Genomic DNA, 57,671 nt, shown 5'->3' on the forward strand with positions numbered 1-57,671 from the left:
CTACGTCTTCCACGGCACGGTCACCGCAGCGGCAGTCCGCTTATGGCTCCGCCCATGATCCGCCGGACACGCCCTAGGCGGGACGGGCACGGAGGTGGCCCATCAGCGCTTGGAGGTCCTTCTGGTCGAGGCCGCCGCCGACGGCCGGCTCCTCATCGAGGTCCGCGAGCTCCTGGACCGCGGGGTCGTCGAGGATGCGCCCCATGAAGAGCAGCTTGTCGCTCAGCCGCTGCTCGACGATCTCGTCGATGCTCCCTTCGGAGGCGAGCACGGTGATGCGGGTCTCTGCTTCGGGCGCGAGTCCGAGGCGGTGGATCCGGTCGAGGCTCTGCAGGAACCGCCCGGCCGCGAAGTCGCGGTCGACGTAGACCGCGTCGTGGCAGTCGTGGTGCAGGCTGATGCCCTCGCCGAGCGTGGCGGGGTTCGACAGCAGCACCATGCTGTCGGGGTCTTTCCGGAAGCGCTCGATCTCGGCTTCGCGGTCCTCCGTCCCTCCGTGGACCATGGCCGGCCGGAACTCCCTGAGGACTCTCTCGAGGGTGTTCAGGCTGCGGATGAACGTGGACCACACCAGGGTCTTGCGGCCCTGGGCCGCGTTCTTCGCAACGATGGCCAGGACCTCGCGGTACTTCGGGGACATCTCGTAGCTGGGGAGGTCCCGCATGAGGTCGAAGAGCGGGCTGCCCTCGGGCACGGCCAGGGGCGGGACCTGGTAGTTCAGCGGTTCGTAGCGGGTTGTGCCGACAGCGAGCAGGGCGGGGCTGGTGGCCGCCATCAGCATGTAGACGATGATCTTGCCGAGGGCCTGGAAGTCGCCTTCCGATCCGGCGGCCCGGGCTGAGAACCGGCCGATGAGGGCTGCGTACACCTCCTGGTGCAGAGGGGGCATCGGAAGGGTGCGGAGGGTCGTCGTCACCGGGGGCAGCCCCAGTTCGTGCTTGGTCGTGCGGGTGAACAGTGGGCGCAGCACCTGGCTGGCCTTGGCGAGGTCGCCGCCAGCCACGGCCTGCGTCACCTTCTGGCGTCCGTACCCGGGCCACACGAAGCCGAAGAGGTTCTCGATGTCCTTGACCCCGTTGGGAGCCGGGGTGCCGGTCAGGATCAACCGGTGGCGGGCCCGCGGGCCGAGGGCGAGGCAGGCTGCCCCGTACTTCCCCTCGCCACCGAGCTTCATCCGGTGCGCCTCGTCGAGGAGGAGCATGGAGGGACGGGCGCTCAGCCACTGGCCGAGCTCCTCGACTGACTGGCTGAGGCGCTCGTAGTTCACGATGATCACATCGGCTGCCGGATCGGTGTCCCGGGACAGCACCTCCATGCGCAGCGGCTCGCTGAGGCACTGCGCGTTCTCGTACTGCCACGACTCGTAGCAGGACTTCGGACCGACGATCAGCAGGCGCTCGACGCCCTTGGCCGTGCGCAGCGCCTGGAACACAGCGAGACCGACGCGCGTCTTGCCTGCCCCCGGAACGGAGAAGTTGGCCCCGTGGCGCAGCGAGAGGAGCTTGGCGATGTCACGGCGCTGGAAGGAGGCAAGGCCGGCGGTCCACCCAGGGCCGAGCAGCCCGGCGACCTCGTCCTCCTGCACCTCCCTGGCTCCTCCGGCCGCCGGGTCGAGGCGGTCGGACACCGTCTGGGCATCTGCTGCGGAGTCCGTCGCAAGCGCGGCCAGTTGCGGGTCCCAGGCGACGCTGGACTGCGCAGGCCATGCCGCAAGCGCCACGAGGTTCGTCAGGAGGTCGTCGAGGTCGACTTCCATGCTCGCGGGAGAGCGCTGCACGCTGCTGCGGAAGCGCAGGGCGAGACGGCGCAGGTCCGCCTCGCACCCGGCGCCGGCCCTCAAGCGAGCCGTCGCCACGCTGTCGCCGAAGCCGATCTCGAGGCTCGCCGCGGAGGCGGGCAGTCCCATCAGCTCTCCCGGGTGGCGTTGAGCAGCCACTCGACGCCGTCACCCGGCGAGCTGAACGTGCGGCCCGCCTGCTTGGCCAGGCGCGCGAGGCTCGCCCGGAGGGTGAGCAGAGCGTCGTCGAACGAGTCCTCGTCGAGGGCGCGCTTCGCCTTCGCCTCGGCGAACTCCGCCGCGCACTGGTTCACGTAGTCGGCGGCGTCCGTCAGGCGCTCGGGCACTGCGATCTTCCGCTTCTGCAGTTGCGCGTTCTGGCCGGCCATCTTCACAGCGACGTCGAACGTGCCGCGGGCTGACTTGATCTTCGCAGCGGCCTGTGTCACTTCCGAGGGGGTGAGCTTGTCTCCGGCGAGGGTCGCAGCCTTGGCCCTCAGCAGGTCGTCGGTGAGGGCCCGCGTCGCCTTCACCACCGCCGTGCCGTCTTGGACCGCGACGCCCGGCAGGCCGGGGATGGACACCGCGGCGGACTCCTGCGCGGCAGGCCGGAGGTCGTCCGGCAGCCGCTCGTCGAGGAAGCGGGTGTGGAAGTCGGCTTCAGCGAGGCGGACCGAAGTCTTCGGGTAGTTCAGGACGACCATCGCAAGCCGGGACTCCTTCAGCTGCTCGGCTGCGTCCGGGTCCGTCTTCGCGAGCTTGGTGTAGTCGCGCTGCAGTTCGCGGAGCTTCTCCTGGTGGTCCTCGAAGTCGACCAGTCGCAGCCCGACGCCACTGGCGGGGTCCTTACTGCGGTCGATGGCGTCGTTGACCAGCTGGTAGACCCACCGGTCCTGGCGGAGCGTCGTGGTCTTGATGTTGAAGTCCCGAGCCACGTCCTCCGGCCGCCGCCCGTTGGCCAGCTCCTCCTCGATCGCGATCAGGCGGTTGATGTAGGAGTACTCGCGCCGCTTGTCCTTCCGCAGCTGGAGGGCGAGCTCGACGTTGTTGATATCCCGCCGCGACGTGTCCGCAGGCAGGACCCCCACGCGGATGTCCTTGACCCCGATCTTGCGGAGGGCCGCGCAGCGGGTGTTCCCGTCGACGAGGATGCCGTTGGGACTGATGATGCCGGGCTCCTTCTGCCCGAAGTCGTCCAGCTCGTCCTGCAGCGCAGTGAAGTCGGGGTCCGTCTGCGTCGGATTCGCAGGGTTCCGGCTGAGGAGGAGGGCGAGGTAGTCCTGCGCAGGCTCACTCCAGGGCTCCTCTTCGAGCACCCGGTTCTGTTCGGGGTCCAGCGTGCGCTGCGCGCGGATGCGGTGGGTGTCGGGGTTGAAGTAGAGGAGGTCCACCGGCATGGAGATCACGCTCAGGTGCTTCTGCTCACCGCGCCACTCCACGGTGACCTTGGCGCTGTCCTCGGCCATGGCCTGCTTCAGCCGCTCCTCGACCATGGACCGGATCCGCTCGCCCTCGGGCGGAACACCGAACTTCACAGCCATAGCCAGGCCTCTCCTAGGTGGGTAAGCAGCCGTACACGCTCGTCAGGAATAATGGCAGGAGCCACTGACAACGGGCTGGTGATCACCCAGACTTGCACGACTGACGACTTGAGAAACGGAGCAGACGTGACCCTCCCCGCCTGGAACGACCCGTCCTTCAAGGGTGGAACCATGATCAGGGGCGCGCTGTGGCTCGTCCAGGAGATCGGTGAGGGCAACACCTTCACCAAGGAGCAGCTCCGCAGCGCGTTCCCCGGCGTCTCGCAGGCGGACCGTCGACTCCGCGACCTCCGGTCCTACGGGTGGGTCATCCACACGAACACCGAAGACGCCAGGCTCATGGCCGAGGACCAGCGGTTCGTGGAGGCCGGGGTCGCAGTGTGGGACCCGGCCGCCCGCCGAGCAGCTGCACCCGAGAAGACGATCACGGCCAAGCAGGCCCAGGCCGTACTTGCCCGCGACGGCTACATGTGCACGGTGTGCGGTATCGGCAGCGCAGAGCCTTATCTAGATGACTCAAACCAGACGGCCGTGCTTTCGGTCACCCGGCGTACCTCTGTTCTGCTCGACGGCCGCGAGGAGGATCTCCTGGTCACGGAGTGCAAGCGTTGCCGTGCTGGCGGCGGCGGTCAGGCGACACGCGCCGATGGAGCCCTCACGGAGATCAAGAACCTGGACCCGGCAGATCAGCGGCGGCTGGCCCGATGGGCCGAGCGGGGGCGCCGAGGCTCGACAGCGCTCGAGCGGGCCTGGAACGCCTACCGCCGCCTCCCTGCAGCGGCGCAAGAGGAAGTTCTCAAGGCGCTGGACTCCTGACCAGCATTGAAGACGCCCTCCGCGTCGAATGATCATGATGGAAGCTGTCACTGGCGCCGCGTAGACTCCCCACTCTTGTCCGGTTTAGAGAGGCTGATAGGCGCCCGTCGGCCGCCACCTGCGACTATGGTGCTGGCGCGGAGCCTGTGCTGCCGGATGCCTATCTGTTCACTTGGGTGGTTGCGGAAGCACCGCCGCTTCTGCGCTGGAGATCCTGGCGTGCCTGGAGGGAGATCGCTATGTCGGCCGTCGAGCCTGAGAAGCCGCTTAAGGTCATTGAGATCTGCGCTGGCGCGGGCGGCCAGACCCTCGGGCTGGAGCGGGCGGGTTTCCGCCACCGCCTCGCCATCGAGCTCGACGACAAGGCTGCTGAGACTCTGCGCCGCAACCTTGTGGAGTTCCTCGGGTATAGCGAGGAAGAAGCGCGCGACTCCGTAAAGGTTGGCGACGTCGCGGACCCTGCTGTCTGGAACCCGGTTGTCGATGCGGAGGACCTCGACCTCCTCGCCGGCGGAGTGCCCTGCCCCCCCTTCAGCATCGCCGGGAAGCAGCTGGGCTCAAGCGATGAGCGCGATCTCTTCGCCTGGGCCGTCGAGCTATGCGGCAAGGTGCGTCCCAAGGCCCTGCTGCTGGAGAACGTGCGCGGCCTCAGCGCCAACCGCTTCGCTGGCTACCGCCAGCACGTCCTCGACCGGCTCAAGGATTCCGGTTACATCGCAGAGTGGCAGCTCCTCCAGGCGGACGACTTCGGCGTCTCCCAGTTGCGTCCGCGCTTCGTGCTGGTTGCGCTCCAGGAGGAGTTCGCCCCCTACTTCGTGTGGCCGGAGCGCAAGCCCGGGAGCGCCAAATCCGTTGGCGAGCTCCTGGTAGACCTCATGGCGAAGAACGGCTGGTCGGGCGCCCACGAATGGGCCGAAAATGCCTCCGGTATCGCGCCCACCATTGTCGGCGGGTCGAAGAAGCACGGAGGCGCCGACCTCGGCCCGACGCGTGCTAAGCGAGCGTGGGCGCAAAAGGGCGTCGACGCGATGGGCGTGGCCGACCAGGCGCCCTCGGTAGACGGTCCCCCTGTCATCGAGGGCAGCCCGCGTCCGAAGCTGACCACGGCAATGGTTGCCCGCATCCAGGGCTGGCAGGACGCGGACAGCGAGGTGAACGCCGACGAGGACGACTTCCGCTGGCGGTTCCATGGCCGGAAGACCAGCGTGTACCGACAGATCGGCAACGCGTTCCCCCCGCCCGTCGCCAAGGCGCTCGGCGACTCGATCAGGAACGCGCTGAACAAGGTCGGCGAGCCCCACGACCTAGTCGAGACCGCAGATGTCGTCACCGACCCTGTTTACAAGCTGCTGCGCAGCAGCACGCGGGCACTCTCAGTCGACCAGATCATCGCCAAGCTCGCGGCGGCGGGCACGGCCATGGACCAGCCGACGGTGGAGCGGCACCTCAACCACCTCAAGCACGACTTCGAGATGACGACGGTGACGCGCTCCAACGGAGCCGCCGCGTACAGCATCGGCGAGTTCAAGGCCTTCGTCGGCCAACGCGACCACCAGCGCCACGATCTCTTCACCCAGCACCGCTCCAAGATCAGCTGACTGTCGCAATCGCACCTCCGAGGGGGTCGGAGAGCGTTCCCACCGATGCGGGTCAAACCGCCGCTTGAGGAACGCCGTTAACGGTCAGTCCTGAGTCTAGGCGGGGGCGGTCCTCCTGCCTTTTCGCACCGTTCGGCTCTTTAGGCTGCTCACCCTGCTCCATCAGTGGGGCACCCGTAAGGGAAAGAAGTCGGACCAGCTCGCCCTGCAACCCTTCTTGAAGTGGAGTTCCATCCTTCCCGAAGGAGTCGATCTCGCCACTGAAAAGAAGACGCTGAGTCGACTCATGCGTCACTTTCACAGTCAGGATTCCACTGTGATCGTAGATGAACCGGACGAGCAGGGCATTCCGCTCGGGATCCTGCTCGGGCTTCGGAAGCCTCACTTCCAGATCGGCTAGAGGAAAGGCGCGGTCGCTGTCGGCCGGGTATCCATTCTCGCCTTCGACAATCTCTACGGTCACAGAGGAAGCGAAGGGGCGCGAGGGAAGGAAGCGGCACTCACCGGTTGCGGCGAGGGTCCGGTTCCGGCGGATCACAGGTTGAAACCCCTTGCGCGGGCCGGCATCGAAGGCGGTCCCGAGGTCGTAGTTGGTGACCAGGCTGAAGCGGTCCTTGTGGTCGGGATCATCAAGCGCAGCAGAGTAGATGGCAGCGCCGCGGGCCACAGCCGTCATGGGGTTGCAGAGCTCGGGCGGGATGATGCGGTCAGAGCCGAAGATACTCGCGACCGCGTCCCGGGCCTCGGGGATTTGGGAAGTACCGCCGATCATCAGGACTGCGTCCACGTCGGCTGGAGTGAAACTCGTGTCTTGCAGGCACTGCGCCAGCGGTTCCATTGCCCGCTCGATCAGCGGGGCCACCGCCGCGGTGTACTCGGCACGGGAGATGTTGAGTGACTTCCCAAGCGCTGGAATGTCGAGAGGCACTTCGGGAACATTCCGTCGCGACAGTGAGATCTTCGTGAGCTCAACAAGTCTGCGCCAGCTGTCACGATCATCACGCGACATCTTGTCAGGGATCTCACCCAGCTTCACCAGGACGATTCGAGCTAGCGCTTCATCGAATTCGAGACCGCCGAGTGCCGCGATGCCTCGAGAAGACAGCTCCTCGAAGTACTTGCCGTCGTAGTCCAGCAAGGTGACATCGATAGTTCCGCCACCCCAGTCGAATATCAGCAGCTTTCCCGCGATGTCGATTTCATTCGCATACGAGATCGCTGCCGCGGTCGGTTCGTTGAGGAGGGATTTCACATTGATGCCGGCCAATCGCGCAGCCGCACGTGTGCGGTATCGGGCCCCGCCGGTCGCATTCGCAGGGACTGTGATGACAGCTTCACTGAGGTCGAGGAAACTGCGCTGTGCGGCTTCCTTCATCTGGGAGAAGAGGGCTGCCGCTGCAGCCGTGCTGCGGAACGGCTGTCCGCCGAGCCAGATGTGGTGCTCATCGAGCAGAGGGCTGTCGGCATCAGCTTGCTCAATGCCCGCAGAACGGGTTCCAAGCATGCGCTTGACTGCGTCGATCGGGATGGCTGAAGACGTCTTCGCCGTCCAGCCGAAGCAGAGCGTGCGCTGCAGCTCCCGGATCCCGAGGACAGAGGGGAAGAGGTCCTCGAACTCTGGGAGGCGCCACTGCGCAGGCACGTTGCCACCGTCGACAGCAACGATTTCGCTCGACAACCCGTCCGAGCGTGCGACGACCGAGTTGCTGGTCCCGAAGTCGATTCCGAAAGTCACTGGTCTCCCTCGTCGTCAGCGTGATCGCTTGATCCTGCTTGGTCTGTTCCGCGGAGCTTCGCCGCGTAGGCGCGTACGTGTGGGGAGACGGCCCCGCTCCCCGAACGAGCGCGTCCACCTGGGGAGGCTTTCGTGTGAGGCGCCGATCGGTCCGCAGAGTGCTTCACGCGCTCGTACGCACTCACCTGAGGTGCCTCTTTGCCAGCCCCTTCGGATTGCCGGAGGGGCAGCTTCCCGGACGGACTGCCATCTGCCTCCCCTCGTCCAACGCGCCCTACCTGACGACCGGTTGTCTGCCGCTCTACCGTCTGCTGCCGGTCGTCCTCCGGAGGATGCCGCGTCTCGGACACGCCTCCCCCGGCCTTGGGCTGCTCCGGAGGCTTCGCAGGCGACTTGTCGTCGGTAAGCAGCCTTCCCTGCGGGTGAGGGCGTGAGAAACTCCCGTGCTCTTTTCCCCGCGGCGGAGCTTTCGCGGATCCGGCCTCCAAGGGTCGCACCCAGCCGCACTCGATTGTTCGGTTGGTCTCGGTATCCAAGTAGGCGGGGCTCAGCACCTCGTATGCGTCACCTTCTGCCGGGGGGCCACCGGCAGCAGTTCCCTCGTTCGACCGCGCCAGGTTGAACGCTGAGAGGTCACCAGGCTCGATCACGCGCTGGAGACCAGCGAGACCCAGCTCGGTCTCGATCCGGTCCCGGAGCTCTCGAAGAGACGATGCGTGCGCTGCTGCCCGATCGATTACCGCCAACTGGGCGAGATGCCGCTCTCTCACCCTCATGCCTTCGACCACGCCGGCGCGTACGGAGTCTGCGATCTGCTTTCCCGCTGATCGCGCAGCACGTGCGGTGTCGTTGGCGCCATCCTGGTGGCTTAGGGCTTCGCGGAGAGATCCCAAGCCGGCCTCGATTCTGGGTTCCAGCACGGACAGCAGCTCGGAAAGTAGGGCAGCAGCATCGAATGTTCCGGGGTCAACCCTTGGATGGCCTGGCCCGATCCGGATCTGGACCGGACGATCGCGCTCCACCGCCCGGCCGCCGTCGCGCCGAGCGACTTTGGAAGAGGGCGGCACCTGCCGTGCGCGAGCGGTTTGATGGCTCTGAGCGGCCGCGCCGGAAGGATTGCCGCCTCGGTCGGTACTCTGCCGCCGCTTTCCCTTCGAGGACATCCTGCGCTTATTCGGATTACTACTCATTGGATGCTGCTTTCAGGTGGGGGGACTGGGCTGCTGCCTGGCGCAGAATGCAGTCCCAGGCCGGTACACGCAGCCCGCAGGATGCCTTCTGCAGCCTGGCTCCTGGCGTACTCGCGTTCGCCGGCGCTTGCAGGGTCGGTACGGCGCGGAAGAGGCCGGGCTCCATCGTGGAACGGCGCATCGGCCGCAGGCGGCACCTCCCATTTTTCCGGAGAGATCGGCAGCCGGAAGGATCCGGGCACTGCATGGCCGCGCTCCTCAGCCTGGATAGCGTCCTTGGCTTGGTTCGCCATTGCTTCCCCCTCTCCGCCGAGGCGGCGGCGCAGTGACCGCCAAGCGGTCTTCCATTCAGACTCCGGGGCCAGATCCCGGAGTCCGAGTGCGAGGTAGGGATTCAGGACGTAGTCGCTCTCCCGGCGGTGCTGAAGATTCCGAATGATGTCTCGGTTGCGCGCCAGATTCGCACTGGCTCGCGCTGGCAGCCGATCCTCTCCAGACCTCTTGCGATCGGAGGGCGGGTGGATCTCTTCCAAGGCTTCTTCATACGACGGCTTGGGCGAGGCGCGAAGGATCCGGAGAAAGGCACGAACGTTGTGAGCTTCCCACCTGGCAGCCGTCGTCAGCCTCTGCAGTGCTCTTGTCTCATCCCACGCGCGTCGGAAGAACATCTCCGCGCGATCGTGGTCACCGTGCAGCTCCGCGAGGCTGCCGTTCCTCACCATCCTGAGAATCCGCCGGACCATGAACCAGCTGGCGAATTCCCTCTGAGCGGCCAGGTCTATCCGAGCCATAGGAGCCGTCTTCTCCAAGACAGGCCACAGCCACTTGCGGTCAGTAAGCCCCCTTGGGAGCTCGCCGGTTTTGCGGACTGCTCTCAGCTGGGAGGCCAGCGACCAAGGCTCCGTTGAGTGCGGAATCAGGTCGTCGATGGCCGTGACGTCGCCTTGCGCGAGCCGCGTGATGCAACTGCGCCGGAAGATCTCATCCTCCCAGCCGAGTTCCGCGATCAAGTGGGTGGGCAATTGCGCCGGAGCTATGCGCGCTTGCAAGTAGAGGCTTCGGTCGTCGGCAGAGCCCAGACCACGGTTACGGAGGCGTCCCTGGTCGATCAGGTCGTCGATGACGGGCAACGGCAAGTGCTGCAGCAGCTCCTGCTGTGCCTCTTCAGTGATGCGAATCCGCGAGGTTACCCGGATGTAGGAGGTATAGCGTCTCCATGCCGCGTCTGAATCCTCACTCCGGACTACGGCGCCCTGTTCGCTGTTGTGGCCATCAGGGATCCGGCCGGGCAAGTCGTCGGCCAGCGCCCTTGCCCGAGCCGATTGCAGATGAGGCAGCAGATCCGGGAAAGCGTCGAGGGCTTCAGCCAGCAGGCAGACGGCTGCGATGGAGGGCAGCGGTAGAACGGCGGAGAGGGCTGACGCCGCCAACTGGTCCTTGGCGGCGTCCGCTGTCCCATCTTCGAGCGCTGTTGCCGGGAAGCCCGCTGCGCGTACGCCTTGGGCAAGGTCTTGCACTGCGCCGATTGCAGCCTTCCACTGCTCCTCGGAGCTGAAGCCTTCGGGCAGTCGGGCCGCGGGAGAGCTCTCCAGTACGGACTCGGCTGGCTCAGGGCTGCAGGACGCGGCGGCCGCAGGAGCGGGGACCTCTTTGCCTGCGGCCCGGGCAGCGATCAGGGAGAGTCGGCGCTGCCGTTCCCTCTCGAGGAGCTCCCAGCGTGCTGCCGCGGCTCCGCCGACCTCAGGCGCAGGTTCGGGAGAATGCGAGAAGAGCGGGTTACCTATCACAGCTCGTCCTCGGCATACCGGGCAATCGCGGAGGTCACTGCTGCCGGGGTCCGGTCCAGGCAGTAGGCATCCACGAACGCGGTCCGCTCGGCGATGCCCAGATCGGCAGCCGCCTCTGACAGCTTCCTCAGCCGCAGCGCCATGGAACCAGACTCAGCTGATTCCAAGGGGTGCTTGACCGCCACAGCAAGGGGTTCTTCCGAGAAATCGCTGTCTACCAACGCGATCAGACCAGCGGGCGTCCGACGGATGTCCGCTTCGATCTCCGTCCGGTCCCTGGACCAGCGGTCAAGCAGTGTTTCGTGGGCCGCGGTGTCGACTTGCAGGCCGCCGCCGTGCAGGACGCCCATCAGGTCACGGGCTAGCCGCCAGTCGAGAAGGGGATGCAGGCGCATGTTCGAGTAGTCGCGGAGACAGCGGTAGCAGGATCCGAGGCATTCATCCGCGTGGGTTGCGCCGAGCTCTTCCAGATAGGCAACGACCTTCACGAGGAATTTGTCGATCTCATCCGCTGCACCCAGACGGGTGCTGAATCCTGCGCCGTTCTCCAGGCTGTCAGCGAGGTAGGCGAAGACAGGGGAGGCGGCTGAGGCGGACCCGTGGATGCCGGCAATGAGCTCCTCCGCCTGCACGTCGAGATGTGGGGCCGCGGCCCGGCGGAGCAGTGCGGACAAGGAGTACCAGGCAGCTCGGCGGCCGTGCACTGCATCGGCGAAACCGTGCTCCTGGCCGTACTCGGAGATGTCGAACCTGAGGCCCCGTTGGGGATCGACAGCGGCACGGGCGCCGATGAAGAGCATGTCCGTGTGCTCGGCACCGCCCAATGCGGTCTCTAGGTCTGCCTGGGCTTTGGGGCTGTCAACGACGTGATAACCGCGCCACGGGCCATTGGCCTTCTTGAAGCGGAAGAGGCGGCCGTTGTTGCTGTTGATGGTGTACCGGTTGCCGCTGCCAGCATGGACAACGAGCCAGTCGTCGGCCGTACGGGGTACACGGGGGGCGTCGTTCTCGAGGTCGGCAGCAGTGCGCGTGCTCGCTCCGCCGCGGCCCCACTCGCGGGATCCGTCGTAGTCTCGAGGCTCTCCTGCGCGGAAACCTGCTGGTTCGCGGAAGGGGAACGCCGTGTAGCTGCGGCCGGAGGCCCCGCACGCCGGGCAGGAGACGGCGTCGCTTTCCTGGTCCACGGGCTGGATGTGCGCGCAGAGACGGCACATGGCAACCCAGTTCTCAGGTCCGAAGGGCTCCTCCTGCGCGATGGGCTTCGTTCGGCCCGGACGGAAGGAGACAACGCCCATCGACTGGTGCAGACGACCGTCGCGAGGGGTCTCCGCGCCGGGGGCGAACTTGGTGAGGGAGAGGGAGAGGTCCCGGTCGATGGCTCCGTCCGGCGGCCACGGGAAGTTCCGATCTGGCAGCCGGGTGTAGAGGTAGCGGACCCTGGTGGGGAAGCCGAACATGGGAAGCAGGCCGGACTCAGCGAGGCGCTGGCTCAGGTCGGAATGGCCGGTAGGGGCAGCGGCGACCTGATCGATCTGGTCGATGAGTTCATCGGCGCAGGCCGCTGGGTCAAGAGACGCGACCGCCTCGGGTGTGCGGGCCTGCAGCGCCCGTCCAGCGGCGGCTACATCGCCCTGGTGTTCCGCGACCCATCTACGGACCGCATGGGAGTGCGTCGGCCAGTCCTGGGCCGTACCGAACTCACCGTGGATGTTCTGAGTCAGCGGCGTGCTCTTGGAAGCCCCCGCGGCGGCGATAGAAGCGAACGCCTGGCGGAGCACTTCGCCGAGTAGGACCCGCTTGAAGACGGACTCCATGCCGAGCGCGAGGTAGGGAGCGGGAGTCGGCGCGTTGGTGATCTCCTCAGGCCGGGCGAAGTAGTGCTCGTCGTGGCTGCGGCCTCGGCAGACAGTGAGGGCGACAGCGGTCGGATTGCCCCGACGGCCTGCGCGTCCGACCCGCTGCTGGTAGTTGAACCGCGTGGGCGGCATGTTGGCCAGCATGATGGTGTGGAGGGAGCCGACGTCGACGCCGGCCTCCATGGTCGTTGTCACCGAGAGGACTTCGATGCCGTCGGCAGCCTCGACGTCGTCTTCGCCGAGGAAGACGTCCTGGAACCTCGCCTGACGGGATTGCGCTTCGATCCGATCGGTCTGACCAGTGAGTTCGGCGGCGCGCAATGCAAACCCTCCGGTGCCGCTCTCCGCCTTCCAGGCGTAGTAGTCGTCGTTGAGAGCGCCCTCGTACTTCTGCGGGTCCGCGGGCAGCTGGGCTCGGCACTTGGTGCAGATACCCGCGCCCGGATGGAGGTGGGGGCGGCGGCAGGTGGGGCAGGTCCAGGTGCGCCCGCTGCCCACCCTCAAAGAGACCTTGGCAGGATCGATCGTGTACTGGACGACGGCGGTTCCCCAGACTCCGAGGACGCGATCGATCACATCCCCGTACTCCGCACCTTCCCTCTGGGCGACGGCCTTCCAGAATCGGGCCAGCGGTGCCGGCGGCTTCTCAGAGCCGCCGCGCAGTTCCTTGAAGCGGCGCATCATGCCCAGGACCCGCAGGCTGGCCCTGGCCAGGGAGAGGTCGGAGCCCGTGGGCAGGTCGACTGGGGACCGGTCGTCGGAGAAGCTGAGCCAGCCGAGCCCGAGGGACTCGAAGTCCATCCCGGCACCGGTAAACAGCCCTTGCACGAACTCTCGGCCCAGGTTGTCTTCGATTCGTGAGAGGAACTCCTCCTGGTCACCGGTAAGGCCGGCTTTGCGTCCCCGGTCCCCCTTCCAGTCGAAGAGGGATGTCCACCGGATCCCCTTGTGGTCCTGCAAGGACGCCGCTGGGCCGCCAGGATTGATCCCCCGGTCGAGCAGGCGGCCTCGAAGGTCGTAGCGCAGGTCTGAGAACGACGGCAGGCGGCCGAGCACAGACTCAAGTTCCGGCATCCGCGCAGGGTCGGCGAGCGGGTCGTCCTGGAGGATGTCCTTGAGGTCGGCTACTTCTCGCGGATGCCTGCCGCGCAGCCGCGTAATGGCTGCGACTGCCTGGTCACGGTCGGTGGAAGCGCCTCCATCACCGTAGAAGGCCTTGAACAGCCGAAGGTCCGCTTGCGGATCGCCTTGCTCCTGAACGGCTTCGGCCGCCATGAGGCGGAGGAGGTCCTGGTAGTGGCGCAGGGACAGGCCGCTCGCGAGATCCGCAGCATCGTCACGGCTGTCCGAGAACGCGATGAGTTTGCGCTCTGCGTCCGGAAGGTGGCCGAGGACTTCGGAGGTCAGTACCTGGTTGAGCTTCTCAAAGCCGGTACGCATCCGCCGCACCGGACTGCTGCGCAGACGAGAGGGGTGGTCGATGCCCACCGGCTTCATCGCCCCGGTTCGGGCGTCGCGGACCTGCCTTTGCTCCCAGTCGTCCCCGCAAGCGGGACAGCGGGTCGGAACGGCCGGCAGGGACTTGAGGTCGATGGGATTGCCCTCCCCCTTCCGGTCGGGCACCACGTGGAAGGACCACCCGGTCGGACTGGCCTTGTCGTTGACCAGGCGCCCGGTGTCCGGCAGATACCGGCTCTCCCGGAACTCGAACGCCGCACGGCGCCCCTTGTTCGACTCGCCACCGCTCCACGACGCTTCCTCCGTGCCGAGCGCCGCAGTACGCGGCCAGTAGACAACGTAGTTGCCCGCATCGGGGGCGCCGGTCACCTCGTCCGGCAGCCGGTCGAAGTCCGGGAAATCCGTATGGAGTGAGCCCTTGAACGCCTCACGCCCCATCGAGGACGGCACGGCGTATCCGCCGAGCATGAGGTCGCCGCAGCTCTGGCAGTACAGGAGCTCCAGCACGCGCGCGCCGCAGCTGCACCGAGGGGTGGGCGTACGGAACAGGCGGCCGACACGGCGCTTCGGAGTCCGCTCCCCGGGCACGTCGGGGCACATGGGGTCTGAGCAGGCCCACATGCCGTCGATGTTGCGGAAGAACATGTGGGCGCGGAGCTTCGGGCGCCCCTTCCCGTCGGCGACAGCGAGCGCCCTGAGGACACCCCGCAATCCCTCTGCCTGCCCGTCGTGCGTAGGCGCGCCGGGAAAGAGCTTCTCGGCCGCATCGGGGAGCGCCATAGCCTGCGGCTTTCCCTCCGGCGCAAGCGTCAGGGCGAGTGCGTCGGCAGCGCCGGTGGAGTCCAGGAGCTCGTTGGCCTCTTTGCTCGTGAGCTGCTGGGCGGCGGCCCCGGAGAGTGCGCTCAGATGCTCCGAAAGGTCGACTGGCCGCGGCGCGGGCATCACGAGGTGGCCGGGGATCACCGTCTGCCGGCCGCTCGGCAGAGCGAAGAACGCCTCTAGGAAGTCGTCGTCGCGTCCGGCTTCCAGAGAAGCTGACGCGGCGAGGACACGGAACCTGTCCGGCGCTGAGTCCAGGCCGAGGCGGTGGCGGAGTTTGCGGAGCAGGTAGGCGACTTCGGTTCCAGCCGTTCCCCGGTACATGTGGAGTTCGTCCAGGACGAGAGTGAAGCGGGCCCCCGGGGTGGTCTCAAGCCATCGCTTAGTGGCGCGGAAGAGCGGATCCTCCCGCGGCCGGGTCAGCATGATGTTGAGCATCGAGTAGTTGGTGACCAGGACGTCGGGGGCAGCATGCTGCATGTCCCAGCGGGCGTGCATCTCGGAGCCGCCTACGCGCGGAATGAAGTCATGAGATTTCTTGCCGCTGCGGTTCTCTCGGTCCTCGAGTCCCGTCATGTAGGTGCGCATCCGGTCCAGAGCGGGGCGGGAGTCCGAAGGCCCGGAGACGGGGGTGGCCCCGGTGTAGCGGCCGAAGTAGAAGCGGTGGCCATTGCGGTGCTGGTCCAGCCACGCACGGGCCGGATCGCTGTCGAGCGCCCGGCGCAACCGCACCAGCTGGTCGTCGGCGAGGGCATTGGTCGGGTAGAGGACGAGGGCCCGCATCGCTGCCGGATGCCCGGGCTCGCCGCTCCGGCTGGGAGCGAACCCTTCACCGTCCTGCCACCAGCGGGACTGCGTGCTTCCCCGCCCGGTCCATTGAGAAGACTCGGCCACGAGATCTGCAATCAGCGGAAGCAGGAATGCCTCGGTCTTGCCTGAACCAGTACCAGCGGTAACGACGAAGTCACGGCCGTCTCCGCACGCACTGACAAGAGCCTCGTGCTGATGGCGGAAGAGCTCCTCCACGCCGTCGGGCAGCGCGAACCGGGCGAAGTCCGCTGCCTGGGGGTGCGCCCCGGCTGCCCGGAAGGAGTCCTCCAGAGGCATCCCGCTCATCTGGTACTGCGGTCGCAGCTCGAGAAGCGGCTCCCTCCACGCCCCGCCGTCCGTGTTGAGGAGATCCCGCCTCTCGCGCATGACGGATTCGTCATCGACCGCAAACGGCGTGTCGTAGTACCGCATGAGGGTGTCCCTCAGCGCTCGGAATGAGCCGGGGATGTCAGACGCCGAGGGACGGCCCGGGCGGGGGGACGAAGAAGTCATCGTGCGGCCTTCCGGGAGACTGCAGGCTCCTCGACTTCGAGCTGCTGGAGCAGTGATGCGGCCAGCTTCTCGGCTGCGTGCCGGGGAATGTTGTCGTAGCGGACGATTTGCGCCTTCTCGTGGATCCGGGGCTGGATTCCCGTGCACAGAACGGCGGCTCTTGCGTGGAGGGGCGGAAGCGGGGCTCCCCAGTCGACAGAGAGCCTGCCAGTCCGCTCACGGCCCTTTCCGGACTCGGGCCGCCACCGCATCGTGCCGGTCCCAAGCCTGGCGTGCTCCAAGAAGACGCCGTTCTCATGCTCCGTGCTGTGCCACTCCTGCCCCCGCCGGATCTGCACGAGGCGCGCCCAGTCAGTGCTGCGCCACCGGTAGAGTCCCTCTTCGGAATACGACTGTGCGGGTTCGTACTGCCGGTTCTCGTGGTTGTAGCGCTCCACCGTGTGGGCATTGCCGATGGCCGGAGGAGCAGCCGGGGAGCCGGGCGCCAGTTCCGGCAGCAGGGCGAAGAGACGGAGGGACGCGCAGGGCACAAACGTGCATCCGACCTTCTCCGCATGCTGTACGAGCTTGTCAGGGTGCTCGTACCCCAACAGCACGGTGTCGGGCACGGCGATGTCTCCTTCAGCGGTCTCATTGCGAATCCAATGGATCCGCTCGCCGGCGTCGTAGAGATCCTCCACAGCTCTGCTGATGGCCGCGGAGCGCCGACCCGTAAGGAGTGCGAGACCGTCCGAGTAAGGAAGGGTCGTCAATACGGGCGGCGCTACAGCCCACAGGCCGGCCCGCCAGTCGACATCGATGTAGCCGAGCGCCGATACATCCCGCAGCCACCGCCCTTCCGCCCCTTCACGGACGCTGATCCCCCGGCTGCGGGTGATCCAAGTGAGGGCTGCCCTGAAGTCAGTGATCTTCCCGTAACCGATCTCGCTAACCCACCTGAGGAGCAGGTCCCCGACCTCCATCACCGCATCGCCCCCTGCGCGAGCCGTACGCACGCTTCCCACTCGTCCCCCGTGCCGACGTCAGCTACAGCCCGTACAGCCTGAGCCCATCGACCGAAGTGCGTCTCCGGCTTCAGGCTGGGAAAGGCTGGCAGCGCTGCTTCAAGGCGCCAGGTAGCGCGGCTGTTCTGGAAGATCCATCCACCGCAGGCCGGAACGCGGACTTCGAAGCAGTACCCCGATGGGGTCTCCGGCAGCCTCTCCCACCATCCCGGGACGTCGGGTTCGGCAACTCGCCACCCACGTCCGTCGGTTGAAAGGAAGAGAGTCTCATCGGCTCCGCGGCGGCACAGCAGGACAGGCCACTCGGCATCAGCCTCTGCCAGGCGTGTGTCAAGCGCGGCACCTCGGATCGCTGTATCGCCGCTGGCCTGTCCGGCGTATGCCTCGGCGCGCCCTCCGACGAAGGGAAAGCCGATTGGAGCAGCTGTTTCGCGAAGCGAAGGAGCCGACTCGGCGGTCGTGAACTCCAAGCTGCTTCCGCCTGCCTCGACCGTGTGCCTGCCGAGGCCGGGTCCGCAGTCAGAGAGCCGCAGCGGTGCAGTAGTCCGGGGCCTTGACGGCACGTCAAGGCCGTCAAGGAGAACCCTGCCGGGGGCGCCACCAGGCAATGCAAGGTCCGGCTCGCCACCCGTCAGGTAGAGGCTGCTGCTGATGTCCGGCGCGATCAGGAGCCCGCCTTGCAAGCGGGCCTTGAATTGCGCTGCCGGCAGCGTCCCTACCACTGCGCCTGCGGTATCGAGGATGGCCGAGCGAAGAGCGACTGGATCATCAAAGACCACATGATGGTGGAGAGTCCATCCGTCCGGCATCCAGGAGAGGCGTCCCGGCTCCTTCTTCCGTCCCGGCGAAGCCGCACGCCTGAGGAGTCGCTCAACGTCGGGAGCCGCTTCGGGCGCTGAGAGGATCATGTGGTCCTCGCCCGGCGAGAATCGCTCCGCACTGGTTCGGCAGTCCAGAGCGACGTTCTGACGGAGCAGAACGAGGGGCGAGGCGGAGCGGGAGACTGCGATGCCGTCTCCGTGCAGCTGTACCCCCCGGTGCAGACTGCGAGCTGTCGGGAGGGGAAGCCCCTCCGGCATGTAGTACTCAGTGGCCCCGATCCGGCGCAGGCTGACACCGTTCTCCAGCTGGTACTCCGGGTCACCGGGGTGCGCCAGGCGGGCCAGCCATCCCAGCCGACGGCTCTCGAAGCGCACGAGCAGCTCCCCGCGCAGCGATCCGTGCGGGATGTAGGTGTCAGACCCGTCCCAAGCGTCCGCGATTGCCGCCAGCAAGTCTTCGACAAGAGGACGGAAATCAGGGTCGCGCAGCGAGTGCTGGAAGGACTTGGAGAACTTGGCCTCGTAGTCCCAGACACTGATCCCGTCAGTCAGCACGTCCCCCGGCAAGGGCCATGAGGCCTCGTCCCTTGCGCGCATGACGTTGAAGAACCGAAGCAGTTGCTGACGATCCGAGTCCCGCAGCACGGCCTGGGACAGGGCATAGCCGATTCGGGCCTGGTGGTGGGGAAGGGATTCCCTCGAGGGGATGGTGCACACTCCGCGCTTACCACCCCTTCGCACCTGCCATGCAGCCAGGCGCCGCCACATTTCAGCGACGGGGAGGTAATGCTGAGACGTCAGAACGCCGGCCCTGTCCGCCAAGAGTTCAGAGAAGCGGTCGTGGTAGTTGTTGGCCCTGTGCGCTCCGTCGTTCGCCATCCGAGTGGCGGCCATGACGGAGCAGGCGAGCAGCGGCAGCACTGACGGAGCGCGGCTGTCATCCCGTCGCGATGACTCGTAGTCCTCCACCTCCTGAAACGGCCGTGGCGCAGTTGGCTGAACGACCTGCTTGACCGCCTCTACCAGCGGAACACTGACCCCGCACTTCCGCTGCAGCGACCTGGCCTCGCGCTCGTCAACGAAGAGGACGACCGGTTGGCCGTTCCACTCTTCACTGAAGAACGCATGCTCCAGTGCGTCCTGCCACTCGACATACGCCGCGAACCCCACTCCGAGCCCCCACTCTTCATGCAGAACCATGCCGTCACCCCCGCGAACGGACGGCTAGCTGTTGTACCCAGGGTGACCTCGGCTCACAGGAGGGTCATCCTAGAGGCCGCTGACCTCGCGGGCTTCAGAGAGGGTCGACTCAATCCGATCGGGCTACAAGCCGAGTTCGCAGACTGAGGCAACGGACAGACGCGAGGTTGCCCCCGGGCTACAAACCCCTGCACGCAGTTGAGCGTTACAGTGGAGGGGCGCGGACGCGCCGTATGTCCTTGGGAGTGCGTCGGCCTCCACAACATCGGCGCCTTGGCGGAACTCCTCAATCAGCTGATGCGCGGGCAGGGTCCGCGCATCAGCTGAGTCACCGGTCGAGGGCAGCGATCAGCTTCTTCTGCTCGGCCTCAGGCAGGGGTGCCTTCTTGATCGCCTTGGCAACGAGGGTCGGCATCAGGGCGGGATCGAGATCCAGCGACGCCAGCAGGTAGCCACCGACTCCGTCGCGCTTCACCGAATCGATGCGGAGACCGAGCTCCCGCAGTTCGCGGATGCGCCGTTCAGTGTGGACGTCATCCGCATTGATGGCGCGCAGGACGGCCGCATCCACCGGCTTGCCCAGGTGCTCGCGCAGGAGCCCGAACAGGTCCTGGCAGGCGGCGGAGTCGTACGGGACAGCCAGGTACCTCTCGGGGATCCGGTCGCCGAAGCGCTCCTGCAATGTCTCACCGACGCGCGAACGCAGCTCTTCAAAGGCAGGACGTGACGGCGGCAGGGTGGCGCGGAGCAGTTCCTGCATCGAGCGGGCCATGGCCTTCTTCGCAAACAGGTAGGCGCTGAAGACCGCCTCGGCGGACTCATCAGCCGCTCCGAGCAGAGTCGCCAGCTCGTCTACGGCGAACTTGGTATTGGGCTTGTGGAGCTTCCAGGCGGCGTACGCTTCCTCGTTCTCCATGGCTCCTCTTCAGCGCGCTGCTCCGCAGCAGGACGCGGGTGGCTAGGTGGGATGCAAACGGGGCCGTCTCGGGCGGCCCTTCGGCGGTGGCCCGGTCTTATTCAGAGATCGTCCGATTCGCTTCGGCCTGCTGCGCGGCAAGGCTTCGGAGGACCGAGTGGTCGTGCTTCGGCAGCTCGTTCAGGAGCCGGATGAACCAAGCCGCGATCCAGCAGGAATCACGGTGGACCCAGTCTCCCGGTTTGAACACGGTCGCAGGTTCCCATGAGCCGCGCGGGGGCTCATCACTTCGGACAGCGGCAGCGATATCGATCTCGAACTCAGCCGCGGAAGCGTGTCGTCGCTCCAGCTGGGCGGTGACACCGATGATCCACCACTGAAAGATGCGGAACGACGGCGCCACCGACTCCAGTGCAGTCCGCGTTCCCGCCGTGGTAAGTCCGACGGAACGGCCTGCTTGGGTAGCGAGACCCAGAGGCGGCGCCAGATGAGCAGCGCTATGCACGGTGACAAGGTTGGTCCCCTCGTCCTCGTCGGCCGGGAGATCCTGGGCTGAAGAGACCCGCTCGATCTCTTCGTAAGTAGTCACGTCCAGATCAGTATGGAGGAACTGCTTGATGCCGGCGTAGAAGAGGGAGGGGGTCTCGATACGAAGTTCCGCACCGGCCCGCGTGCGCACTTCGTCGAAGAGCCTGGGCCAGGGCCGCTGGATGCCCCCGGCGCCCTTCCGGGTCTCGTACCAGTCCTCCTTCGTGTCGTTGGAGACGAAGAGGATGCGGGATCCGGCTGGAAGGCTCTGCGCGTGCTCGACGACTTCCTCCCAGAGAAGGAAGTCACCTGCGGCCTTCACGGGAGTGTCCTTGCCGAAGTCCCGGTAGCCCGGGGGGATCTCGTTGGGAAAGCGGAAGCCGACGGCCTCCTCGATCCGCGCCCGCAGTACGGAGTCGTCCGGCTGAGCGCCGATGCGGTCGCCGTACATGCGAGCCACGCGGAGGAGGACGGGGTCATCGGCCTCAGCAAGGTTTGACGGCAGCCCGTGCTGCGACTTGAGACCGTCGAGGTGCTTCTTGAGTAGGGTGCGGTTCTCCTGGAGCAGGTCGCCGACCGATGAGTCGCTGATGAGCAGCGCCAGCTCCTCGCCTGCATCGAGCGGCGCTCCGTACTTCAACAGCTGGTTGATCACGACGTTGCGTGCTGCGATGACTGATGCCACGGCTTGCGTCAGGTGGCGGTTGACGTCCTTGGCCGCGCCGGTGAGAGCGGCCTTGCGCGACTCCAAGGTGCTTCGCCGCCCGCGTACGAACTCCAGGCCCACCTGATGAGGCATCCAGAGCCGATCCGATACAGCCTCCAGCGCCGTGAACACGTCTTCGCGAGCCGTCTCGGTGTATTCGTACAAGCTGAGGAGGATGTTCGTGTCGAGGACGACGAGCCCGTTGGTGAAGAACTGCTCCCGAGCAGCGTCCTCCGCCGAAGGCGCAGGCTCGAGCCAGGACTTGAAGCGCTGGATCAACGGGGGTTCACTCGGATCCACTTGCCCTCCTTGGAGCTCGCCACCACCCTTTCGGAGGTTCATGCTGTCATGAGATCGATCCTGGTGACGACAGCTACGGGCAAGTAGGCAGTGGAGCTCGACCGGTCTCGTTCATCGGGTCTGCCAGCCCTTTAGGATGACCGCCCGATCTTGCTTGAGCGGCAGTGCCTCCGCGGCTGCGGAATCGGACGCATGCCGGGCGTACCCCGCCGCATCAGTGGAATTGAGTATGCTGCGCTGTCTACTCCACAACCACGACCACCGCATCCTGGTGCCGCGAGTCCTTTGCCTGGAAGCGGACGAGACGGCGTACCGCGCATTTCTTCTCTCCGTTAGAGCGCGCATCGTACGGAGGATCGGCGGCCACGCCCCCGCTGAACGATCTTGGTCAGCCGAGGAAGCTCAGCCGAACCTGACGGTTGTCTTTAGAGATGTTCGTATCCACCAGGCACACCGACTGCCAGGTGCCCAGCTCCAGGCGGCCGGCGATGACCGGGAGGGTGGCGTGCGGGGGGACCAGGGCGGGGAGGACGTGGTCGCGGCCGTGGCCGGGGGTGCCGTGGCGGTGCTGCCAGCGGTCGTCGGCGGGGAGCAGGGTGCGGAGGGCGGCGAGCAGGTCGTCGTCGCTGCCGGCCCCCGTCTCCAGGACGGCGATCCCGGCGGTGGCGTGCGGGACGAAGACGTTCAGCAGGCCGTCCCGCCCTCCGGCGGCGCGGGCGAGGAACTCCTCGCAGTCGCGGGTCAGGTCGGCGACCGTCTCGCGGGACCCCGTGGTGATGTTCAGGACGGTGGTGGTGAAGGCGTCAGGCATGGGTCCATCCTGCATCCTTCCGGCCGTAGGCCGCCCCTGACCACGCGGTCGACGCCGCGCCCGGCATGCCCGGTGCGGCCCGAGCCCGGTGCGGTCCCCTCCCACGAACCGCCCGGCCCCGGAACCCGCAGCGCCGGGGCCGTGCGACAGCTCTGCGGCAGCCGTGCGACAGCCCTGTGACCCCGCACAGAAGGGGAACCAAGCACTCCGCGTACACCTGCGGCGCGCCGTTGCTACAGTCCCTCCGGACGTCTGAACAGCCCTCGCCCACCTGTACGGGCACCGGGGCGCGCCGGGCCGGGGGATGCCGGGGGCGGCCCGGTGCGCGCACGATTGCCTCCACCACACCGGGAGACTTCCGTGATCGACGACCTTCTGCCCGCGACGGTGTCCTGCGCCGACACCACGGTCGACGACGTGCCGGCCGACGCGCTGTTCCCCGAAGAGGCCTCCCTGCTGCGCACGTCGGTGCCCAAACGCCGTCGCGAGTTCACCTCGGTGCGGGTGTGCGCCCGGCTGGCGATGGCCGACCTGGGGCTCCCTCCGGTCCCCGTCCTGCCGGGCCCGCGGGGTGAGCCGGGCTGGCCGGAAGGGATCGTCGGATCCATGACCCACTGCGCCGGGTACCGTGCCGCGGCGGTGGCGCGTTCGAGCGACGTACGCGCCCTCGGCATCGACGCGGAGCCGCACGCCCCGCTGCCCGAGAACGTGCTGGAGAGCATCGCACTGCCCTCCGAACACCGCCGGGTCCTGGACGCCGCGGAAAGGGGCGGCGGCACGGGGCCCATCCACTGGGACCGGCTGCTGTTCAGCGCGAAGGAGAGCGTGTACAAGGCGTGGTACCCGCTCATGCGGACCCGGCTGGACTTCGAGGACGCCGACATCGAGTTCGACTGGACACCGGGCCCGACCACCAGCGGCGTCTTCCACGCCCGGCTGCTGCGCACCGCTCCGGGCGCTCCCACCGCCTTCGACGGCCGCTGGCTCGTCAGGGACCGGCTCGCACTCACCGCCGTGATCGTGACGGCGGCCGCCTGAACGACACCCGGCCGAGGGCGAGGCCCGACGTTGAGGCCAGACAATGAGGCCGGGGACGACCGCGCAGGGCAGCCAACCCTCGCCCGCTCAGGCCGACTTGGCTCCTGCTGCCGACCGCGTGCCTGCGGGAGGTACGGCGATCCCCGACGTCGGCCCCGGGCGCAGGGTCCACGGGACGGGGTCGGTGTTGGCGAGCCATCCGTCTGCGACGAGTCGGCTCACCACCAGCAGGCGCAGCGGTCGCCGGAACTTCCACTGCATGCCCTCGCAGAACTGGGAGAGCGACGGCCCATGGCCGTGTTCCACCCGGAAGGCGGCGCTGAACTCGGCCGCCTGCGGGCCGCAGTCCGGGTTCGCCTCCTTCCACGCCTCGTACGCGCGGCGGGTCTTCTCCTTCACCGGGGAGACCTTCTTGCGGCGCGTGAACGCCTCGGCGACCCGCGTCGTCGCCAGGTGGCACAGGGGGCACTCCTCGACGGCAGCGACGTGACGCCGCAACGCCGGGCTCACCTGGTCCTTCCAGGCCACCCACGCGTCCTCGTCGAACGCCCAGGCGGACTCGCTCCGGCCCTCGTTCTCGTCGACGCCGCCCAGCAGCAGCCGGCGGTCGCCGGGGAGCACCCCGGCGAGATGGCGTACGGCGGGGGCCAACAGATATTGCCCGCTTTCGAGTTCGGCGAGGAATCCCCGGGTCAGCAGCTCGGGCAGGGCCTCGCGGCACTCGGCGGGCAGGTCGGACGGGACCGGGCACAACTCGTCGGGCGTGTGGTGGGCGGCCAGGTACAGCGCGGCCAGCCGGGCCTCCGGGCTTGCCTTCCGGAGCGGCTTCGCGGCGAGCGTGCGGGTGCTCCATCCGGAGACCCGCGAGCGCATCACCTTGCCGAAGGGCAGTTGGGGGTCCTGGTCGGGCGACAGCTCCTGCACCATGAACTTGATCGGTACGCTCGGGTCGCTGGTCAGCACGTCGCCCTGCGGGTTCCAGCCCAGCGTGACGACTCCCGCGACGGCCCGTTCGGGATCACCCAGTCGCAGCGAGCGGAGGTCGCTCCCCGAAAGGTTGCCGACCCCGCTGCGCGCGGCACGGATGGCGAGCACCATCGCGAGCAGGCGCGCATCCGCGTCCTCCAGCGGCAACGCCGCGGCGAAAGACAGCAGTTCTCGGGCGGCCTCCCCCTGCCGGGCGGTCAGCAGGAAGGGGCGCAGCTCACTCGGCACGGCCGGGGTGGCCACGGCCTGGGCGGGAACGAGCGGAGACTTCGACACAACGTACCTAACGCGTGGGATCGGCTGAGGTCACTGACGGACCCGGAGCGGCCGGGGCAGCGCCGGTCAGTACCGGGGACACCGAGCATCACACCACACACGCCACGTCCGCCGCCCGTCCACAGGAAGACCTGTGGACAACCGCTTTCGGACGTACGGTCGCGGGGGAAGTCGCCGGGTGGCCGGGGAAAATCGGGGCGGCGGCGGCACGCGAAGAGGAGCCGGGGCAGGGCAGGACGATCACCGGGGAGCGACCATGGGCGTTTCGATCAGGGCGGCACGACCGTCGGAGGCGGGCACGCTGAGCGGGCTGGCGCTGCGCTCGAAGGCGTACTGGGGGTACGACGAGGCGTTCATGGCGGCGTGCCGGTCCGAACTCACCGTCACTCGGCAGCAGATCACCGCAGGACGGGTGAACGTGGCGGAGGACGACGGCACGGCGGTGGGCTTCACGACGCTGGCGGGCGACCCGCCGACGGGGGCGCTCGGCATGATGTTCGTCGATCCCGGTTCGATGGGCCGGGGCATCGGACGGATGCTCTTCTCCCGCGTGGTCGCCGACGCCGGGGCGCTGGGCTTCACCCGCCTCACGATCGACGCCGACCCGCATGCCGAACCGTTCTACCGGGCGATGGGCGCGGTCCGTACCGGAATGATCCCGTCGGGCTCGATCCCGGGCCGGCTGCTCCCGTCGATGGCCGTCGATCTGCCGGACTGAGGCCCGGTGCCGGAGCCGGTACTCCACGCGCCGCTCGCCCTGCCGCGCGCCGGGCACGGGTTCGCGGGGCGAGCCCGCCGGCCCCGGACCGGCCCGCACCGCTCGGCCCCGGACCGGCCGGCACGCCGACGGCACTGTCGGACCCCCGCCCTATGCTCGGCTCATGAGCGTCTCCCTCTACTACACCGCGCGCCGGGCCGAGCCGTTGACGGACGGCGAGAGCGCCGCCGTCGAGCGGGTGGTGACCGCGCACCGTGCCACGTTCCCGTACGACGACGAGGAGAGCCTGTACCTGTACGAGCCGGACGGCGGGGACGACGGCCCCCTCCTCGACGGCTCGACCAAGATGCCGTTCGATCCCGGTCGTCTCCTGCCCGTACTGGCCCATGTGCTGGACTCCGTCACGGAGTTGCGCCGCTCGCTGCCGGCAGCCTCGTGGCACGTGCATCTGGACGATCTCGACATCCCGTGGGACGAGACCGAGGGATACGCCCTGCCGGGCATGCGGGACGCGGACCTGCTGGCGGAGCTGGAAGGGCTCTGAGGACGGGCGGGGGCCGGAGGCGCGGCCGGGCGAAGTCAGGTCCGGGGCAAGGCGTCAGATCCGGGGCAAGGCGTCAGGGCGGGGCAGGGCGTCGGGCGGTCAGAAGCCGGGATGCGGGGGCAGGGCGAGCCAGTCCGGCCAGGAGATCTCGCGGCCGAGGAAGCGCGGCTGCGCGAACGGCCAGTCGGCGGCGATCCAGCGCGGGACCAGCGCGTCGAGTGCCTGCTCGACCTTGCCGCCCACCAGCTCGTCCACCACCCACCAGGAGATCTCGCCGTCCGCGCCGGCCCTCTCCGGCGGGTCGATGTAGACGCAGCCGAGCAGAGATGTCTCCGCCGCGTCGAGCAGCGCGTAGTTGAAGGACTGGTGGGCGGCGATCTCCTGCTCGTGCCGCAACAGGTCGGCCCGGTCGGCCTCGTAGGTCATGGTGGCCGCCGGCCAGCCCCAGGCAGGGCCGAAGACGGTCCACAGCCGCTCGCGCGAACCCATCACCGCCGGATAGTCGAGCGGGGTGTCCGCCTCCCGGATCGGGCGCAGGTGATGACCACCGTCCGGCAGCGGTACCAGGACAGGGTGGACGAAGTCGTCGGGAAGCCAGCTCATGGCGCCCGACCGTAACAGCGGACGGCCGTCCGCACCCCTGGTTTTCCCCTGGGTTTCCCCTGCCACGGCCGCGCCGAGTCGGTGATCGTCACGGCAACGGCTCCACAAGCGGTCAAGCCGTCAAGCCGTCAAGCCGTCAAGCCCGCGGCGACGGTCGCGCCGAGTTCCCAGCACGCCTCCACGTCCGCCTTCGCCGGCTCCCCGGTCACCGTCACCGGCTCGGCGGCACGCCGCCAGCCGAGGCCGGTCGTGATCGACTCGATGCCGCGCACCGCACCGGTGACGTCGTTGCCGCCGTGCACCCAGTAGCCGAACGGGCGGCCCCGCGTCGCGTCCAGGCACGGGTAGTAGACCTGGTCGAAGAAGTGCTTGAGTGCGCCGGACATGTAGCCGAGGTTGGCCGGGGTGCCGAGCAGGATGCCGTCGGCGCCGAGCACGTCCGAGGCGGTCGCGCCGAGCGCGGCGCGGCGCACGACCCGCACGCCCTCGATCCCGTCCGTGGTCGCCCCCTGCACGACGGCCTCGAAGAGCGCCTGGCAGTTGGGGGACGGCGTGTGATGAACGATCAGCAGAGTGGCCACACCCACGCACCCTGCCTCCCCGGCCCGCCCGGCCGCAAGCGGGCACGCTGCTCGTCGGGCACGAGGGGGCGTGCGCCGGAGCGTCCGCCCCGGCACCGACAGGCGGAGGCGCACACGACGGGCGAGGGCGGACACAGGGCCGGCCGGTGCCGACGCGTGCGCACGCCGCCGGATGCCGCGCCGGACGGGCCGTCCCGAATTCGATACGGACCCGGATGCTTTTCGCACGGACGACCAGGCAGACTCTGTGGGGAGCAGTCCGTCCCACCACAAGAGGATCACGTAATGATCACGCTGAAGAAGGAAGATGGCCCTGCCGACCTGGACGGGGTGACCCATCTGACGATCGGAGCCTCCTGGGACCCGACCGTCGGCAGCAGCGGCGGCATCATGGGCAAGATCCGGCAGAAGGCCGGCACCGACCTCGATCTGATCGCCATCGCGATGCAGGGCGACGACCCCGTGCGGCTCGCGGGCCTCGACTCGCTGGACCCGCTGGGCAACGGCTCGCTGCTGCACAGCGGCGACAACCAGACCGGGCACGGCGACGGGGACGACGAGACGGTGACCGTCGAGTTCAGCCGGATCCCGGGGAACATCACCTCGATCGTGTTCGTCGCGGCCGCCTACAAGAAGCGCAGCTCCTTCCAGAACGCCCGCAACATCAGCTTCAAGGTGTACGACGCGACGGGCGGCAGCTCCACGCAGGTCGCCGACATCTGGCCGAGCATGCTCAGCGACGACAACGGCTGCGCGGTGGCGAAGGCGATGCGGGTCGGCTCGGCCTGGAAGCTCCAGGTGATCAACGAGACCGGCAAGATCAAGCAGGGCGACGAGCGCGCGCTGATGCGCTTCGCCGTGAGCAAGTAGCGGCGCGCGTACGCGGGTGACCGCATGTGCGGGTACCGCCTTGGGCGAGTACCGCGCATGCGGGTCCCCGCAGGTGCCCGCGTACCCGAGCCGGGTCGTGTTTCTGACGGTTCGTCACCGTGTCACCCGTCACGGCGTCACCCGTCACCGCGTCGCCGGGCTCCGTCCAGCCACGGTCCGAACTCGCCCTCCAGGATCAGCCGGCCGAGCTTCCGGTACTCCTGGAGCACCGCCGAAATCACCTGGTCCATGCCCAGCGGTGCGCCGGACTCCGCCGCGAGGTAGGCCGCCGTCACCGCGCAGGCGCGGATCGATCCACCGGCGAGCTCGAAGCGTGCCGCGCAGAACTCCAGATCGAGGTCCGCGTCGCGCGGCATGCCGGTGCCCAGGCACCGGTCCCACAGGGCGAGGCGCTGTCCGGCGTCGGGCATCGGGAAGTCGGCGACGACGTCGAGGCGCCGGGTGAACGCCTCGTCGAGGTTGGCCCGCAGGTTGGTGGTGAGCACGGCGATCCCGTCGAAGGACTCCATCCGCTGGAGGAGGTAGGCGGACTCGACGTTGGCGTGCCGGTCGTGCGCGTCCTTGACCTGGGAGCGTTTGCCGAAGATCGCGTCCGCCTCGTCGAACAGCAGGATGCCGTTGACGTCCGACGCCTCGACGAAGATGCGTTCCAGGTTCTTCTCCGTCTCCCCGATGTACTTGTCCACCACCGTGGAGAGGTCCACGACGTAGAGCTCCATGCCGAGTTCGGCGGCGACCACCTCGGCGGACATGGTCTTCCCGGTCCCGGACTCACCCGCGAACAGCGCGATGACGCCGCGCCCGCGGCCACCACCGGGCCGCATGCCCCACTGGCCGAGGACCTGCTCCCGGTGGCGTGCGCGCAGGGCGAGTTCGGAGAGCTGGAGCCGGGTGGCGGGCGGCAGCACCAGGTCGTCCCAGCCGACGGCGGGCTCGATCCGGCGGGCGAGCCGCTCCAGGCCCGCACCGTTCTGGGCCCGGACCGCCGCCCGCAGGTCCTCGGGGGTCACCGGCCGGCGCTCCTGCGCGGCGAGCCGGGAGGCGACGACGGCGGCCTTGCGCCGTTGCTCCGCGTCGAGACGGTACGTGGCGGCGGCATCGAGGAGGGCGTCATGGCCGGAGGCGTCCATCTCGGGCAGTCCCACCGAACGGCCCGCCTCGGCCAGCGCTCCGCGCCACCGCCGGGCCGCCTCGTCGGGTCCGGCGGGCCGGGCGACGAGGGCGACCGGACTGTCGTCGGTCCACAGCGGGTCCCAGTTCTTCTTCCCGTACGCGATCAGCGGGACGCCCCGGAGTGCGACGCTCAGGGCGGCGAGCAGTCGAGCCCCTTCGGGCCGTTCGGGGGCGAGCGCTTCGAGCGGTCCGAGGACGACCCCGCCGCCGCCGAGCCGGGCCTCCATCGCCAGGGGCACGGCGAGATCCGCCGCTCCGCCCGCCGGGGCGAGGGCCGCGACATCGACCACCAGCGGGCGGCGCCCCGCCGCGAACAGCGCCTCCACGGCCAGTCCGCCCGGATCTCCGCCCCGGTCGAGCAGGTGCACCAGGCCGCTGCCGGTGCCGAGCGCGGCGGCGACGCGCAGGATCTCGGGCCCTTCGCCCACCTCGTCGCGGGGCCCCGCGGCCCGGACGAGACCGCGAAGCCTTCCGTCGATCTCGTCGTCGCCGAGCAGGTGCGCGGTGACCCGGTCCGGGACGTGCAGGACCCGTGACAGCAGGGGCCGTTCGGTCTCCCGCACCTCCAGCAGTCCGCCGGCCACGAGCGGGGAGGACGGCGAGAGACGGAAGCGGCCCGGTCCCGCGGCGGGCAGCCCGCAGAGTTCCAGGGCCAGGCCGACGCTGGGCCGGCGCCGGGTCAGGTCGTCGTGGAGATAGCCGTAGAGCCGTTCGAACCGGTGGTCCACGTCGGGGGCGAGAGCGACCAGCAGCAGTTCGACGTCCACCGGGGCCAGCCGGAAGCCCTCGGCCAGCCGGCCGAGCCGGCCGCCCGACCCCGCCGACCAGGCGGTCCCGGAGCCGTACGGCGGTACGGGCGCGAACGCGTCGCGGGAGTCCACGATCCGCCCGGCGGCCTCGGGGGTGAGGTACTGCCCCCGGTAGGGGTCGTCGGGCTCCGGGTCCGTGGCCCGGCGGGCGGCGACCGCTTCCCGGACCCGTTGTTCGAGGCGGCCGAGCGCGTCGAAGAGGTCCGCGGGGCCCTCGGCGGAGGGGCCGCCGGATGGCGGGGGGCCGGTCGCGGGGCCCTTGGTGGCCCCGATGGTCGGTGCCGTCGTCAACGGGCTCCGCTCCCCCGCTTGCGCCGGCCCGGCGGCAGGGGCCGGTCGCGCGGTGCGGCGAACCCCTGCGCGGGCAGGTCGGTGCCCGCGCCGTAGCGCAGCCTGCGTCCGGGACCGTCCTCCTCGCCGGCCACGGCGGGAACGGACTTCACCACCAGCCCCTCCGTGACGGGCACTCCCGCCTCGGTGCGTTCGCCGGCCAGCGGGGCCACGACCCGCAGGTCGATCGCCGCTTTCAGCTCGCCGCCGAGCGCGGACCACACGTCGGAGGCGGAGGGCCCGTCGGTTCCCGGCCCGGCCGCTTCCATCTCCACGGTGAGGCCGAGGTCGGCGAGGCTACCGGTGTACAGCCGGGGTGGCAGCGTGTCGGCCCGTACCAGGCAGCGCAACACCTCGGAGAGCAGGCGGTGTTCGTCCTGCGGCCGGTTGGTCCAGGCGGTCACCAGGTAGGTCAGCTCGAACCAGCGGGGCGGGGTCCGCCGGGCGACGACGACCCCCTCGTCGTCGTACTCCTCCGAGGTCCCCGTCCGCCGCCGGGCGGCGGCCTCACGGATGCCGTGCAGGAACACGCTGATGGTCGGGGCGTTCCGCCGGGCCGACCAGTCCTTCGTCGGCGCGTCGAAGACCAGCTCGACCCCGCTGTCCTGGAGGCCGGCCTCCACCAGCAGCAGCCGCAGCGCCTCGTCGACTTCGTGGATCACCGGCGTCCCACCTCGTCGGGCGGCACGATGGTGCCGGGGACCACCAGGAACGGCGTGGTGACCGGGCCGAAACCGGGCCCCTTGGCCGTGATGGTGCGCGGCCCCGTCATGTCCTTGGCCAGGATGAGCAGTTGGGCGATGAAGGTGCGGTCGCCGCGGGGCAGGGTCGGTGCCGCGGCGGCCGTGATCCCGGGGTCCCAGCTCAGGGTCACGGGCGCGCCGGGAGGGAAGTCCTTGCCCCGCACGGAGGTGACGAAGCCGGGTTCCCCCACGGCGGGCACCGCGATGATGCGGGGCTGGAGGATGCGCAGCGGGATGCGGGAGACGTTGTCCCCCCGGTCGGCGTCGGTGCCGGTCGTGGTCAGCGTGCCGGTGATCGTCGTCCGCAGCGCCCGGTCGGGCGACAGCACGACGCGGATCACCGTGGACGCACGGGGTGCGAGGTCCGGCAGGGCGCACTCGCCCGCCGAGCAGCCCGCGGGGAGCGGACCGGCCGGGATGCGCGTGGGCAGGCCCAGTTTCAACCGGAGACCGGTGGCCAGCGCGTTCCTCCCGTTGCGCACGGTGTAGGTCACGACGACCTTGCCTCCGACGTAGCCGGGGCTGGGCTGGGCCCGCACGGTGACGGCCGGCCCCGCCTCGGGCTCGGCCGGCGCGGGGAGCGGCGGGGCGGGCGCCGGGGTGGAGGGCTGTGCCGGGGTGGGAGTGGGGGGCGGAGTCGGGGTGGGACTCGGGGTCGGCGTGGGACTCGGGGTGGGCGTCGGGGTCGGTGCGACCTCCTGGACGGGCAGGATCGTCCCGGCGGCGTTGTCGGTGGGGCTCGGGTCGAGCACCGTTCCGGCGACCGACCAGCCGATCGGCTGGTCCCCGACGGTCACCCCGGTGAGCCGCGCGGTGACGCGCACACCGGCTCCGGGCGCAACCACGCCCAGGTCGCACTGCGGGGCCCCGGCGGTGCACGGGCCGGCGTCGGTGGTGAGTTCCTCCAGCCGGACCCCGGGCGGGACGTCGACGGTGAAGGTGGTGCCGGGCGACGGCGAGGGGCCGTGATTGGTGACGGTGGCCGTCACCTCGACGGAGGAACCCACCTCCACGGCGGGGACGGTGGGGGGTGCGGTCACCGAGAGGTCGACCGCCTGCTGGAAGCTCGGTTCCTTCTGCCGTCCGGAGAGCCCGTCACTGAGCGGCGTCAGCTCGCCGGAGGCGAGGTCGAGCACGGACAGCGCCTCCGGGGAGTTCGGTGCGACCTCGCGCCGCGAGCTCAGGACCAGCCGTCCGCCGTCCGGGGACCAGGCGACGTCGCGGGGCTGGAACGGTCCGGTCGCCGAGGCGTCCGGGATCTCCTGCTCGCACCCGTCGGGGTTGTCCCGCTGGACGGCGGGCAGCACGACCCGGCATCCGCCGCCGACCAGCGGCTTGACGAGGATTCCGGCGCGCTCGTTGACCCTGCCGCCGCCGTCCTTGCGGTTGAAGGCGACGGCCGAGCCGTCGGGCGAGAAGGCGGGGCTGTCGTCGATGACCTCGCAGGCGCCCGGGCAGATCCTGGCGCTGAGGTCGAGCTGCCGGTCGAGGTCGTCCACGGGCACGGTCCAGACGTGCTTGTTGCCGGCGTTGCCGCCGATCACCGCCACCCGGGTGAAGGCGAGGGTTTTTCCGTCGGCGGACCAGGTCGGCTGCGCGTCGGCGCCGGTCTGCTGCCCGGCCGGCGGACGGATCTCGTCGATGACCGCCCCGTCGGCCACGTTCGCGATGAGGATCCGGCCCGGCCCGGACGGGCTGCCGTCCTCGGCGGGCGAGGTCCGGGTGAAGGCCAGTTTGGTGCCGTCCGGCGAGAAGGTGGGATCGGTGTCCCGGTCGAGCGGGCCGCGTCCGTCGAGCGGCATCGGGTCGGGGTGGGAGCCGTCCGCGTCGGCCAGCCAGATCCGCTCGATCCGTCCGGCGTCGGAGTCCTCGAAGCGGGTGACGACGATGCGCCGGCCGTCCGGGGTGTAGTTCTGCCGCTCGATCCACGGGTCGTACCCGTCCGCCGGGTTGAACAGCGGGTCGACGGCCGGATCGGTGTTGGTGTCGGCCGCCGGGTCCTCTTCGAGGATCGTGAGCCCGAGGTCCCTCGGGTCGGACCCGTCCTGCCGGACGTCCTGGAGGGTGACGACGTTGTCCGCCGAGGCGGTGGTCCGCTCGACGACGACGCCGCCGGAGTCCGCGGGGCCGAGCCAGGTGGGCGACTCGACGCTCCGGTCCTCGCTGAGCACCGGCTGCGGGTCGGCGTCGACGAAGGGGGTCGCCCGGTAGACGTTGTCGTACGGGTTGCAGCCGCAGGTCAGTTCGGGGCTGAGGAAGACCAGGTCGCCGCCGTCGGGCAGCCAGGCGGCCGCGCTGGTGCGCCAGCCGGCGTGGGCGCCGGTGAAGGCCGGCCGGTCGCTCCCGGTGCCCTCCGTGATCCGCAGGCGCGGGCCGGTCTCCCCGTCCGCCGTGAGGGTGTAGGCGACGAGGTCGCGGTGGTCGTCGTCGACCGCCGGGTTCCACGCCGGGTCGGTGGCGTCGCCGGCGGGCCCGTCGCTGATCCTGGTCGCGGGCCCGCCGTCATAGTCCCGCGTGTATATCTGCCGGCCGCGCAACGGGTCGGCGTCGGAGGAGTACGCGAGGCTGAGGCCGTCCGGGGAGAAGGTGGGGGACGTCTCGTCGGCCGGTGAGTCGGTCAGCCGTCGCGGATCGTCGGAGCCGTCGACAGGCACCTCCCACAGGTCGCGCCGGCCCGTCCCGCCCGGTTCCGCCGAGTCGAAGACGACGGTGCGTCCGTCGGGGGAGAGTTCGGGGTGCGCGGCGTCCTGGTCGACGGTGAGGCGGCGCACCGATCCGTCCGGGTCGCGGACGTACACCTGCGGCCGCGGACTGTCGCGCCGGCTGGTGAAGACCAGAACCCCGTCACGGGCGGAGGGGTCCTGGTCGTAGTGGGCCGCGCCGGCGCCGAAGAGCGGGTCGCTGGTCCGCGGGCCGACGACCTGCCCCAGGCTGCGGTGCGCGGTGCCGGCGAAGGCGATGCGCCCGGCCTCCGTCGCTTCGTCCGCCACCGGGGCGAGGCTCGGTGTCTCCGTCCGGACGGACGCCGAGCCGACCACCACCAGGGGCGTCAACAGCAGGACGGCGCAGGCCAGTCGGCCCAGCCGGGAACGCTTTGCCGGGCCAGCGGTGCCGGTCACGGCCCACCTCACAGTCTGTCGATGGCTCTCCACCCGCCAGCATCCCGCCCGCCGGGCCGGGAGAACAGGCCCCAAGTACCCGGCACGGGGGAAGCGGCCGCTGCCCTTTGCGGCGGTCCGTCCCCGACGCGCCTCCCGGGCGGCGGCGGGTGCCGCCGCCCGGGGACGTGCTGGATCGGACCGCGCTAGATCAGACCGTGCCGCATCGCGTATCCGACGGCATGGGCGCGGTTGCGCAACTCCAGACGCGTCGCGACCTCGTGCAGCACGTTCTTGACGGTGCGTTCGGAGTACGAGGTCTTCTGCGCGATCTCCGCGGTGTCGAACCCCTCCGACACCAGCCTGATCATCTCCGCCTCCCGCGTGGTGAGGGTGGACAGGGTGAGCCCGCGGGGGTCGAGGACCGTCCGCTGGAGGCTGCTGACGTGGTCGAGGAGCCTGCCGAGCAGGTCTCCCGGCAGGACGCCCTCGCCGTTGGCCATGGCCGTGACCAGATGGACCAGGCGGTCCTGGTCCGCCTCGCGGCGCCTCAGTACGGCGGCGACACCGCACTCGATCATCGTCTGGAGCGCACCCGCCTCGAAGAGCCCGACGACGAGTCCGGTGCGGGTCGAGGTGTTGCGCTGCAACCGGTGCAGCAACTGGACCGTCGGCTCGTCCACCGTGTCCACCACCACCAGCGACACCTGCGCCCCGTCCGCCTCGGCCTCGCCGAGCAGTTCTATCTCCGGCCGCAGCCGCAGTTGGTGGATCATGCCGGTCTGCAGGATCAGGTCCTCGGCGTACACCGCCACGGAGACCCTCTGCCGGGGCGCCGTCCCGGTGCCGCTCCCCAGGGAGCGCGGGGACGCTCCCGGTGCGCGGCGCGGGACCCGCCCGGTCGTGCTGCTCGTGGTGCCTGTCGTCGTCATCGCTCGTGCCCGTCTTCCTCAGGTCTTTCCGCCCGATATGCCTTCTCGCTCCCGCCCCCGTGCCCCCACCGGGCATGGGGCGCGAGCGCGGCGGGGGGCCGTACGCACACCTGGGCGGCGGGCCGCCGGGGCAGCACCCGTGCCCGCCCGTTGCCCTCGCGTCTCTGCTGCGGAGCGGGTCCCGCGCCCTAACGTCGCACCGTGACCACACATGCCGAACTCGAACTGCCCACGGTGACGGTGTCGCCCGGCGGGACAGCCACGACGACCCTGACGGTGCGCAACGACGGGGACATCGTCGAGGCCTACACGCTCGAAGTGGTCGGCGACTGCGCCCCGTGGAGCACCGTCGAGCCGGCACGGGTCTCCCTCTATCCCGGCACGTCCGAGACCGTGACGATCCTCTTCGCACCGCCGCGTTCCCACGAGGTCGCGGCGGGCGAGATACCCCTGGCCGTCCGGGTGCTGCCCGCCGAGCATCCCGACTCGGTGGTGGTACCCGAGGGCACGGTGCTCGTGGAGCCCTTCCACGAACTGCGCGCGGAGCTGGACCCGCGCCGCCGCCGGGGCTGGCTCCGCGCCCGGTTCCGCGTCGCGGTGCAGAACCGGGGCAACACCGCCGTCGACGTGGCCCTCACCGGCAGGCAGGACGGCCAGGACCTGCGCCTGGTCTTCGCCCCGGACCACCGGCGCCTGGAGCCCGGCGAGTCCGCCGAGACGCGGCTGAAGGTGCGGGCCCTCAAGCCGATCTGGTTCGGTCCGCCGGCCGGCTGGCCCTTCGAGGTGCTGGTGGCCGAGGACGGCGAGCGGGAGTCCGAGGAGGAACGGCCGCTCTCCGACAGCGTGCTGCCCGGCGAGTTCGCCCAACTCCCGATTTTCCCCCGCTGGTTGCTGATCGTCCTGGCCGCGCTGCTCGCCCTGCTGATCGCGTGGTTCGCCCTGGTCCGGCCGGCCGTGCGCAGCACCGCCAAGGAAGCGGGAACGGAGGCCGCGCAGGAAGAAGCGGCCCGCGTCTCCCCACCCGACGGAGCAGCCCCGGGCGCGGAGAGCCCGACGGGGGGCCAGGAAGCCGGGCCGGGCGCGTCGGCCGCGCCAGGAGGAGGCACCGGCGGCGGTGCCGGGGCCGGTACCGGCACGGTGACGGGCCCGGGGGGCGTCGGCGGTACGCAGCAGAGCTCGGCCACCATCGACGTGCAGACCGGGGCCGGAGCGCAGAAGGAGGGGACCTACAAGGTCCCGGCCGGGAAGGTGTTCGGCGTCACGGACATCGTCGTGGCGAACTTCCAGGGCGACGAGGGGGTGGTGACCATCTCCTTCGGAGAGCGCAAGATCACCACCATCGCCCTGGAAACCTTCCGCAACCAGGACTATCACTGGGTCACTCCCATCCAGATTCCCGAGAACGCCACGGTCACCGCCGCGGTCACGTGCTCCAAACCCGGTACTCCGGCTACCGGAACCCAAGCTACGGGCTGCCATCAGATCCTCAATGTGAGCGGTGTCCTGAGCGATATCCAGCGGTGAGGCGCAGTGGCACGGAGCCTTCTCGCCGCACCTCGAACGGCGCCAGGAGAACAGAAATTCCGGGCCCGGTGAAACCGGCCGACCGGGCCGCGCCGGATTCTTGTCCCTCCTGACGGCCGGAACCTTCCGGATCACACGTCGTGCGGGACGTCGGTGAGGTGACGAGAACGTCCGGTTCCGGCCTCCGCGAGGCCGGAATCCACCGCCCGGACCGCTCGGCGTGCTTATCGGAACAGTAGGGGCGGCCGGCCGCCGGAACGGACGCGCACCTGCCCGGATCAGGGAAGTTCGACCGGATCAGCGCGTTCCGCGACGTATCCTGGCCGGTTTCCGCCGTGCCCCCTTCACTTCACAAGCAACGAAACAGGACGAAAGAGCGGGGAAACGCGGGAAAAGGTGGTCATTCACCCCATCACGCGTTCCGGATTCCCCTGGCCAGCCTTCCACGCGGCTCCGGGGAACCGCCTGAGACATGTTTCTCACCTCATGTTTTGCTCACATTCCCTCCGCCCGGCAGGGGGAGGGTGGAGAATCCCGCGCCTTCCTCCCCGGCCCGGTCCGGAGGGGCAGGAAACCGCCGGGCCGGGTGCCCGAAAAGGCAGCACCATTGCCCCGCCTCCGGGTCTTTGGGGCCTACTGTCCGCGGACCGGGCCGGACAAGACTGAACCGTGATCGACTGACCACCCCGAAGGAGCGAGCATGCCGTCGTACCTCACCCCCGGTGTTTACGTGGAGGAGGTGCAGTCCGGAGCGCGCCCCATCGAGGGAGTCGGCACCGCGGTCGCAGCCTTCGTCGGCTTCTCGGAGACCGGCCCCTTCCACCGGCCGACCCTGGTGACCAACTGGGACCAGTACGTCCAGACGTTCGGCGCCTTCACCGCCGGCACCTACCTGGCCCACGCGGTCTACGGCTACTTCGCCAACGGAGGCGGCTCCGCGTACGTCGTCCGCATCGGCGGTCCCGCCCAGGACGCGTCGGACGGGTCCTCGGACGGCGCCGTCGAGGCCGCCGAACCCGTCGCGCTCGGCGGCTTCCTGGTCTCCGCACGGCCCGGCGCGGGCAAGGACCTCTCCGTCGAAGTCGCCGACGCCGAGGGGGAGAACCCGCCGGAGGACCGGTTCCGGCTGCTGGTGCGCAAGGGCAGCAAGGTCGTGGAGACCTACGACGTCTCCACCCGCAAGAACGTCAAGGGCTACCTGGTCAGCCAGGTCCGCGATTCCGCGCTGGTGCACGTCACCGAACAGCCCGGCACGGCCCAGAGCCGCCCCGAGAAGCAGACCGTCCCCCTGGCCCCCGCCGCCGACGCCCCCGGATCCGGGGTGGCACGACTCGACGCGAGCGAGTACGTCGGGGACGCCTCCGCACGGACGGGGTTCGCGGGACTGGAGGCGATCGACGAGATCACCATGGTCGCCGTCCCCGACCTGATGAGCGCCCACCAGCGCGGCGACATCGACGCCGAGGGCGTCAAGACGGTCCAGCTGGCGGTCATCTCGCACTGCGAGCAGATGGGCGACCGGGTGGCCGTCCTGGACACCCCGCCCGGCATGAACGCCCAGCGCGTACGCACCTGGCGCAACGACGACGCCGGATACGACTCGCGGTACGCCACCGTGTACTACCCCTGGGTCAAGGTCTTCGACCCGGCGACCGGCCGCAACGAGCTGGTCCCGCCGAGCGGACACGTCGCCGGCGTCTGGGCCCGCAGCGACAACGAGCGCGGCGTCCACAAGGCCCCCGCCAACGAGGTCATCCGCGGTGCGGTCGACCTCGAACTGCGGCTCAGCAAGGGCGAGCAGGACCTGCTGAACCCCATCGGCGTCAACTGCGTGCGCGCGTTCCCCGGACGCGGCATCCGCATCTGGGGGGCCCGCACGCTCTCCTCCGACCCGGCCTGGCGCTACCTCAACGTACGCCGGCTCTTCAACTACCTGGAGGAGTCGATCCTCCTGGGCACCCAGTGGGTGGTGTTCGAGCCGAACGACGACCGGCTGTGGTCGAGCATCCGGCGCAACGTCACCGCCTTCCTCACGGAGGAGTGGCGCCGGGGGGCGCTGTTCGGCCGCACGGCCGCGGAGGCGTTCTACGTCAAGTGCGACCGCGAGAACAACCCGCAGGAGTCCATCGACCTGGGCCAGGTCGTCTGCGAGATCGGAGTGGCGCCGGTGAAGCCCGCGGAGTTCGTGGTCTTCCGCCTCGCGCAGTTCTCCGACAGCACCAGCCTCGTCAACGAGTGACCTTCGCGGTCCTCCCCCACCATCGGAACAGGTGACACACAGTCATGGCAGAGGGCGACGCTCTTTCCACCCACGTCTTCGGCGTCCAGCTCGGCGGCTATCTCGTCGAGTCCATCCAAGAGGTCAGCGGCATGACCGTCGAGGAGGAGGTCGTCGAGGTCCGGCAGGTGACCGCCGAGGGCAAGCAGATCATCCGCAAGCAGCCGGGCGCCCGGCAGGCGGGCGAGGTGACGATCACCCGCGGGCTCGACAAGAGCAGCGAGTTCACCAACTGGATCAAGGAGACGCTCAACAACGGGGCGGTGGACACCGCCCGTCAGAACCTCACGATCGAGATCAAGGACTCGACCGGTGAGACGGTCCGCCGCATCCAGCTCATGCAGGGCTGGGCCAGCAAGTGGGAAGGCCCGTCGCTGAAGGCCGGCGAGTCGAGCGCCGCCACCGAGACCGTGACCATCACCTTCGAGGAGATCGTGGTCGAATGAGGCGCCGGACCGTGACGTCGGGCGGCCTCGACGAAGTCCTCGACAGCCTCGCCCCCGCCGCCCGCGAGGAGGGCGCGGGGCAGCCCGCGCCCCGGGAGCGGGAGCGGGAACGCGACCGGGAGACGCTGCGCACCGAGTTCGAGTTCGAGCTGCCGCGTGGGTACGTCGACGACGAGGGCCGGCTCCATCGTGACGGATCGATGCGGCTGGCGACCGCCCGGGACGAGCTGCGCCCGCAGATCGACCTGCGGGTGAAGGAGAACCCGGCGTACCTGTCCGTGGTGCTGCTGAGCCAGGTCATCACCCGGCTCGGCACCGTCACCGACGTGCACGCCGGCGTCGTGGAGCGGATGTACGCCACCGACGTGGCGTTCCTCCAGGACTTCTACCGCCGGATCAACAGTGAGGGCCACACGCACGCGGCGGTCACCTGCCCGCTGTGCCACGGCTCGTTCGAGGTGGACCTCTCGGGTGGGCGCCTGGGGGAATCGTGACGTACGCGCTTCCCCGGTTGCGGGAGGAGATCGCGTACGTCGCCTACCACTTCCACTGGCAGCGTGAGGACATCCTCGACCTGACCCACGGCGAGCGACAGCAGTGGGTCAGGGAGATAGCGCGGATCAACACCCGCGTCAACGAAGGCGGGTGATCGTGTGGGGCTCGGGAACCGGTGGCGCCGGCCGGACCGGTCGGCGTCCGGCACGCCCTCGGGGGACGGTGCCGCGGCGTCTTCGGGCGGGAACCCGCAGGACCGGGCCAACCCGGCCGCGGCGCCCGCCGCGAACGGGGACCCGGGCTGGGACGGGGGCTGGCAGCGGGTCGCCGCTCCGGCGACCACCGTCGCCCGCGCCTCCATCGGGGTGAGCGACGGACTGCGGTTCCGTTCGCAGCTCGCCTCGTGGCAGAATCCGGCGTTCGGCGGCGAACTCGGCCACGCCGTCCTGCCGTCCGCACCCGTCGGCCTCATCCACGGCGTCGCGCGTCCGGGCGTCGCCCGTCCCTCGACGGCCGGAGGGCCGCTGCTGCTGCGCGCCGTCCGGCCCGGCACGGACGAGGAGCCGCCGGCCCCGGCCGGACCGCCGCCCGTCGCCGCCGGTGGGAGGAAGCCGTCCGCCGGAACGGGCGGCCGGTCCGGGGACGCGCGCCGGACCGGCCCGCGGGAACGCGGCACCGGGGCGGACACCACGGCCGGCGGACCGGCCCGGTCCACGACGAGCCCCGCCACCGGTCCGTCCGAGTCCCCGGGGCACCTGCCGGACCCGTCACCGGCACCGGCCACGCCACCTTCCCGGGACGCCGCGCCCGCACGGGTCGCCGCCGTGCGACCCCGGCGGACCGCCCCGCCGCTGACCGTCGCCCGGCGCCCCGCCATGACGCTGCGGCGGATCGCCGGCATCCCGCCGGCCCCGGCCGCGCCCTTCGGACCCGTCGGACCCGTCACGCCCGCGCCCCCGGAGCCCTCAGCCCCCACCGCCACCGCAGCCACCGCGCCCACCGGCCCCGTATCCCGAAGCACCGCCCCGGCACGCCCCGCGACGGTTCGGCCCGCCCTCGGCAAGCCGCTGGCCGAACTGCCCCCCGGGGCGGTCCGTGCCGACGGGCCGGAGCGGAGCGGACCGGCGCCGTCCAGCCCCTCCGGGCCGCCGGCACCGGGCATGCCGGTGCTGCGGCGGGAAACCCCGGACGCGGCCGTCCCGCCGCCGGGCGCCGCCCCGGCACCCGCCACCGCCCGCCGGCCGCCCGCGTCCCGGGCCGGCGCCGCGGGGACCGACCCGTCGCCGGCAGCGGCGTCGCGGCCGGGCGGCCCGCCGGGGGCCGGGCACCTGCCCGCGGTCCAGCGGTCCTCCGCCGCCGACACGGCCACCTCCCGTGCCCGTGCACGCGGCGGCCTCGGCGTTCCGCTGCCCGCCCTCCCGCCGACGGCCCGGCTCCAGAACGACGCCCCGTTGCTCGGTGACCGCGGCCGGACCCGTCCCACGGAGACCCCGCGCGACACCCGGCAGGGCGCCCCGGCCGCAGGAGCCGCCGCCGGAACTCCGGGTCCGGCCACCGGTACCGCGGGCAACCCCGCCGCGGCCTCCCCCGCCACGCCCACCACCCCGCCGCCCACGCCCACCGCGCCGATGCCGGTACGTTCCCGGGCTGCGGGTCCGCCGCCCGGCGCCCCGACGCCGCAACCGGCGGCACTGCAGCGCGCGACGGCCGGTCCGGGCCCCCGCTCCGGCACCCGCGCGCCCGAGGAGCGTCCGCGCCGGTCTCCCGGCGCTCCGCCCGCCCCCGTCCGCATCCGCAGCGTCACCCCGCTCCCTGCTTACGGAACCCCTCCCGGCGCGGCGGACGCGCGCACGGGAACGCCGGGCACCACCAGCGGTACCGGCTCCGGCTCCGGCTCCGGCTCCGGCTGCGGCTCCGGCTCCGGCTCCGGCTCCGGCAAGGCGATCACGGGGACGCCGGGCGCGCAAAGCCCGAGCGGGACGCGGTCACCCGTCGTCCAGCGCACCCGGGCCCTCCTGTCCAGCAGATCGCTGAAGGTCAACACCACACCCGTGGAGGGTTTCCCGACGCCGCAGGCCACGTCCACCGCTGCCGCCCGGCCCGTCGTCGCGGCCACCTGGCGCCGGGACGCGGGGCCCGCCGCCCCCGGCGCACCGCAGCCGGGTCCCGGCCGTCCGGCCACGGCGGAACACCGACCCCCCACGGGCGGTGGCGCGGCCTCCCCGGCGGCTGCCTCCCGGCCACGCCCCGGCGCGACGACCGGCCCGCCCCGGCTCCTGCGGCGGCAGCCGCCCGGCGCCCCCGCCCAGCGCTCGACGGCCCCCGGCTCCGCGGCGCCCTACGAGGCCGCCACCGGGTCCGGCCGGGCGGGCACGCCTCCCGCCGACGCCCCGCAGCGCGGCGCACGTCCCGGCCGGACGCCCGCCGCGGTCCCCGGTCGTCCCGCCCCGGCGGCCGTCACCCCCGCCGGGCGCGCGACTCCGTTCGGCGGCGTTCTCCAACGGCTCGTACGGCGTTCCGATCCTCCGCGGCCCGGCGCGCACGACGGCCCCGGCCTCCCGGCCGCTCCCGGTCCCGGCCTCCCGGCCACTCCCGGCCCCGGTCCCCGGCCGGACGGCCGGGAAAGGGAACCGGCCACGGATGCGGACGCTCCGGCGCCACGCCCCGTGCGGCCCCTCCCGGTCGTGCGCCCCCATCCCCCCGGGCCCACCCCGCGGCACGGTGACGCCACGGCCCTCCAGCGGGCCGTGCTGCCCGTGGTGCCGGAATCGGTCGGCCCGGTCGCCGCGCCCGCGGCACCTGCGGGCGCTCCCCCGGTGACCACAGGTCCGCCGCCCCTGTCCGTACGCGTCCCCCCGCGCACCGCCGCACCGGGACCGGCGGCCGCTCCGGCCGGCGCCGTGCCGCGCACCGCGGGCGGGGGCGTACCGCGCACCGTGCAGCGGGCGCCCGACGACGCGACCACGGCACCGGCGAAGACGGCCACCGTGCCCACGGCCGAGAAGGGCGCCGGCTCCGCCGGCGGAGCCGGCACACCGGCGGCGAAGGCGGTGCCGGGCAGGGACGTGGTGTCGGGCAAGGACCTGGACGAACTCGCCCGCCGTCTGGTCGAACCGCTGGGCCGGCTGTTGCGGGCCGATCTGCGCCGGGGGCGGGAACGGGCCGGGCGGCTGCACGACGGCCGCCGCTGACGGCAAGACCCGGCACGGCACGCAGGGCCCCGGCAGGGCACAGCAGCACACGCCGGGACACGGCAGGACACGGCAGGACACGGCAGGACACGGCAGAGAACGAAGAGAAGAAGAGAAGCGCATGACGGACAACATCTTCGCGACGAGCGTGTTCTTCAAGCTCGTCATCGGCGGCAGCGACCTGGGCGCGTTCCACACCTGCTCGGGCCTGGGCGCCGAGGTGGAGATGGAGACGTACGCCGAGGGCGGCAACAACGGGTTCACCTGGCAACTGCCCGGCCGCATCACCTGGACCAACATCACGCTGACCCGCCCGGTCACCACCGACACCCTCAAGATCGCGCGGTGGCTGAACGAGACGATCCAGCGGGTCGAGCCCAAGGACGGCGAGATCGTCGCCCTGCGGCCCGACCTCAGCCGCATCATCAGCTGGCAGGTCCAGGGCATCGTGCCGGTGCGCTGGCAGGGGCCGTCCTTCGACCCGGCGAACTCACAGGCGGCGATCGAGACGCTGGAGATCGCGCACGAGGGCCTGGAGCCCTCCTGACGCGCGACCGCCGCGGCGCGGCGCGGACGTATTCCCACTGACGGAACAGACGGAACAGACGGAACAGACGGAAAGGAGACCCACCGTGCCGAGCACCGCGCGCGCCGGGCGCGCCCGCGCCCAACTGACCATCATGGAGCCGCCGTCGGCCGTCGGCGCACGGCCGGGCGGTGCGCTCGCCCGGCTCACCCTGCAGTTCAACCCGGCGAAGCTGTCGCTGAGCAAGAGCACCGAGTGGCGTCGCACCCCGTCCCGGATGGCCGGGCAGTCGGCGCTGCCCGAGTTCGTCGGCAGCGGACCCCGCACGCTGTCCCTGGAAGTCTTCCTCGACGCCACGGCCACCCATGACAACTCGGTCGAGAAGGCCGTGGAGCAACTGATGATCGCGTGTGTGCCCACCCCGCGCAGCCTGGCGCGCAAGACCCCCGCCAGCCCCTGGGTGCGTTTCGACTGGGGCACGTCGAAGACGACCTCGTTCGACGGGGTGCTCTCCAACCTCTCCGTCTCGTACACCCTGTTCGACGTCGACGGGAAGCCGCTGCGGGCCACCTGCTCGCTGTCGATCGAGGAGGCGAGCGTCGATCCGGCCGGCCAGAACCCCACCTCCGGGTCGCGGGAGGCCCGGCGGACCCATCTGGTCGTCGCCGGGGACAGCCTGCCGCTGCTGGCGTGGCGCGAGTACGGCGACGCGACCGCCTGGCGCACCATCGCGGACGCCAACGACATCGACGATCCGATGCGTCTGCTGCCCGGCCGCGAGCTGGTCGTCCCCGGTCTCGAAGACGCCACGGCGGAGGGCGGCCGGTGACCGCCCCCGGCCGCGCCTTCGCCGCCGATCCGATCGTGGAGGCGCCCGGAGCGCTGGGGGCGCCCTACCCCACCCAGTTGGTGAGCTGTGTGGTGGACGAGAACGTCGGGCTGCCGGACACCGCGGTGCTGACCTACCGGGACCCGGACCACACGTTCCTCACCGCCACCCGCATCACCATCGGGACGCCGCTGAAGATCTCGGTGGTGACCGTGAAGGAGCGCGCGCAGGAGCAGTTGTTCCTCGGCGAGGTCACGGCGATCGAGCTGGACACCGACTCGACCGGCTCCTTCACCGTCCTGCGGGCGTTCTCCAAGGCCCACCGGCTGCAGCGCGGCCGCAAGGTGGTGGCGTACCGCAACATGAAGACCGCCGACATCGTCCGCAAGGTCGCCGCGGGCGCGGGGCTGGCGTGCGGGAAGATCGAGGCGCCGGCCGTCACCCACAAGCAGCTCACCCAGCCGAACGTCTCGGACTGGGAGTTCCTCCAGCACCTCGCGGCCGAGAGCGGCGCACAGGTGCGGGTGGACGACAAGGGCGTTCTGCAGTTCGTGAAGCCGAAGCCGGCCTCCTCGGCCCCGCCTCCGACGACGCCGGCCGCGCAGCACCCGATGGTCCTGGAGTACGGGAGCAACCTGCTGGCCCTGCGGGCGGTCCTGACCGGCGCGGACGGCGCCGACGACGTGGAGGTGCGCGGCTGGAACGTCGACACCAAGACGCGGCTGGTGGCCCGGACGCCCTCGCTCCGGAGCACCGCGGTGCTCCCCGGGATGAGCCCGTCGAAGGCTGCGGCGGCTTTCGGGGGGAAGCCCCGGATCACCGTGGCCGACACCCCGTACCGCACCCAGGCGGAGGCGACCGCCGTCTCCGGCGCGGTGGCGGCCTCGGTCAGCTCCGGGTTCGGCGAGATCGAGGCGGTCGCCTACGGCAATCCGCAGCTGCGGGCGGGCGAGCCAGTGGCCCTCGGCAACGTCGGCCCCGCGTTCTCCGGCCGTTACACCGCCACCGCCGCCCACCACGTCCTCGAACCGGGCGGCGGCTACCGCACGACGGTGCTCGTCAGTGCGTCCCCCGACCGTTCGCTGGCCGGGCTGAGCGGCGGCTCCACCGCCCCCTCGGGCGGGCCCCGGATGCCCGGCCTCGCCATCGGCGTGGTCACCGACATCCGCGAGGGAAGGGCCCAACGGGGTTTCGTCCGGCTGAAGTTCCCCTGGCTCGACGACACCTACGTGACCGACTGGGTCCGTACGGTGCAGTGGGGCGGCAACGGAGGCGGCGGGGTGTTCAGCCCCGAGGTCAACGACGAGGTGCTGGTCGGTTTCGAGCAGGGGATGCTGGACAGCCCGTACGTGCTGGGCGGCCTCTACAACGGTCTCGACCGGCCCTCGGCGCACGACGTACCGCTGGTCGACCCGACCAGCGGGAAGGTCAACCGGCGTTCCCTGGTGTCCCGTTCGGGCCACCGGCTGGAACTGCTGGACACCCCGCGCGGAACGTCCGGCGTACGGCTCGCCAGTGGCTCCAAGCGGCTCGAAGTGGTGATGGACGAACGGCGGGGAGAGATCACGCTGTCGGTGTTCGCCCCCGCCTCCACCCGGCCGCAGAGCTCCGTGACGCTCTCCGCCTCGGGCATCACCCTCGACGCCGGGACGGGCGACGTGGACATCCGGGGAAGCTCGGTGAAGGTCAACGGCCGGACCGGGGTGACCGTCGAGAGCGGTACGGGCCCGGTACGCGTCCGGGGCGCCTCGGTGTCGGTCGACGGCAGGAGCTCGGCGACCGTCGACGGCGGACTCCTCGCCGTGCTGAAGGGGAAGTTCGTGCACATCAACTGAGTTCCCGGGACCGGCCGTCCGGAAGAAGAAGCGACCACCCGCACCACGCCAGAACCCCACCCGGCAAGGAGAACACCCGTCATGCCAGCCGCAGCCCGCTCCGGCGACGTCACCGAACACGGCGGCGTCATCGGCACCCCGCCCCCCGGCGCGGTGCTGGTGCCCACCGTCCTGATCGGCGGCCGGCCCGCGGCCGTCGTCGGGAGCCTGCACGCCTGCGTCCCGCACGTCGCCCTCGGCCCGGCGAACGTCGTCATGCCCAACCCGGCGGCCGTGGTCCGCGGCCCGGTGCTGATCGGCGGGCTCCCGGCAGCCCGGGTCGGCGACCCGACCACCTGCGGGGCGCGCATCAGGAGCGGTCTGATGAACGTCCTGATCGGGGGACCGCTGTGAGCGGCGACGGATTCATCGGACGCGGCTGGGGCTTCCCGCTGCGGGTCGGCACGACCGGCGGCATCGGCATGGTCGAGCGGGACCGGGAGATCGAGGAGGCCATCGGGCTGGTGCTCGGCACCGCGCCGGGTGAACGGCCGATGCGGCCCGAGTTCGGCTGCGGCATCCACGACTACGTCTTCGCCCCCGGCGACGGCGCCACCGCCGGACGGATCGCGCACGAGGTGCGGCTGTCGCTGGAGCGCTGGGAGCCCCGGATCGAGGTGACGGACGTGGTGATCGCGTTCGACGCGGTCGAGGAGGGCACCCTCTACATCGACGTGCGCTACACCGTGCGGGCCACCAACGACCTCCGCAACCTCGTCTTCCCCTTCTACACCATCCCTTCGGAGGGCACCCCGGAAAGCTCCCCGCAGGGCGCGCCGGAGAGCCCGCGGCGAACGGGAGGAGCGGTCTGATGGCACTGCCCTCGCCGAACCTCGACGACCGGCGCTTCCAGCAACTCGTCGACGAGGCCAAGCGCTACGTCCAGCAGCGGTCCCCCGAGTGGACCGACCACAACGTGTCGGACCCCGGCGTCACGCTCATCGAGACGTTCGCCTACATGGTCGACCAGTTGCTGTACCGGCTCAACCGGGTCCCGGACAAGAACTACGCCGCCTTCCTCGACCTGCTGGGCGTCACCCTGTTCCCGCCGACCGCGGCCCGCGCGGAGGTCGACTTCTGGCTCTCCGCCCCGCAGCCGGAGACGGTGCTGCTGCCGGCCGGGACGGAGGTCGCCACCCCGCGCGGGGAGACCGAGGACGAAGTGGTGTTCTCGACCTCCGACGAACTGCCGATCGTGCCGAGTTCCCTGGTCCGGCTCGTCACCGCACCGGTGTCGGGCGAGCAGACCGACCGGACCGCCCCTCTCGGCGCGGGCAAGGACGTCCCGTGCTTCCAGCCCCGTCCGGAGCCGGGCGACGCCCTGCTGTTCGGGCTGCCCACCGCGGTCCCCCGGTGCATCGTCGCCGTGCGGCTGGACAGCCGGGTGGAGGGGGTGGGCGTCGACCCGCGCCAGCCGCCGCTGGTGTGGGAGGCGTGGGACGGGGTCCGCTGGATCACCTGCCCGACCGGCACGGACAGCACCGGCGGGCTGAACAGGCCCGGTGAGGTCGTCGTGTTCGTCCCGGCCGGTCACACCGCGTCGGTGGTCGCGGGGACGAGGGCGGGCTGGTTGCGCTGCCGGGTCACCGCCCCCGAACCGGGCCAGCCGTTCTACTCCGAGTCGCCGACCATCAGGGAGGCCGAGATCTTCACCGTCGGGGGCACCGCCGCCGTCGAGCACGCGGAGACCGTCCTCGACGTCCCTCTCGGTGTCTCCGAAGGCGTCGCCGGTCAGCGTTTCACCGTGAGCCGCGTCCCGGTGCTGCTGGACGGAGACCCTCCCCTCGTCCAGGTGTCCACCGCCGACGGATGGCAGGACTGGACCGTCGTCGACCACTTCGGGGACTCCTCCCCGGAGGACCGGCACGTGCGGATCGACGCCGCGTCGGGCGAGTTCGCCTTCGCGCCCGCCGTGCGGGAGCCGGACGGCACGATGCGCGGCTACGGCGCGGTCCCGGAGAAGGGCGCGCACCTGCGCGTGCCCCGCTACCGCACGGGCGGCGGCGTGGCCGGCAACGTCGCCCGGAGCGCCATCTCCGTGCTGCGCAGTTCGGTTCCGTACGTGGCGGGCGTCGACAACCGCGAACCGGCGGTGGGCGGCGTCGACGGCGAGAGCGTGGAGAACGCGAAGGTCCGGGCGCCCAACATCCTGCGGGTGCAGGAGCGGGCGGTCACGGCTCGGGACTACGAGGTCATCACCCGTGAGGCGGCGCCGTCCCTGCGCCGTGTCCTGTGCCTGCCCGCCGTCGCCGGCGAGGCCGGCGCGGTGCGTGTCCTGGTGGTGCCCGACGCGCTGCCCGAGGACGACGGCCGCCTCCGTTTCGAGCAGCTCATCCCGTCGGACGCGGTGCTCGCGGCCGTCGCCGCGCGCCTGGACGAACGGCGTCTGGTCGGGACCCGGTTGATCGTGGAGCCGCCGGCGTACCAGGGTGTCACCGTGGTGGCGCGACTGGTGGCCGCAGCCGCCGACGCGGACCGGGTCCGCGCGGACGCGCTGGCCGCGCTCTACCGTCACATCGACCCGTTGCGGGGCGGCGCGGACGGCACCGGCTGGCCGTTCGGCCGGCCCGTCCAGTACGGCGAGGTCTTCGGCGTGCTCCAGGGCGTACCGGGGGCCGGACTGGTGGAGGACGTCCGGCTGTTCCCCGCGGACCCGATCACGGGCCGGCGCGGGGCGGAGGTGGACCGCATCGACGTCGCACCTGGCGCGCTGGTCTTCTCGCACCAGCACCAGGTGATCGTCGCCGCGCACGGGAGCGGTGACGGCTCATGAGCAGGGCCGCCGTCCCCGGACTCGCCAGCCGCTATCCGATCGGCGGGCTGCTGCCCGCCCTCTACGCCGACGACGACCTCGCCCAGCGGTTCACGGCGGGGCTCGACACCGTCCTGGCGCCCGTCCTGTCCACCCTGGACAACCTGCCGGCCTACTTCGACCCGGCGCTGGCCCCGGCCGACTTCCTGCCGTGGCTCGCGTCGTGGGTGGGCGTCGAGTCCGACGCGGCGTCGCCCGAGGAGCTGCGCCGGGCCGTCGTGCGGCGCGCAGTCGAGCTGCACCGGTGGCGCGGCACCCGGCGCGGTCTCGTGGAGCACCTGCGGCTCTGCTTCGGTGTGCACGCCGACGTCCGCGACGGCGGCGGCGCCGCGTGGTCGTCCACCCCGGGGGCCGAGCTGCCCCCCGCCCCGACCGGCGAACTGCTCGTACGGGTCTGGCCGGTGGACGGAGGCTCCGTGGACGGAGGCTCCGTGGACGCGGACCGCGTACGGGACGTCGTCGGCGCCTCGTGCCCCGTACACCTGACCTGCCGGGTGGAGATCCTGCCGGGCCCACCCGACGAGACTGGAGGCTGACCCGATGCGCTCGTGTCCGGCGTGCGGCACCGCCAACGGCGAGACCGACGACTTCTGCGGCAACTGCGGTACCTACCTGGGCTGGTCGAGCCGACCGCGACGGGCGGGCGCCGCACGCGCGGAACCCGCCGACCCCGCGGACGACCCGGCGCAGGCGCCCGCGGAGCCGGGCCCACCCGCGGCCGCCGCGGCTCCCGCTCCCGCTCCCGCTCCCGCTCCCGCTCCCGCGACGGAACCCCCGGCCCCGGCCGCCCCTGACGCCCCAGCCGCCCCTGGCTCCCAGTCCTCCCCCGCACGGCCGCCGGTGCCGCCCACGCCACCGGCCGCTCCGCCGTCCCCAGCGACGCCACCGGCCGCTCCCCCGTCCCCGCCGGACGCGCCCGTCACCGCCCCGGCTCCCGCGCGTCCGCGCCCGGAACCCGCCCGGCGTCCGGAACCCGCCCCCCATCCGGAACCCGCCCCGGACCCGGATCCGCCCCGCCCCGTGCAGCCGCGGCCCGCGGCCGTACGGCCGGCGCCACCCGTTCCGGACGAGGCGCCGGTGGTGGCGGTCCAGCCGGCCAGACCGGTGGCCCGGCGGCCGGCCGTCCGCCCGGTGGAGGCGGACGAGCCCGCGGACGGTCCGCCCTGCCCGGCCTGCGGCACCCCCAACCTGCCGGGGCGCCGGTTCTGCCGTCGCTGCGCCACCCCCCTGAGCACACCGGAGCAACGCGCTCCGCTGCCCTGGTGGCGCACGGTGTGGCCGTTCCGGCGCCGGGTGCGGATCGGCTCGGGACGCCTCCTGCGGCGGACCCTGCTGGTGCTGGCGGTCGCCGGGCTGGTGGTCGCCGGCGTCCTCTTCCTGCCCGCCGGGCGCTACGTCTTCGAGGACGTCCGGGACAAGCTCGGCGGGACGGCGGAGGTCAGCCCGTCCGGGGTCACCGCGAGCGCCTCCGCACCCGGCCACGACGCGGCGGCGGCCGTCGACGGACTGACCAACGAGTACTGGGGCGCCCCCGCTCTCGGCGCGTCGCTGAACTGCCGGTTCGGCACTCCGTTCCGGCTGGTGGGCGTCGTGGTGCACACCGGGGTGTCGAAGGAACCGAAGGAGTTCCGGCAGGGTGCCCGGCCGACCCGGGCGGACCTGCTGATCACCACGGCGGACGGCGAGGTGAAGAAGAAGACCGTGACCCTCAACGACAAGCCCGGCCCGCAGACGGTACGGACCGGGATCAGCGACGTCGTCTCCGTCGAACTGGTCCTGCGGGCCGCCACCGGCCAGGCGGAGGGCCGGCCGATCGCGGTCGGGGAGGTCGAGTTCTTCCGGCGCACGTGAGCGACCCCGGGCCCGCCCGGTCGTGGAGCCGCGACCGGGCGGACGTTCACAGCGCGCCCTCCAGCACGGCCCGGCCGAGCCGGGTGCGGTGGTGGAGCACCCGCACACCCTGGCGCTGCGAGTGCAGGAGCCCCGCCTCGCGCAGGACGGTGGCGTGCCTGCTGGCCGTCGACGGGGCGAGCCGGAGCGCGGCGGCGATCTCCATGGTGGTCATCGGGCGGTCCAGCATCCGGAGCAGCTCGGCGCGCGAGGCGCCGACGAGCTGCGCGACCGGGGCGTCCCCGCCGCCCCGCCCGCGTTCGAGCCAACCCGGCGGGGGCGTGAGCGGATGGACCAGGACCGGGGGCAGTTCCTCGTCGACCAGAGCGAGCGGGGCACGGACGCAGAAGAAGGCCGGGACGAGCGTCAAAGGGCGTTCGCGCAGCGCGAGTTCGCGGTCCACGGGGTACGGGGCGCGAAGGACGCGGTCCCGGTACCGCCACCCCGGAAGCCGGTCGAACCCGGTGAGCAGACCCTCCGCGCCCCGGGCGAGCACGGCCTCGGCCCGTACGCTCCGGTCGGCCGCCGCCAGCGCGCGCATCGCGGGCAGATAAGGCTCGACCGCCACCCGGTGGTAGGCGCGCAGGGCGGAACCGAGGCGGTGCAGCGCCTCGGTGGAGCCGTCGGCGAGCGGGCGCGCGCCGGCCGGAACGGGGCGGCCGGTGCGCGTGTGCAGCCGGGTGAGTTCGGCGCGCAGACGGCGCCGGGGGGTGGAGAGCAGCCGGTCGAGGCCCGTGTCGAGGTCGGCGTCGCCGCGGCCGGGCGTCAGGAAGTCGGGGAAGTACGCATCGTCCGGACACAGCCGGGTCAGCGCGCGTGTCGTGGGGACGAGGCCGGACACCCGCAGGGCCGCGCCCACTTCGCGGCGCCAGGCCCCGAAGGCGAGGGGCGCCTGACGGTTCTGGAGCAGGTGGAGACTGAGCGCGGTCTCCCACAGCGGGTCCGTTCCGGAGGCGACGCGCAGACGGGCCAGCTCCTGGCTCGTGAACTCCACCCGTAGCACCGCGCACCCCCGGGGGTCACAGGCTCTCACCGGCATCCGACCCGTGGACTCTACGCGCATCACCCATGTGAGGGAGGCATGTCATCGACGGACGGACCGGGCCCGTCCGGAACTCGCGCCGTCCCGGCCGGAATTCCTCCGGCCGGGACGGGACGGGGCGGGCCGGCCGGGGCGGGCCGGCGTCACGGGCGTCCGCCCGCATCGGACGCCCACCTGTCGCCGCCGCCCCTCAGCAGAGGGGCACGCCGGGCAGCTTCGCGTCCGGATGGTCGATGTAGATGTTGCTGATGAAGCCGTTCTGGTCGCGCAGCTTGCTCCACCAGTTGTTGCTGTATCCCTCGGCGTTGACGGTGTCGCCCTGCTTCTGGCAGAGCACCCGCACGGCCGTGGGACCGGCGAGGGTCGTGACGACGGCGGCGCCGACGCGGGCGTCGGCACGGACGTTCACCCCGCTGCCCCAGGTGTTGAACGCGTAACCGCTGCCGCCGCACCCGTTGTCGCTCGTCAGGTACGCCTGGTAGTAGCTGCCCGGATAGGCGAGGCCCGCGCCGTTGACGGCGATGTTCTGGCCCACCCCGTTGTACAGCTGCTCGTAGTGGATGTGCGCCCCGGAGGAGTTGCCGGTGCTGCCGGTGACACCGATCTGCTGCCCCTGCGCGACGTACGCGCCGCTCGCCACGGAGTACGACGCGAGGTGGAAGTAGTACGTCGTCCAGCCGCCGCCGTGGTCGATGGCGATGTAGTTGCCCGCGCCGCTCGGCTGCGCGTAGCGGGTGGCCGTGCCGGCGGCGGAGGCGAGCACCGGCGTGCCGGCCGTGGCGCCGCCGTCGGAGCGCACGAAGTCCAGCGCGCGGCGCACCTCGGCCGAGTGGTGGCTGTACGTCCACTGCTGTCCGCAGGGGTAGGGCGCCTTGAATACGGGCGCGGCCGTCACTCCGGACTCGCCCGCCTGCGCGGGGGCGGCCGTCAGGCCGGCGAGCGCCAGAAGAGCTCCGGCGACCAGGGCCGGAAGACGTCTGAATAACCTCACGAGTGCTCCTGGGTGGGGGAGGCGGTCCGGACGGTGGGCCGGACCGGGGCGCGGTGAGACGTCGGGAACGTAGCGGGACCCCGCCCCGCTGACAAGCGCCGGGCGCTCTCCTTCGACCAGGAACGAATGGGTTGCGCGATGCCCCGGCCGGCAGCACCGTGGCGACGACGTGCCAGAGCGCCCCCGGCAGCCGACCGGGAGCGCCCGTGCCCCGAAGGAGCCCCCGATCCCATGCCCCTCCTCCGTACCGCCCGTCGACCCGCCCCGCTCGTCACCGTCTCGGCCTTCCTCGGTCTGCTGCTCACCGCGCTCACCGGTCCCGTCGCGGCCGCCCCCCTCGTGTCCTCGCCCTCCGCACCCCCTGCCGGACACCCGGCCGTGCAGCCGGGAGCGGGGCGGACCCCGGACGGAACGGAGCGGATGACCGCCGTGGACATCCCGGCAGACGTCACGGCCGGAGTCGCCGTGTTCGACCGGCTCACCGGCCGCTTCACCGAGCAGTACCGGGCGGACGCGCCCTTCCGCTCCGCGTCGGTGGTCAAACTGCTCCTGGCACTGGACTTCCTGTGGAACCGGGGCCCAACCTACGAGGTGCCGCAGGCCGACCGGGACCGGCTCGGCGCGATGCTCAGCAGCAGCGACGACGCCGCCGCGAGCCACTACTGGTCCACGGGCGGCGGCAGCGAGGTGATCACCCGCATGGCGGCCCGGCTGGGACTCACCGGGACCGCGCCCCCGCCGGCCGGCTACCCCGGCTTCTGGGGCTACACGGCGACCACCGCCCTGGACACCGTCCGGGTCTACCGCTACCTCCTCGACGCAGCCCCCGAGCCGGTACGGACCCTCGTCGTGGGAGCGCTGCACCGGTCCACGCGCTGCGGGGCCGACGGCTTCGACCAGTACTTCGGGCTCCCCTCCGCGTTCGGCTCATCGGGAGCGGTCAAGCAGGGCTGGTCGGGCTTCACGTCCGGGGGCTGCACCGCCTCGGGGGCGCCGGTCGACGCGGGGACACGGCCCGAGGCGGGGACACGGCCCGACGCGGCCGCCACGCACGGCCCGTCCGCGCCCCGTACGGCACCCGCCGGGACCGCGGCGGCGACGCTGGACCTGACGTCCGAGGCACTGCACACCACCGGCACCGCCGGGCCCGACGACCGGACGGTGGTGGCCGTCCTGACCCTGCACCCCGACGGCACGTCGTACGGAACCGCCTACAACAGGGTCACCGCACTCACCGGTTCCCTGGACGTCCCCGGGGCCGTCCGCCCCTCCGGCACCCGGTTCACCACCTGGGGCAGCGGGGTACGGGTCCGTGCCGCCCCCACCACCTCGTCGGCGGCCCTCACCACCCTGCCCGCCGGAGTGGGCGTCCTCGTCGGATGCCAGCGGCAGGGCGGCCGGGTGTCGGTCCCGCCGTACGTCAACGACTGGTGGGCCTACCTGCCCCAGTACGGCGGCTGGATCACCAACATCTACGTCGACTCCCCGGGCAACACCCTTCCTGGCGTGGCCCCCTGCCCGTAGCGCCTTTCCCGCACCCCCCACCGAGAAGGAGACGCACCGTGCACCGCACCCACAGACCCAACGCCCCGACCCCGTCCGCACGTCGCGGGTCCGTCCTCGCCGTGTCACTGCTGGCCGCAGCGTCCCTCACGCTCGCCCCCGGCCCGGCGGCCGCCCGCGGTGCCTCGCCCGACGACGCCCCGCCCGACAGCGTGAGCTGGCACGTGGACCTGACCGCCCCGGCCGAGGAGACCAACGTCGCCCGCACCGGCGGCACTCTGCGCCTGCGCGACCACGGCCGGGGGCCCGCGTCGGCCCGCTCCGCCCGCGGGCAGGGCGCGGCCCTGCTGCCCGTACGCGAACTCGGCCGGGCGGTCGACCGCATATCCACCGACCTGGACGCCACCGTTCCGGCCGGGTCCCAGGTCGCCGTGGACGTACGCGGACAGGACGGTCTGGGCCGGTGGACCGAATGGCGCGAGGCACGGGCCGGCGCGCCCGCCGAGCTGCCCCGGGCCGTCACCCGGGTGCAGACCCGGATCACCCTGGTCACCGCGCCCGACGGCGCCGCGCCGACCGTCCGCGCCCTGGACCTGACCGCCTCGCTCGACGACGCGCCGCAGGCCAGGGCCGCGGCGGCCGCCTTCACGGCAACCGTCTACGCGACCCGCGAGGGCCTGGTCGGCGGTACCACCGCGAACGGGCACGTGATCGTCCCGAACGACCACTTCGTGGCACTCCCCTCCCGGCGCGGCCTCTCCCCGAAGGGCAGCGGCCAGTACTCGGTCAAAGTCTGCGGCCCGGCCCGCTGCGAGACGGCCCCGGTGTGGGACGTCGGCCCGTGGAACACCCACGACGACCACTGGAACCCGTCCTCCGTCCGCGAGACGTTCAAGGACCTGCCGCAGGGCAGGCCCGAGGCACAGGCGGCCTACCAGAACGGCTACAACGGCGGGTTGGACGAGTTCGGCCGCCGGGTGCTCAACCCGGCCGGCATCGACCTCGCCGACGGCACCTTCTACAACGTCGGCCTGAACGACAACGGCTATGTGACCGTGACCTACCTGTGGACCGGCACCGGCGCCGCGACCACGTCCTTCCCGACCTGGGGCACCGCCGTCAACATCCGTCAGCAGGCGACCAGTACGTCCACCCGCGTCGCACAGCTCGCGGGCCCCACCACGGTGCGCGTGCAGTGCCAGGTGCACGGCGGGGTCGTCCAGGCCGACGGCCACAGCAACGACGCCTGGTCCTACCTGCCGGACTACGGCGGCTACCTCTCCAACATCTTCATCGACGTCGCCGACGCCTGGCTCCCGGGCGTCCCGACCTGCTGACCGGAAGAAAGCCGGCACACGGGTCCGGGGCAGTTCGACCGCCTGTGCCCGCAGCCCCACGTCACGCACGCGCACCCGACGCCGCCGCGAAGCGCTCACGCCCGCGGCGGCGTCGGAAGGGTCAGCGTTGCAGGGTGAGGAGTCCCGGCCGCCACGGCAACCGGTTGTATTCGCCCCCCGCGTTGGGGTCCTTGCCCTGGTAGAGGAACCGCAGGTTGCACGGGTCGATGGTCATGGTCTGGTCGGGGTTGTCGCGGACCAGGTCACCGTGGCTGATGTCGTTGGTCCAGACGGCACCGCTGTTGGCCTTGCCCGCGAAGGGGTTGGTCTCACTCGCGGCCTGCGGGGTCCAGGCCCCGTTCAGGCTGGAGGCCGTGAAGGAGCGGAAATAGCGCCCGTTCGCGCCCATCGCCTCGACGATCATGAGGTACTGGGTCTGGCCCTGGACCTTGTAGACCTGTACGCCCTCGAAAAGGTTGGCCTTCGTGTCGCTCATGACCGTCGTGTACGACGAGCCGAAGCTGCCCGGGAAGTTCCCGATCGGCATGCTCGCCCGGTAGATCCTTCCATTGTCACCGGCGAAGAACAGGTACATGTTCTGGCCGTCGGCGATCAGGGTCTGGTCGATCGGACCGGTGTCGGAGCCGGAGATGCTCCCGGTGAACAGCGGCTGCGGAGAGGACCAGCCGTTGGGATTGGTGGGGTCACTCGACGTGCGGTAGACGAAGGGCGACGCACCCCACTGGTACGCCAGCACCCAGATGTCCTTCGGCGCGAAGTAGAACAGCGTAGGTGCGACCGCGGCCTGGTTCATTCCGGTCTGGGCGGCGGAAGCCATGTTCGGCCAGTCCGTGAAGGGACTGAACATCATCGAACCGTACGACGATCCGGACACGTTCGACGCGTAGACCAGGTGCTTGCCGTTGTGCGTCACCGTGGTGAAGTCCTTCACCGCGGCCCACCCGTTCGCCGGCTGCGCCAGCACACCCGTCGAGGTCCAGCGGTACGTCGACGGAAGAGCACATGTGCCTCCCGTCGGCGGCGTCCCGGGCAGGCCCGTCCACTTCTGGTGGCTGCCGCCGTTGCACGTCCCCATCTGCACGGCCGTGCCGTTGGCCGTCCCCGCTCCCGCGGCCTCCAGGCACAGCCCGGACTCGACGCCGACGACCGTGCCGTCGGACCCCACCCGCCACTGCTGGTTCGCACCGCCCGAACAGCCCCAGATCTGAACCCGGGTACCGGCCGTGGTGGCGTGGCCCGGAACGTCCAGGCACTTGTTGCCGTACACGCTCAGTTGGTTGGCGTCCGTCAGCGTCCACTGCTGGTTGGTCCCGTTCCAGCAGTCGTAGAGCTGCAGGTACGTGCCGTCGGTCTGAACGGCGCCCGGAACATCCAGGCACCGGCCCGAGCCGCCGCGCAAGGAGCCGGTGGCAGCCGCCTGGGCCGGGGCGGCCACCAGCATCGCCGCCATCGCGGCGAGGGCCGCGACCACGGCGGCGAGCACCGCGGACCCACGCCTGCGGCTGAGACTTCCTCTGTGCATGGGGACTACCTCAATCCTGAGTGGACGGATCCGGCCGGCCTCGTCAGAGGTCGCCGGGACTGCGGTGTGGTGCGCAGCGGCCCGTGAGCACCTGCGGCGTACCGCTGGTGGCCCCCGGTCCTCCGCGAACTTCCGGGTGGCGCCGGCCGAAGAGAGCAGAAGACTTATTTTGACGAGGGCATGACACGCATCGGGGCGCCTCCGCGCCACCGGCTCCGTGCGACGCGCCCCGTCATCTCCGTACCGCACACCGGGTCGGTGCGACGTGTTCGCCCTACCGAACAAGAGTCGAAGTGTCGAGCGCCTCTCACGATAGGGAGCTCCCGAAAGGCGTCAACCCCTCTCGCATGTATCGCCGGTAATGCCGAAACATTTTCGGGAATCCCACACGAAAAGACGGACGGGACACACATCAGCAGCAACGCCGAACCATGCCATGCGCCGACACGAAGTTGACCCGACACGGCCCCCACGCCGTCCG

Annotated in this window: 42 protein-coding genes; 22 read left to right on the forward strand and 20 right to left on the reverse strand. The window is 71.0% G+C overall.

The features are described from left to right. Positions 1-73: 73 nt before the first annotated feature. Positions 74-1,906 (reverse strand): DEAD/DEAH box helicase, encoded by a 1,833-nt coding sequence (locus tag Q0994_RS27765; RefSeq protein WP_299539712.1) that lies wholly within the window; start codon positions 1,904-1,906, stop codon positions 74-76. Further along, positions 1,906-3,318: a ParB/RepB/Spo0J family partition protein gene (locus tag Q0994_RS27770; RefSeq protein ID WP_299539713.1), complete on the reverse strand. Its 1,413-nt coding sequence runs from the start codon at positions 3,316-3,318 to the stop codon at positions 1,906-1,908. Before Q0994_RS27770 ends, Q0994_RS27765 begins: the two co-directional genes overlap by 1 nt. A 78-nt stretch (positions 3,319-3,396) precedes the next feature. On the opposite strand from Q0994_RS27770, the gene Q0994_RS27775 reads away from it, so the two are divergent. After that, positions 3,397-4,134 carry a hypothetical protein gene (locus Q0994_RS27775; protein ID WP_299539716.1) on the forward strand — a complete coding sequence of 246 codons (738 nt, stop codon included), beginning with the start codon at positions 3,397-3,399 and terminating at the stop codon, positions 4,132-4,134. 239 nt (positions 4,135-4,373) lie between these two features. After that, on the forward strand, positions 4,374-5,732 hold the full coding sequence (dcm, locus tag Q0994_RS27780; RefSeq protein WP_299539717.1) for a DNA cytosine methyltransferase: 1,359 nt from the start codon (positions 4,374-4,376) through the stop codon (positions 5,730-5,732). Positions 5,733-5,784: 52 nt separating this feature from the next. Here dcm and Q0994_RS27785 read toward each other — a convergent pair whose 3' ends face one another. The 8 genes from Q0994_RS27785 to Q0994_RS27820 form a co-directional block, all read right to left on the reverse strand. Then, positions 5,785-7,467, reverse strand: coding sequence for an Hsp70 family protein (locus Q0994_RS27785; protein ID WP_299539720.1), 1,683 nt, complete (start codon positions 7,465-7,467; stop codon positions 5,785-5,787). Between the two features lie 1,186 nt (positions 7,468-8,653). Further along, the gene (locus tag Q0994_RS27790) at positions 8,654-10,174 is read right to left on the reverse strand and encodes a hypothetical protein (RefSeq protein WP_299539723.1); all 1,521 of its coding nucleotides are present in this window, start codon (positions 10,172-10,174) and stop codon (positions 8,654-8,656) included. A gap of 266 nt (positions 10,175-10,440) precedes the next feature. After that, complete coding sequence (locus tag Q0994_RS27795; protein WP_299539725.1) at positions 10,441-15,819, reverse strand: DEAD/DEAH box helicase; 5,379 nt, start codon at positions 15,817-15,819, stop codon at positions 10,441-10,443. 77 nt (positions 15,820-15,896) lie between these two features. Beyond that, the gene (locus Q0994_RS27800) at positions 15,897-16,862 is read right to left on the reverse strand and encodes a hypothetical protein (protein WP_299539728.1); all 966 of its coding nucleotides are present in this window, start codon (positions 16,860-16,862) and stop codon (positions 15,897-15,899) included. Continuing rightward, positions 16,862-18,925, reverse strand: coding sequence for a hypothetical protein (locus Q0994_RS27805; protein WP_299539730.1), 2,064 nt, complete (start codon positions 18,923-18,925; stop codon positions 16,862-16,864). The genes Q0994_RS27800 and Q0994_RS27805 overlap by 1 nt, the downstream gene beginning before the upstream one ends. 328 nt (positions 18,926-19,253) lie before the next feature. Next, entirely contained in the window at positions 19,254-19,841 is a 588-nt protein-coding gene (locus Q0994_RS27810; protein ID WP_299539733.1) for a hypothetical protein, read from the reverse strand. A gap of 97 nt (positions 19,842-19,938) precedes the next feature. Further along, positions 19,939-21,375, reverse strand: a complete 1,437-nt coding sequence (locus Q0994_RS27815; protein WP_299539735.1) for a PIN-like domain-containing protein — start codon at positions 21,373-21,375, stop codon at positions 19,939-19,941. A gap of 388 nt (positions 21,376-21,763) precedes the next feature. Continuing rightward, the gene (locus Q0994_RS27820) at positions 21,764-22,186 is read right to left on the reverse strand and encodes a secondary thiamine-phosphate synthase enzyme YjbQ (RefSeq protein ID WP_299539737.1); all 423 of its coding nucleotides are present in this window, start codon (positions 22,184-22,186) and stop codon (positions 21,764-21,766) included. 360 nt (positions 22,187-22,546) lie between these two features. Between Q0994_RS27820 and Q0994_RS27825 the strand changes: the two genes are divergently transcribed. Continuing rightward, positions 22,547-23,224 carry a 4'-phosphopantetheinyl transferase gene (locus tag Q0994_RS27825; RefSeq protein ID WP_299539740.1) on the forward strand — a complete coding sequence of 226 codons (678 nt, stop codon included), beginning with the start codon at positions 22,547-22,549 and terminating at the stop codon, positions 23,222-23,224. Positions 23,225-23,311: 87 nt separating this feature from the next. On the opposite strand, the gene Q0994_RS27830 is transcribed toward Q0994_RS27825, so the two are convergent. Further along, positions 23,312-24,487 (reverse strand): hypothetical protein, encoded by a 1,176-nt coding sequence (locus Q0994_RS27830; RefSeq protein ID WP_299539742.1) that lies wholly within the window; start codon positions 24,485-24,487, stop codon positions 23,312-23,314. Between the two features lie 256 nt (positions 24,488-24,743). Here Q0994_RS27830 and Q0994_RS27835 point away from each other — a divergent pair, with 256 nt between their 5' ends. Both Q0994_RS27835 and Q0994_RS27840 read left to right on the forward strand, forming a co-directional pair. Further along, positions 24,744-25,205 carry a GNAT family N-acetyltransferase gene (locus Q0994_RS27835; protein WP_299539745.1) on the forward strand — a complete coding sequence of 154 codons (462 nt, stop codon included), beginning with the start codon at positions 24,744-24,746 and terminating at the stop codon, positions 25,203-25,205. Positions 25,206-25,368: 163 nt separating this feature from the next. Beyond that, positions 25,369-25,749, forward strand: coding sequence for a hypothetical protein (locus Q0994_RS27840; RefSeq protein ID WP_299539747.1), 381 nt, complete (start codon positions 25,369-25,371; stop codon positions 25,747-25,749). Between the two features lie 99 nt (positions 25,750-25,848). Here the strand turns inward: Q0994_RS27840 and Q0994_RS27845 are convergent, their stop codons facing one another. Both Q0994_RS27845 and Q0994_RS27850 read right to left on the reverse strand, forming a co-directional pair. Further along, on the reverse strand, positions 25,849-26,352 hold the full coding sequence (locus Q0994_RS27845) for an N-acetyltransferase (protein ID WP_299539749.1): 504 nt from the start codon (positions 26,350-26,352) through the stop codon (positions 25,849-25,851). Between the two features lie 128 nt (positions 26,353-26,480). Beyond that, entirely contained in the window at positions 26,481-26,933 is a 453-nt protein-coding gene (locus tag Q0994_RS27850; RefSeq protein WP_299540001.1) for a flavodoxin family protein, read from the reverse strand. Between the two features lie 285 nt (positions 26,934-27,218). Between Q0994_RS27850 and Q0994_RS27855 the strand changes: the two genes are divergently transcribed. Next, positions 27,219-27,803 carry a TerD family protein gene (locus tag Q0994_RS27855; RefSeq protein ID WP_299539752.1) on the forward strand — a complete coding sequence of 195 codons (585 nt, stop codon included), beginning with the start codon at positions 27,219-27,221 and terminating at the stop codon, positions 27,801-27,803. A gap of 137 nt (positions 27,804-27,940) precedes the next feature. Here the strand turns inward: Q0994_RS27855 and Q0994_RS27860 are convergent, their stop codons facing one another. From Q0994_RS27860 to Q0994_RS27875, 4 genes are all read right to left on the reverse strand, one after another. Further along, positions 27,941-30,097, reverse strand: a complete 2,157-nt coding sequence (locus Q0994_RS27860; RefSeq protein ID WP_299539755.1) for an ATP-binding protein — start codon at positions 30,095-30,097, stop codon at positions 27,941-27,943. Beyond that, on the reverse strand, positions 30,094-30,798 hold the full coding sequence (locus Q0994_RS27865) for a DUF4255 domain-containing protein (protein WP_299539758.1): 705 nt from the start codon (positions 30,796-30,798) through the stop codon (positions 30,094-30,096). The genes Q0994_RS27860 and Q0994_RS27865 overlap by 4 nt, the downstream gene beginning before the upstream one ends. Next, a complete protein-coding gene (locus tag Q0994_RS27870; protein ID WP_299539760.1) occupies positions 30,795-33,998 on the reverse strand; it encodes a hypothetical protein in 3,204 nt (1,067 codons plus the stop codon). The genes Q0994_RS27865 and Q0994_RS27870 overlap by 4 nt, the downstream gene beginning before the upstream one ends. Positions 33,999-34,183: 185 nt before the next feature. Then, positions 34,184-34,909 carry a LuxR C-terminal-related transcriptional regulator gene (locus Q0994_RS27875; RefSeq protein WP_299539762.1) on the reverse strand — a complete coding sequence of 242 codons (726 nt, stop codon included), beginning with the start codon at positions 34,907-34,909 and terminating at the stop codon, positions 34,184-34,186. 201 nt (positions 34,910-35,110) lie between these two features. Between Q0994_RS27875 and Q0994_RS27880 the strand changes: the two genes are divergently transcribed. The 14 genes from Q0994_RS27880 (at position 35,111) to Q0994_RS27945 (ending at position 50,735) form a co-directional block, all read left to right on the forward strand. Next, positions 35,111-36,433 (forward strand): hydrolytic protein, encoded by a 1,323-nt coding sequence (locus tag Q0994_RS27880; RefSeq protein WP_299539764.1) that lies wholly within the window; start codon positions 35,111-35,113, stop codon positions 36,431-36,433. A gap of 700 nt (positions 36,434-37,133) precedes the next feature. Beyond that, complete coding sequence (locus tag Q0994_RS27885; protein ID WP_299539766.1) at positions 37,134-38,672, forward strand: phage tail sheath family protein; 1,539 nt, start codon at positions 37,134-37,136, stop codon at positions 38,670-38,672. Between the two features lie 44 nt (positions 38,673-38,716). Beyond that, on the forward strand, positions 38,717-39,157 hold the full coding sequence (locus Q0994_RS27890; protein ID WP_299539768.1) for a phage tail protein: 441 nt from the start codon (positions 38,717-38,719) through the stop codon (positions 39,155-39,157). Further along, entirely contained in the window at positions 39,154-39,651 is a 498-nt protein-coding gene (locus Q0994_RS27895; RefSeq protein WP_299539771.1) for a hypothetical protein, read from the forward strand. Before Q0994_RS27890 ends, Q0994_RS27895 begins: the two co-directional genes overlap by 4 nt. Next, positions 39,648-39,806: a DUF6760 family protein gene (locus tag Q0994_RS27900; protein ID WP_003966147.1), complete on the forward strand. Its 159-nt coding sequence runs from the start codon at positions 39,648-39,650 to the stop codon at positions 39,804-39,806. Before Q0994_RS27895 ends, Q0994_RS27900 begins: the two co-directional genes overlap by 4 nt. A 4-nt stretch (positions 39,807-39,810) precedes the next feature. Then, positions 39,811-42,843 (forward strand): hypothetical protein, encoded by a 3,033-nt coding sequence (locus Q0994_RS27905; protein ID WP_299539786.1) that lies wholly within the window; start codon positions 39,811-39,813, stop codon positions 42,841-42,843. A 121-nt stretch (positions 42,844-42,964) separates the two neighbouring features. Beyond that, entirely contained in the window at positions 42,965-43,390 is a 426-nt protein-coding gene (locus Q0994_RS27910) for a phage tail protein (protein WP_299539789.1), read from the forward strand. A gap of 133 nt (positions 43,391-43,523) precedes the next feature. After that, positions 43,524-44,198: a LysM peptidoglycan-binding domain-containing protein gene (locus Q0994_RS27915; RefSeq protein ID WP_299540003.1), complete on the forward strand. Its 675-nt coding sequence runs from the start codon at positions 43,524-43,526 to the stop codon at positions 44,196-44,198. Continuing rightward, positions 44,195-46,033, forward strand: a complete 1,839-nt coding sequence (locus tag Q0994_RS27920; protein ID WP_299539791.1) for a VgrG-related protein — start codon at positions 44,195-44,197, stop codon at positions 46,031-46,033. The genes Q0994_RS27915 and Q0994_RS27920 overlap by 4 nt, the downstream gene beginning before the upstream one ends. 81 nt (positions 46,034-46,114) lie before the next feature. Next, the gene (locus tag Q0994_RS27925) at positions 46,115-46,426 is read left to right on the forward strand and encodes a PAAR domain-containing protein (RefSeq protein WP_299539795.1); all 312 of its coding nucleotides are present in this window, start codon (positions 46,115-46,117) and stop codon (positions 46,424-46,426) included. Beyond that, positions 46,423-46,884, forward strand: a complete 462-nt coding sequence (locus tag Q0994_RS27930) for a GPW/gp25 family protein (protein ID WP_299539797.1) — start codon at positions 46,423-46,425, stop codon at positions 46,882-46,884. Before Q0994_RS27925 ends, Q0994_RS27930 begins: the two co-directional genes overlap by 4 nt. Further along, positions 46,884-48,845, forward strand: a complete 1,962-nt coding sequence (locus Q0994_RS27935) for a putative baseplate assembly protein (RefSeq protein ID WP_299539799.1) — start codon at positions 46,884-46,886, stop codon at positions 48,843-48,845. The genes Q0994_RS27930 and Q0994_RS27935 overlap by 1 nt, the downstream gene beginning before the upstream one ends. Next, positions 48,842-49,420 carry a phage tail protein gene (locus Q0994_RS27940; RefSeq protein WP_299539801.1) on the forward strand — a complete coding sequence of 193 codons (579 nt, stop codon included), beginning with the start codon at positions 48,842-48,844 and terminating at the stop codon, positions 49,418-49,420. Before Q0994_RS27935 ends, Q0994_RS27940 begins: the two co-directional genes overlap by 4 nt. Before the next feature lie 544 nt (positions 49,421-49,964). Next, the gene (locus tag Q0994_RS27945) at positions 49,965-50,735 is read left to right on the forward strand and encodes a zinc ribbon domain-containing protein (protein ID WP_299539804.1); all 771 of its coding nucleotides are present in this window, start codon (positions 49,965-49,967) and stop codon (positions 50,733-50,735) included. 46 nt (positions 50,736-50,781) lie between these two features. Here the strand turns inward: Q0994_RS27945 and Q0994_RS27950 are convergent, their stop codons facing one another. Both Q0994_RS27950 and Q0994_RS27955 read right to left on the reverse strand, forming a co-directional pair. Then, positions 50,782-51,768: a helix-turn-helix domain-containing protein gene (locus Q0994_RS27950; protein ID WP_299539806.1), complete on the reverse strand. Its 987-nt coding sequence runs from the start codon at positions 51,766-51,768 to the stop codon at positions 50,782-50,784. Positions 51,769-52,006: 238 nt separating this feature from the next. Beyond that, a complete protein-coding gene (locus tag Q0994_RS27955; RefSeq protein WP_299539808.1) occupies positions 52,007-52,807 on the reverse strand; it encodes a M23 family metallopeptidase in 801 nt (266 codons plus the stop codon). A 420-nt stretch (positions 52,808-53,227) separates the two neighbouring features. Here Q0994_RS27955 and Q0994_RS27960 point away from each other — a divergent pair, with 420 nt between their 5' ends. Together Q0994_RS27960 and Q0994_RS27965 are read left to right on the forward strand one after the other, a co-directional pair. Further along, complete coding sequence (locus tag Q0994_RS27960; RefSeq protein ID WP_299540005.1) at positions 53,228-54,331, forward strand: hypothetical protein; 1,104 nt, start codon at positions 53,228-53,230, stop codon at positions 54,329-54,331. 38 nt (positions 54,332-54,369) lie between these two features. Further along, the gene (locus Q0994_RS27965) at positions 54,370-55,647 is read left to right on the forward strand and encodes a hypothetical protein (protein ID WP_299539810.1); all 1,278 of its coding nucleotides are present in this window, start codon (positions 54,370-54,372) and stop codon (positions 55,645-55,647) included. 121 nt (positions 55,648-55,768) lie between these two features. On the opposite strand, the gene Q0994_RS27970 is transcribed toward Q0994_RS27965, so the two are convergent. Beyond that, positions 55,769-57,190, reverse strand: coding sequence for a non-reducing end alpha-L-arabinofuranosidase family hydrolase (locus Q0994_RS27970; protein WP_299539812.1), 1,422 nt, complete (start codon positions 57,188-57,190; stop codon positions 55,769-55,771). Between the last annotated feature and the right edge of the window lie 481 nt (positions 57,191-57,671).

Source organism: uncultured Streptomyces sp. (assembly GCF_947488945.1).
Classification (GTDB): Bacteria; Actinomycetota; Actinomycetes; order Streptomycetales; family Streptomycetaceae; genus Streptomyces.

Coding starts and splice junctions, on each gene's coding strand:
- Q0994_RS27890 (WP_299539768.1), top strand. CDS start 38,717: ATGGCAGAGGGCGACGCTCTTTCCACCCACGTCTTCGGCGTCCAGCTC.
- Q0994_RS27885 (WP_299539766.1), top strand. CDS start 37,134: ATGCCGTCGTACCTCACCCCCGGTGTTTACGTGGAGGAGGTGCAGTCC.
- Q0994_RS27935 (WP_299539799.1), top strand. CDS start 46,884: ATGGCACTGCCCTCGCCGAACCTCGACGACCGGCGCTTCCAGCAACTC.
- Q0994_RS27820 (WP_299539737.1), bottom strand. CDS start 22,186: ATGCCTGACGCCTTCACCACCACCGTCCTGAACATCACCACGGGGTCC.
- dcm (WP_299539717.1), top strand. CDS start 4,374: ATGTCGGCCGTCGAGCCTGAGAAGCCGCTTAAGGTCATTGAGATCTGC.
- Q0994_RS27795 (WP_299539725.1), bottom strand. CDS start 15,819: ATGCGGTACTACGACACGCCGTTTGCGGTCGATGACGAATCCGTCATG.
- Q0994_RS27910 (WP_299539789.1), top strand. CDS start 42,965: ATGACGGACAACATCTTCGCGACGAGCGTGTTCTTCAAGCTCGTCATC.
- Q0994_RS27835 (WP_299539745.1), top strand. CDS start 24,744: ATGGGCGTTTCGATCAGGGCGGCACGACCGTCGGAGGCGGGCACGCTG.
- Q0994_RS27810 (WP_299539733.1), bottom strand. CDS start 19,841: ATGGAGAACGAGGAAGCGTACGCCGCCTGGAAGCTCCACAAGCCCAAT.
- Q0994_RS27800 (WP_299539728.1), bottom strand. CDS start 16,862: ATGGAGGTCGGGGACCTGCTCCTCAGGTGGGTTAGCGAGATCGGTTAC.
- Q0994_RS27805 (WP_299539730.1), bottom strand. CDS start 18,925: ATGGTTCTGCATGAAGAGTGGGGGCTCGGAGTGGGGTTCGCGGCGTAT.
- Q0994_RS27915 (WP_299540003.1), top strand. CDS start 43,524: ATGGAGCCGCCGTCGGCCGTCGGCGCACGGCCGGGCGGTGCGCTCGCC.
- Q0994_RS27845 (WP_299539749.1), bottom strand. CDS start 26,352: ATGAGCTGGCTTCCCGACGACTTCGTCCACCCTGTCCTGGTACCGCTG.
- Q0994_RS27855 (WP_299539752.1), top strand. CDS start 27,219: ATGATCACGCTGAAGAAGGAAGATGGCCCTGCCGACCTGGACGGGGTG.
- Q0994_RS27940 (WP_299539801.1), top strand. CDS start 48,842: ATGAGCAGGGCCGCCGTCCCCGGACTCGCCAGCCGCTATCCGATCGGC.
- Q0994_RS27770 (WP_299539713.1), bottom strand. CDS start 3,318: ATGGCTGTGAAGTTCGGTGTTCCGCCCGAGGGCGAGCGGATCCGGTCC.
- Q0994_RS27925 (WP_299539795.1), top strand. CDS start 46,115: ATGCCAGCCGCAGCCCGCTCCGGCGACGTCACCGAACACGGCGGCGTC.
- Q0994_RS27765 (WP_299539712.1), bottom strand. CDS start 1,906: ATGGGACTGCCCGCCTCCGCGGCGAGCCTCGAGATCGGCTTCGGCGAC.
- Q0994_RS27875 (WP_299539762.1), bottom strand. CDS start 34,909: ATGACGACGACAGGCACCACGAGCAGCACGACCGGGCGGGTCCCGCGC.
- Q0994_RS27960 (WP_299540005.1), top strand. CDS start 53,228: ATGACCGCCGTGGACATCCCGGCAGACGTCACGGCCGGAGTCGCCGTG.
- Q0994_RS27970 (WP_299539812.1), bottom strand. CDS start 57,190: ATGCACAGAGGAAGTCTCAGCCGCAGGCGTGGGTCCGCGGTGCTCGCC.
- Q0994_RS27895 (WP_299539771.1), top strand. CDS start 39,154: ATGAGGCGCCGGACCGTGACGTCGGGCGGCCTCGACGAAGTCCTCGAC.
- Q0994_RS27840 (WP_299539747.1), top strand. CDS start 25,369: ATGAGCGTCTCCCTCTACTACACCGCGCGCCGGGCCGAGCCGTTGACG.